The following is a 57,671-nucleotide window of genomic DNA, read 5'->3' on the forward strand; positions in this document are numbered from 1 at the left end:
GAGGACATCGTCAATTGTCACCACCCCGACGAGTCTGTGTGTGTCATCGACGACAGGAACCGACACGAGGTCATAACTGGCCAGGATCCGGGAGACTTCGGCCGCCGAAGCCTTCGCCGTCACTGGGTCGAGGCTCTGGTCCATGATCGTGCCGAGGCGTTCATGCGGCGGATAACGCAGCATCCGCTGGAAGTGCACGATACCGAGGTACCTGCCGGTCGGCGGTTCATACGGCGGGAGGGTCACGCAGACCGCCGCACCGAGTGCCGGCGGGAGTTCGGGGCGCCGGATGAGGGCGAGGGCCTCAGCGACCGTGGAATCGGCGGAGAGGATGACGGGTTCCGTGGTCATGAGGCCGCCGGCGGTGTCGGGGGCGAACGCGAGGAGCATACGCACGTCCTCGGCCTCCTCGGGCTCCATCAGCTCGAGCAGGTGTTCACCGCGGTCGAGGGGAAGCTGTGCGATGAGGTCGGCGGCGTCGTCGGGCTGCATCTGGTCGAGGACGTGCGCGGCGCGGCCGTCGCCGAGTTCGGTGAGGATGGCGACCTGGTCGGTCTCCGGCATCTCTTCGAGGGCGTCGGCGAGCCTGTCGTCCGGGAGTTCCTCGACGACCTCGATCATGCGGTCCTGCGGCAGGTCGAGCAGGGTGTTGGCGAGGTCAGCGGGCTTCAGATCTGAGTACGTTGCGATGAGCTGCTCAGCCGACTGGCCCTCAGGTCCAGACTGCTTCTCCCGGATCTCCCGCCAGGTCGCGAACGTCGTGGTGCCCTTCGCGAACGGAGAGGGTGACAGCTTCGGGCGCCTGACGAAGTACTGGCTTACCGCCCACGCGCCAGGGCCGACCTCTTCGATGGCGATGTCCTCGATGGTCGCTTCACCGGATCCGTCGACGAATTCGACCTTGCGCCCCAGGAGTTCGGCGATCACACGCACCTCGCCTCCCCGCTGTTCGAACCGGCGCACGTTGATGAGACCCGTTGTGATGATCTGGCCAGCGGCGATCGATGTAACCCGGCCGATCGACACAAAGACACGTCGTTTGCCGGGGATCTCGACGATGAGCCCGACAACACGCGGCGGGTCGCTCTTGCGGTACACGACGAGCACATCGCGCACCTTACCCACGCGGTCACCCGCTGGGTCGAAGACTGTGCAGCCGGCAAGCCGGGCGACGAAAACTCTCGATCCACTCACCCCTCTAACTTAGTGCCGTTCCCTGTACGGGGGTGGGGGTGAACGTCCGGGGCTGCGGTTCACGGGCGCCGGTGTGAGAATGGAGGGGTGAGCAATCAGCAGCAGCGCCGAGGCGCAGACCGGTACCCGTTCGAGTCGATGATTCCGCGCGGTGAAACCGTCGCCAGTTTCGAGAGCTACAGGGAAGCGCAGAACGCCGTCGACGTCCTCGCCCAGGCGGATTTCCCCGTCAAGCAGGTGTCGATCGTCGGTGACGGACTCAAGAGCGTCGAGCGAGTGACCGGCCGTCTCAGCTACGGGCGTACCGCTGGTGCCGGCGCGCTGAGCGGCGCGTGGCTCGGTCTGTTCTTCGGGCTTCTGCTCATCATCATCAACCCGGCCGCTGACCTCACCTTCGTCGGTGCCGCTGTGCTCATCGGTGCCGCCTTCGGCATGATGTTCTCGGTTGTGTCGTACGCGCTCAACAGGAGACGCCGCGACTTCACCTCGATCATGCAGGTCATCGCGACGAGCTACACGGTCACCGTGGATCCCGAACTGGCGAACCGAGCACGTAACCTGCTCGAGAGCGCACCGACCAAGCAGTAGCTCTCCGCTTCAGGTTCTTCGCCCGACAGGGCCGAACGAGAAAGCCCCGCCTCAATCGAGGCGGGGCTTTTCTCATTCGCGACCGTGCGGCGAGCCGGGTTGGGGCAGGTCGCCGTCTCAGGCGTTGAGGCCCGCGATCCAGTCCTCGACTTCGTCCGCCGTGCGCGGGATCGCCGCTGAGAGGTTCTCCGCGCCGGTCGCCGTGACGAGGATGTCGTCTTCTATCCGAACGCCGATCCCGCGGAACTCTTCGGGAACGCTGAGGTCGTCGGGCTGGAAGTAGAGCCCGGGCTCGATCGTGAAGACCATGCCTTCCTTGAGCTCACCGTCGTGATACATCTCACGGCGTGCGGCAGCACAGTCGTGAACGTCGAGGCCCAGGTGATGACTGGTTCCGTGCACCATGTAGCGACGGTGGAACTGCTTGTTCGCCTCGAGCGATTCTTCGGCGGTCCCGGGGAGCATGCCCCATGCCGCGGTGTGCCTGGCGATAACCTTCATGGCCTCGGCGTGGACATCCCGAAAGAGGATGCCGGGGCGCACGATGGCGAACGCAGCGTCTGCGGCTTCGCGGACGGCTTCGTAGACCGCCCGCTGTACCTCGGTAAACCGGCCGTTGGACGGGAGCGTGCGGGTGATGTCGGCGGTGTAGAGCGTGTCGACTTCGACGCCAGCGTCAACGAGCATGAGGTCCCCGGGAACCACGGGGCCGTCGTTGCGCGTCCAGTGCAGAATGCACGCGTGAGGGCCAGAAGCGGCAATTGTGTCGTAACCGACGGCGTTTCCGTCGAGGCGAGCCCTCGTGTAGAAGACGCCCTCCACGACCCGCTCGCCGCGCTCGGACGCCGTAATCCTCGGGAAGTCAGCGATCACGTCGCTGAAGCCACGCGCTGTCGCGTCGACCGCGAGCCTGATCTGCTCGATCTCGAAAGCGTCTTTGACGAGGCGCAGTTCGGAGAGGAACGTCGTCAGTTCGGCGTCCTCTTCAACCGTGAGGTCGGCATCCGTCACCTGGAAGCTGTCGATGGGGGCGGTGGCGATGCCGAGATCGGCGGCGACCTGCGCGAGTGATGGGCGTGGCCCGATCCAGAATTCGCCGATGGCGGGATTCGCGTAGAACTCGTTCGACGAGCGGTCGGCGCGCTCGCGGAAGTACAGGGTGGCCTCGTGGCTGCTTCCGGCGGGTTCGAGGACCAGGACGGAATCCGGTTCGCTGTCGGCGCCCCAGCCGGTGAGGTGCACAAAGGCCGAGTGAGCGCGGAACGGGTAGTCGGTGTCGTTTGAGCGCTGTTTGAGCGAACCGGCCGGAACGACGACGCGCTTGCCGACGAAGGCTGCGGAGACGAGCTCCCGGCGCTTCGCCGCGAACGGTGCCTGTGCCCGGGGCTCGGGGAGAACATCGACACGGTCAGCCCAGTTCGATCCGATGTAGTCCTGGAACTCCGTGGAAGCCGGCGTTGTGGAGCGGTTGGAGGTGCCTCGAGGCTCTTCGCTCGTGGTCTCTTCGCTTGCCGGGGCAACGCCGGTGGGGGACTGGATCGTTTCGCTTGCGTTCTGCATCCCTCTATTGTCCACCCCTTCGCTGGGAAGGACGAGAAGCGGCAGTGCCCGCGTCAGCCGCGGGGGCTGAGTTGGACGATCACCGGCCGGTGGTCGCTGCCGGTGCCGTCCTCTTCGGTGGCAACGCGCATTCCAGTGACAGTCCAGTCGGGTGTGGCCATGACGTGGTCTATCGGGGCACCGAGAAGGGCGGGGATGCTGCTCGGCCAGGTGCCCACGGCACCGTTGCCCGACTGTGTGCCCGCGTCGATACAGTTGCCGAGGGCCGCGCCGTCAGTCGTGCCGAGCCCTGCCATGTTGTCGAGTGTCGCGTTGAAGTCGCCGGCCATGATCACGTTGCCCGAGGCGCACTGGGCGGCGAGCCAGTTGAGGTCGTCGCGCCAGTTGTCCATCTGCCCGTCGATGGGTGCCACGGCGTGTGCCGCGACGATCGTCGGGCCGTCACCGTCGATCGGTTCGACGATGACCGTCGGCAGCACCTTCGTGTTCTCGTTGCGTTCGGCGTTACTCGTGACCTTCATGTAGTCGCCGAGGGCAGGGCTGACGAGCACGGTCGTCGATCGCGCGGGCGAAATCTGGTCGAACCATTCGGTGTGCACCCACATCGGCCGGCCAGCGTCACGCATGGCCTCGGCGATCTCGATGCCCGTTTCCTGGGTTGTCTCCGGCAGCGAGATCACGTCGGCATTGGATTCGACGGCCAGGCGGGCGACGGCCGCGGAACCCGGAGCATCACCGAGCGTGTTCCAGCTGAGTACGGTGATGGACTCCGGAGTCTTATCGGCGAAGTCTGTGTTGCCGAAGCCGCGATCGGCGAGGATAAAGCCGTTGGCGGCCACGAAGATGACAAGGAGTGCCGCGATGGTTCCGGCGAAGGCGCGCATCGGCTTCGCGACGGCGAGAAGGGCAAACATGATGATCGCGACGGCAGACATGGCGGTCATGAGTGAGCGCATGCTCGTCACCTGGGCGAGGATCCAGGTCCTCTGAAGATTGAACAGTTCGGGCCAGCTGACGATGAGCAGGAGAACAGCAATCGCGATGGTCACAATCGCGCCGAGAAACTTGAGCATTATCCAGCCACATTACCCACATCGGACTGTGAGAGGACTCCGCGTCAGTGGCGTGTTCTCCCGAGCCATAAGCTGGGACTATGTCAGGGGAGATGTTGTTCCGTGGGCCGAGTGACCTGCACACCCACTCGCGGGTGTCGGACGGCACCGAGCCACCGTCGCAGCTCGTGCGTGAAGCGGCCGCCTCCGGCCTCGGAGCGGTCGCCCTCACTGACCACGATTCAACGGCCGGGTGGCACGAGGCGGCCGGCGAGGCGCGGAAGCAGAACATCACGTTTATCCCGGGTATGGAGTTCAGCACCCGGGTCGGCTACAAGAGTGTTCACCTGCTCGCCTACCTCTTCGACCCGACGTCCGCCGAGCTCGTCGCCGAAACGGCGCGCATCCGTGAGTCGAGGCTCAAGCGCGCGGAATCCATAGTCCGCCGGATCGGGGCCGACTATGCGCTCAACTGGGACGACGTGCTCGCCCAGACGACACCGGGGGCAACGGTCGGTCGACCACACATCGCTGACGCTCTCGTTGCCCGTGGCCACGTGCCGACCCGCAGCGAGGCGTTCACCGGCATCCTTCACCCGCGAAACGGCTATTACCTGCCGCACTACGCGCCCGATCCGCTCCGCGCCGTCACGCTCGTGCGCCAGGCGGGAGGGGTTCCCGTCATCGCTCATCCCGCTACGCGGGGTCGTGATGCCATGATCGACGAGGCCCAGCTGAGCACGCTCGTCGACGCTGGCTTGTTCGGGCTCGAACTGGAGCATCGCGAGAACACCGTGGATGGCAAGATCCGGTTGCGGGAACTCGCTGTGAAATTCGGACTCGTGCTCACGGGCTCCAGCGACTACCACGGTGCCGGAAAACCCAATCGCCTCGGTGAGAACACGACACCGGATGCCGTCGTGCAGGCCATCATCGACGAGGGCACAGGCTCGCAACCGGTCTACCCGGTCGGCAGCGACGAGAAGCTTCCCGGCTGACGCCCGCTGGCTTCCGCCTCCCGCCGGTGTCTGTCGCTCCGGGAGGAGGATCGTGGGGGCCGGCCAGCTATCGGCCACGGGCCCCCGGATGTACCTCCCGAAACGGCTGTGGAGACGCTCGGGTTGGGGGACAGTCAGCCGCGTCCGAACCGGCCGTCGCCCCAGTCGAGCTCGGTTGCGACTCGCCCGGTCTTCCGGAGTTGCGGCGCCCCGGAAGCGCCCGCCCTCCCGCCGGTGTCTGTCGCCTCGGGAGGAGGATCGTGGGGGCCGGACAGCTATCGGCGACGCGGTCCCGGATTCTCCTCCCGAAACGACGGTGGAATGGCCGGCGGGCGCACAGGGGATGGGTGGTGCCTCGGGAGGAGGATCGGGTGAGCCGGACAGCTATCGGCCACGGGCCCCCGGATATACCGCCCGAAACGGCTGTGGAGACGCTCGGGTTGGGAGACAGTCAGCCGGTCCGGCCGGGGAGCCGGCCGTCGCGCCAGTCGAGCTCGGCTGCGACGCGCCGGGTCTTCCGGAGTTGCGGCACCCCGGAAGCGCCCGCCCTCCCGCCGGTGTCTGTCGCCTCGGGAGGAGGATCGTGGGGGCCGGACGGCTATCGGCGACGCGGTCCCGGATTCTCCTCACGAAACGACGGTGGAGGCGGCCGGCGGGCACGACGACGAGAGGCCCGCCCGACATAAGTCGGACGGGCCTCTCGGGGAGTAGCGCTACTCCGGGCGGTTGGTGCGGCGACGCGTGCGCGTGCGACGACGCGGCGCGCTGTTGCCGTCGTGGTGCTCAGGACCCTGGCCGTCGTGGGTGCCAGCGGCAACGACGGGGGCGTCGGTGGCAGCAGCAGCAGGAGCTGCAGTCCGGGTGCGACCGCGTCCGCCGCGGGAGTCGCGCGAACCGCCCTCACGGGGAGCACGGTTCGACGAATCACGCGAGCCGGTCTCACGCGGGCCGCGCGGCGGTGCTGCCACGAGCGTCGACGGACGCAGGCGGCCCTTGGTGCCGGCGGGGATGTCGAGGTCTTCGAACAGGTGCGGGCTCGACGAGTAGGTCTCGGTCGGTTCCGGCTGACCGAAGTCCAGCGCCTTGTTGATGAGCGCCCACTTGTGCAGGTCGTCCCAGTCGACGAACGTCACGGCAATACCGGTTTTGCCAGCGCGGCCGGTGCGACCGACGCGGTGCAGGTAGGTCTTCTCGTCTTCGGGGATCGTGTGGTTGATGACATGGGTGACGTCGTTGACGTCGATTCCGCGCGCCGCCACATCCGTTGCGATGAGGACGTCCTTCTTGCCGGCCTTGAACGCGGCCATGGCGCGTTCGCGCTGCTCCTGGCCGAGGTCACCGTGCACGGCGGCGGCGTTGAAACCGCGGTCGTTGAGTTCTTCGACGAGCTTGGCGGCCGCACGCTTGGTGCGCGTGAAGATCACTGTCTTGCCGCGACCCTCAGCCTGAAGGATGCGGGCGATGACCTCGTCCTTGTCCATGTTGTGGGCGCGGTAGACGAGGTGCTTGATGTTGGCCTGCGTGAGGCCCTCATCGGGGTCAGAAGCGCGGATGTGGATCGGCTTCGACATGAAGCGACGCGCGAGGGCGACGATCGGTCCGGGCATCGTCGCCGAGAAGAGCATCGTGTGACGCGTCGGCGGTGTCTTGGAGAAGAGCTTTTCGATGTCGGCGAGGAAGCCGAGGTCGAGCATCTTGTCTGCTTCGTCGAGCACCATTTCGCGGACGTTCGACAGGTCGAGCAGACGCTGGTTGTTGAGGTCGATGAGTCGACCCGGCGTGCCGACGACGACCTGGGCGCCGGCCTTGAGCTGCTCGATCTGGCCCTCGTACGCCTTGCCGCCGTAGATCGAGACGATCTTCGTCGGGCGGTTCGCGGCCGCGAGCTCGATGTCCTCGGTCACCTGCACGCAGAGTTCGCGGGTCGGGACGACGATGAGCGCGACGACGCCGGGTGCCGGGTCATTGCCGATCCGCTGGAGAAGCGGGAGGCCGAAGCCGAAGGTCTTGCCGGTTCCCGTCTTCGCCTGGCCGATGATGTCCTGGCCGTCGAGTGCGAGGGGGATGGTCTGTTCCTGGATGGGGAAGGGCTCGAGAATGCCCTTCGCCGCGAGGGCGTCTGCCATGTCCTGCTCGACGCCGAGATCAGTAAAGTTCACGTTTATAGTTGCCTGTTCATGCATAAAAGCGGTCTACGCCCTGCATGTTGACCCAGGCGTAGGGTCCCGATCCGGTGCCGGGACAGTCCAAGTCTACCGGAGCACCTACACTGGAGCCGTGGTTTCAAGGTTTCGATACTCCCGGCCGCGTGCGCCGCTGCCCCGCCTCCGGTCCCGCACGAGCCATGTTGTGAAGACGAAGGTGGACTTCGCGGAACTCGCGCCTGACACCTCCGGCTACCTCGGCCTCGTTGCCTACCTGCAGCTCGGGTTCTTCCAGTCGATCTCCATGGTCTCTGCGATCAGCGAGCTGGCGGCCAAGGAGACGCTGTCAACGGCGGCGGGTTTCGCGCTCTCCAAGCACCAGGGGCTCGTCGCCGAGATCCGCCGCCGCGGCGAGGACCCGACTGAGGTCATGGCGCCGTACGTCTCACGAGTCGATGACTTCCTGCTCCTGACGCGGGGGGCATCCGTCAATGAGAATCTGCTGAGCATCTACATCACGCAGGGTTTCCTCGACGATTTCTTCATCAGTTTGTCCGATGGGTTGCCTCACGATGTCGGGGCGAGGTATGCCAGCCTTCTCGGTGCGGACTCCGGAACATCCGGGATTGTCTCGCTGTTGACGGATGCCATCACCGTTGATCCAAAGCGGGCGCACTTTCTTGCAATGTGCGGCAGGCGCCTGCTGGGTGACACCCTCCTGCTCGCGCAGTCTGCTCTCGTTCTCGAGGGGCACAGCGAGTCGGAAGAGGCGCGGATCGAGCCCGTCTTCACCGAGCTCATCGCAACCCACACCCGCAGGATGGACGCGCTCGGCCTTACGGCCTGACCAGGTTACGGCCTGACCAGGTCGTCGATCGCGGCGAGCGGCGTGATCTCCCGCGTCCGGCGTCACTGCCGAGCGGAGTCACCGCCGAGCGGGCACCAACGAACACTGGCCGGACGCTTTCGCGCCCGGCCAGTGAGTGTCGTCTTTTGCTGGGTGTCAGCCGCCGAGCGCCACGAGGCGCTCCCGGTCTGATTCGGCGCGCGTCCGGCCGATCATGAACGCGGATGCGACGGAGACGATGGCAGCGACAGCGAGGGTCGCGATCCAGATCCATCCGCCGTCCCACGCCCAGCCGAGCCAGGTCAGCCCGAGCCAGACGAGTCCGGCGGTGATTCCGCCGATCGCGGGGATGAGCGCGACACCGTGCGTGTCACGCCGTGGCATGACATACCGCGCTCCGGTCCCGATGGCGATGCCGAAGAGCATCACGAAGAGCAGCTCCATGGCCGGTTATCCGACGAAACCGATGCGGCGGGTTTCCTCGCTGCCGATTTCGACGTAGGCGAGGCCAGCGGTGGGCACAATGTACATCTTGCCCTTGTCGTCGCCGACGGTGAAGAAGCTCTTGCCCGAATCGAGGGCATCGGCGATGAGCTTCTCGATCTCGGCTGTTGACTGGGACGACTCAAAGCTGAGTTCGCGACCGCTGTTGGTGATACCGATACGGATTTCCACTTGGCAGACCCTTTCGTTGCGTTACGCCCAACATTACGGCAGTTGATCAGCCGCCCGGGCCGGGACGCACTCGCCGAGAGCGAACAGTGCGGCGCTCCGCCGAGGGGATGTCCGGGGTCGGTTATACCGTGGATTTCGTGGCCATCAGAGGATTCCAGATCGAGCGCGCTGAGCGCAGCGAGAGCGGGGATCTCTCTCTCGACGCGACGCAGCGGGCTGTTCTGGTGCTGGGTGACGCCACGTCAGCGGCGGTGTCCGGTGCGCCAGGGAGCGGCAAGACGACCACGATCGTTGAACTCGTGGCCGACCGTATTCTCAACCGTCAGTACGCTCCGGCTGAGGTGCTCGTCCTCGCCCCGAACCGGCGCGCAGCCGCGCGACTTCGCGACCGTCTTGCCCTGCGGGTCGGAGTACCGACCCCCGGTCCTCTTGCGCGCACCCTGAGTTCGATCGCCTTCCAGATCGTCGGGGCCCGAGCCGCTCTCGAGGGGAACGAGCCGCCTCGCTTACTCACCGGCGCCGAGCAGGACACGGTGATCGCCGAGCTGCTCGCCGGGCATGAACTCGACGGGACAGGTCCGCTGTGGCCCGATCCGCTCGTTGCCGAGGTTCGCAGGTTGAAGGGTTTTCGTACCGAGTTGCGAGAACTCATGATGCGCAGCGTCGAGGGTGGGCTCCGCCCTCGCGATCTCGACGCACTCGGTACGAGACATGACCGCCGTGAGTGGTCTGCGGCCGCGAGGTTCATCGACGAATACGAACGCGTCATTGACAGTTTCGGCACCGGGTATCTCGACTCGTCAGAGCTCGTCGCCCAGGCGACGGCAGAACTCGACCGCGGGTTCGGGCTCGATGGCGTTCGGCTCGTTGTCGTCGATGACCTTCAGGAGCAGGGGTCTGCCGCTCTCGCATTCCTCGGGGTGCTCGCGCGACGCGGCGTCTCGATTGTTGCCTTCGGTGATCCGGATGTCGCGGCGACGACGTTCCGCGGTTCGGATCCGGCGGCGCTCGGGTCGCTTGGCCGCACGCTCCGCGTGCCCGTCGCGTCGCTTCGGCTCGGAACCGTCTACCGCCACGGGGCTGCGCTTCGCACTGTGGTGCAGCAGATCACCGGCCGGGTCGGTGCAGCAGGTACCGTCGGTCACCGGGCGGCCGGAGCGGCCGTGACCGAGGGCTCCGACATCGATGAGGCCGTCATTACTCCCGTGCTCCGAATCGAGGCCTCGTCGCCGGCCACGGAGCACCAGGCGATCGCCCGGGTTCTCAGGGAACATCACCTGTTCGGTGACATCCCCTGGAAGAGGATGGCGATTATCGTGCGATCGGGAGCGTCGATCGCGCAACTGTCCCGTTCGCTCGCGCTCGCCGAGGTGCCGACGGCGACGCCTGCCGGTGGCAGGAACATTCGTTCCGAGTTCGCCTCCGGCCAGCTCATCGACGCTGTGGCGCTTGCCGTCGGTCGCATGGAACCCGCCATCGAGCTCTTGACACGTCTGATCACCGGGCCGCTGTGCGGGCTCGACCCCGTGGCGCTGCGACGGGTACGACTCGCGCTTCGCCACGAAGAGATCGCCGGGGGCGGTAACCGGTCCGGCGACGAGCTCCTCCTCGACGCCCTCGCCCAACCCGGTCGGTTCGCGACGATCGACTCAGCTGCCGCCCGTCAGGTCGGTCGCTTCGCGACGACTCTCGCCGAGGCGACGTCGGCGGGCGTCGCGGGAGCGAGCGTCGAAGAACTCCTCTGGATGTTCTGGGAGAGAAGCGGACTGGCATCCGCCTGGTCTGCGCAGGCCCTCGGATCCGGGTTCGCCGCCGACGAGGCGAATCGCCACCTCGACAGCGTGATGGCGCTCTTCACCGCTGCAAAGCGGTTTGTGGAGCGCAACCCGACAGAACCCGCCGGCCGGTTCATCGATGAGATATTGGCCTCCGAAGTGCCGGAGGACTCGCTCACGCCGCAGGCCGCGAGCGACGCGGTCTTCATCGGCACGCCGAGCGGCGTCGTCGGCGCGGAGTTCGACATCGTCGTCCTCGCCGGATTGCAGGACGGCGCATGGCCCAACCCACAGGTCAGGGGAACCCTTCTCTACCCGCAGCAGCTCAGCCAGGTCGTCGCTGGACTCCCGGTCGCCGACCTCGACGCACGCGCCGAGGTGCTCTCGGACGAACTCCGCATGTATGCCCTGGCGGTCTCACGCGCACGTCACCAGGTTGTCTTCAGCGCGACGGTGAACGACGACGAACAACCGTCCCCGTTCCTGCGGTTCCCCGCGATCCGAAACGCCGAGTTGCGCACCGCCGCCGACCAGCGGCATCCGTTATCGCTTCGCGGCATGGTGGGCGTTTTGCGCAGGCGGCTCGTGACCACAGGGGATCCTGCGGCCGCTTCGGCTCTCGCACGGCTGGCCGCCGAGGGTGTCCCCGGTGCCGACCCGACCCAGTGGTACGGGCTGCTCGACCCGTCGACGACCGAGCCGCTGGTCGACCTCAGCGACCCGGAGGCCCGTGTCTCGGTGTCGCCGTCCAAGCTGGAGACCTTCGAGAAGTCGCCGCTCGCCTGGTTCATCGACACCATGGCGGCGGCACCATCGGGCCTCGCCGCCGGCATCGGCACTGTCGTGCACGCGGCCATGGAACACGCCGGCCACATTCCCACCGCAGAACTCACCCCGGCCGACGTCACGGTCGACGCGCTCTGGGAACAGATCGACGCCCACTGGTCCGAGCTGTACTTCGAATCGCCGTGGCTCGCCGAACGACAGCGGCGCGCCACCCACAAGCTCGTCGAGGGGCTCAGCCAGTACCTCACCGACTTCATCGCCGCCGGCAGTGAGACCGTGAGCGCCGAGAGAACGTTCGCCGTCGAGCTGGGCCAGGTCACGCTGTCCGGCAAGATCGACAGGGTCGAACGGATGCCGAACGGCGACGTTGTCATCGTCGACCTCAAGACCGGCAAGACAGCGCCGACGAAAGCCCAGGTGGCACTCAATCCGCAACTCGGCGGGTACCAGCTCGCCCTCGCGGCGAACGCCATTGACGGCACGAGCGCCGAGGACTCCTCCGGCGGCGCTGCGCTGCTGTACGTCTCGGGCGGAGCGCGGGGCAAGAACTACAAGGTGCTGAGTCAGGACGCGATGACGGACGAACAACGAACAGAGTTCGCCGAGCGTGTCGTGCAAGCCGGTCGGGGTATGGCGGCGGCCGAGTTCCTCGGCGTGCACGATCTCGACGAACGCGACCCGAAAGCAGGATTCATGTACCGCATCCACCTCGTCGCGGCGGTGTCCGCGTGAGTGACCTGGAGATGGCCGAACCCCGGTACTCGGCACGCAACATTGCGACGCTGCTGGGACTGCCGCAGCCCACAGACGAGCAGGTCGCCGTCATCGAGGCCCCGCTCGCCCCAGCCCTCGTTGTCGCGGGCGCCGGCAGCGGCAAAACCGAGACCATGGCCAACCGGATCGTCTGGCTCCTCGCCAATGGCTACCTGAGGGTCCCCGAAATCCTCGGCCTCACGTTCACGCGCAAGGCCGCCGGTGAGCTGGCGACCCGAGTCCGGGAGCGGATCGGGCAGCTCCAGGATGCCATCGCCGACGACGAGAACGCCCAGGACATCGACGTCCTCGAGGCGCCGTCGATCGCGACATACAACTCGTTCGCCAGCAGCCTGTTTCGTGAGTATGCGCGCCTCATCGGCCGCGAGCCCGACCAGACGGTCATCACGGAGGCCTCGGCGTGGCGACTCGCTCGCGGCCTCGTCGTCGCGAGCACCGACGACCGCCTTCCGGCCATCGAGAAGAGCGTCGACCAGCTCACTGCCGCCGTTATTTCGCTGAGTCATGCCCTGAGCGACAACGATGCAGCGGGCGAAGCGGATGCCGTTCGGCGGTTCTCCGAAGAATTCCACGATCTCATCACCCTCGACATCCACGACGGCAGTCGTTCCAAGAAGACCCCCTTCACGTCGGTCGTCGATGCCGTCCGCGACGTGGACGCCCTGGGCGTCCTGCTCGAACTGGCCGGCAGGTTCGCCGAGGAGAAGGAGCGCAGGGGCTTCATGGAGTTCAGCGACCAGGTCTCGCTCGCCCTCGAGATCTGCCGCCGCGTGCCCCGCGTGATCGACGAGTACCGCTCCCGGTTCAAAGTCGTGATCCTCGACGAATACCAGGACACCGCCGTCGTGCAGACCGACCTGCTCGCCCTGTTGTTCTCCGGGCACCCCGTCATGGCTGTCGGTGACCCGAACCAGTCGATCTATGGTTGGCGGGGCGCGTCGAGCGCGAACCTCGCCCGGTTCGCCGAGGACTTCGGGGGCAGCGATGGGGCTGGCACGTTCGCCCTGTCGACGAGCTGGCGGAACTCAGCCCGCGTGCTCGATGCGGCGAACGCCATAGTGGCTCCGCTCCCGGTCTCGGCATCGGTGCCCGTTTCGCGGCTCACCTCTCCGCCCTGGGCTGGCGACGGCGACGTTCGGGTGGTCTTCCCCGAGACCGTCACAGACGAAGCCGATGTCGTCGCGGGCTGGCTCGCCACCGAACTGTCCCGGCCAGCGGGCAACGGATCACGCCGCACGGCGGCGCTCCTCTGCCGCTCGCTCAAGAACGTCGCGGTGTTCACCGAGGCGCTTGCCCGTCACAAGGTCCCGTTCCACATCCTCGGTGTCGCCGGGCTGCTCGAACAGCCGGTCATCGTGGATCTGGTCTGTGCGCTCCGCGTGCTCCACGACCCGACGGCGGGCAGTGAACTGATTCGTCTGCTCACCGGTGCGCGCTGGCGGATCGGTGCCCGAGACATCCAGGCTCTGAGCTCGCTCGCCCGCTGGCTCGCCGATCGCGATCTGGCGCAGCAGCCCATCCCGGCCGAGGTGAAGCAGAAGCTGTTCGAATCCGCGGCATCCGACGATGGAAAATCGATCGTCGACGCACTCGACTTCTTGCAGAACGCCCCGACCGGCCACAAGGCTTTGCAGCAGTTCAGTGAGACAGGCCTCGAACGGATGCGAGCGGCTGCCCGCCAGCTGACGGCACTTCGCCGTCGCTCGGGCCTCGACCTCTACGACCTCGTCAACCTCGTGGTGCAGGAGTTCCTGCTCGACGTCGAGGTGGCCTCCAACGCGCACGCGCCACTGGGCCAGCCGAGCCTGGACGAGTTCACCGACCAGATTTCGTCGTACCTCTCGGTCGATGAGAACGGCTCGCTCGGGTCGTTCCTGTCGTGGCTTGCCGACGCCGAGCAGCGTGAGAACCTCAGTCCCCGTGCCGAGGATCCCGAGCCGGGGACCGTGCAGATTCTCACCATTCACGGCTCGAAGGGGCTGGAGTGGGACAGCGTTGTCGTGCCGCGCATGGTTCACGGCGAGTTGCCATCGCCGCTTCGGAGCAAGCGCGGCTGGACGGCTTTCGGCGAGCTTCCCTTCGAATTCCGGGGTGACCGGCACGAGCTTCCTGTCTTTGCATGGCGTGGCGCTGCTACCCAGGCCGACGTCGACGACGCGTACGTGACGTTCGGCGCAGAACTCGAGGCCCGAAACGACGCTGAGCAACGACGACTGGCCTACGTTGCCGTCACTCGCGCGAAAGATGCCCTCCTCGTCACCGGATCATTCTGGGCAACCCAGAAGCAGCCCCGCGGTCCAGGTTCTTTCCTCCGTGAGATTGTCGGCGCCGTCCCCTCGAGCTGCGACGACCTCCCGGAGAGCCCGCAGGCGGAGGAGAACCCACTGGCGGCCGACGAGAAGTTCGAGATCTGGCCGCTGAATCCGCTCGGCAACCGAGCCGATGCCGTTCACGCTGCCGCAGCATCCGTCATCGAGGCAAACCCCGCAGCCGACACCGCCTGGTCGGGAGACATCGACCTGCTGCTCGCCGAACGGAACCGCCGGATGCACGCCGAGGAGTTCGTGCCGATTCCCGACCGCGTTCCTGCCTCACGCTTCAAGGACTACGTGACGGATGCCGCCGGCCTCGCCGCCCGAATGCGCCGCCCGCTCCCCGAAAAGCCGTACCGCCAGACCCGGCTCGGAACCCTCTTCCACAGCTGGGTTGAGCAGCGGTCGGGAATCGCCGGCGGGCAGGAGAGCCTCGATTCGGATCCGTTCGAGTTGGACCTCGACCCGGATTCGACGACCGGGTCGGTCGAGGGCACACTGATGCCGATCGAGCAGCAGGAACGGGAGGCTCTCGAGGTGCTGCAGCGCACCTTCGAGAGGTCGGAGTGGGCGGACCTCGCTCCCATCGACGTGGAACGCGAGATCAACTTCGTGCTGGAGGGCCAGATCATCATCTGCAAGCTCGACGCGGTGTACGAACGCGAAGGCAGGTTCCAGATCGTCGACTGGAAGACGGGTCGCGCGCCGAAGACTGCCGCCGAGCTCGACGACCGCCAGTTCCAGCTCGCGCTGTACCGGCAGGCTTATGCCGAGTGGAAAGACGTCGACCCTGAACTCATCGACGCCGTGTTCTACTACGTCGCTGACGACCTGGTCCTGAGGCCGGAGAACCTCTACTCGGCCGAAGAGCTCGGTCGACGCTGGGTCAGCGGAGTGATCTCGCCCGATTCCGCAGCCTCAAGCGCCGCGAAGTCCAACTCGGCGGTGTAGCCGTCACCGGTTGTGCCGGTTGCTGGAGTGCCAGTTGCCGGAGTGCCGGTTGCTGGTGAGCCGGATGCCGTCTGGTCGCGTGCGGCAGCGTTCGCCTCGGTAGCGGCCGCGCGGGCTTTCTCGACAGCGGCAAGGTCGATCGGACCGGTGTCGATGGCATCCGTGTTGTGCGTGCCGTCGTTCTCGTCGCGGTCACCGTCTACGTCGTCCTCGGCCAGCGCTGCCTCGAACTGGGACCGGTCGTAGCTGTCCGTTTCCATGGCGAAGCCGTGCGCCTGCGCGGCAGACGTGGTCTGCGGGGTGCGCGAGAGCATCTCTTCGACGTCGGCAACGGCCATGATCGGGCCGGTCTGGGGTGACAGCGGATGCATCAGGTCGCCGAGCACGTGATCGACAAGACCGTCGAGGAGCGCCACGGCATCGTCGATGACCTGCTGGTCCTTCGTGTCGACGCCGTGCAGCAGCCAGCGCGCAAGTTCGAGCTCTGCGTGAAGCATCGATCGCTGGCTGATCAGCCGGTCCGGATGCCGTGCGGCGCTCAGCCGGTAGGCGGCGAGGACGCTGTCAGCGGCTTCACCCGCTCCGCTCAGCCAGTGCAGGTCCCGCGCCGGGTCGCCCACGCGGAGCGAACCCCAGCCGATGATCCCGGTGACGATCGGGCCGACGTTGTGGTCGGTGATGACGAATGATTCTGCGCTCAGGGAGCCATTGATGACCGCCGGCTGGAACTGCCACAGCGCCTCGTCGGCGGCGGCGTCGGTCCAGCGCTGCTTCACCGCGGCGGGGAGCAACCGCGTTGCCGCAGCGCGCTCGATGACGTTGCGGGCTTCGGTGCGGCAATCGGCTGCGGTCAGCGACGGCAGCCCGACCTCGGCCACAAACGAGCCAGGGAGAGAGTGGATGGCGGCGATCGCAGCGCCGATCGACGTTGCGACTCCATCGCCGGCGGGAATGTGCTCGGCGGGCACGCCGTACCCCGGCAGGTAGTCGTAGACGACGGCGCGGGTTCCGCGAACGGATGTCTGACCGACGACGGTGGGGACCTCGAACGGCAGCCGGCTCCGGATTCCGGCGGTCATCGCCTGGAGAGCGATGAGTTCGACCGACTGGTCACTCGCCGATTGCTCGTTGGCGGGCACCCGGACGACGAGTTCCCTGTCGTCGCTCGTGCGGAGGAGTGCGGAGTCGAAGTCGCCGGTCTGGCCGTGACCGAACGGGCCGCTGCCGACGAGCTGCAGGTCCGCGACAGCTGAAGTTGCCAACGCGGCTAGAGTTAGATGCGATCTGGCCATGGCATCTAGGTTAGGTCGCTAAACGGGCTGGCAGCCACACGCCACGCCCTTCTGAACCGGAGTGTATGTCGTTGATTCCTGGCGCGCTAGCTAACCTGCCCCTTGCGCCAAGCGCTGTCGACCGCGACGCTGACGCGCGAGAGCTGGCAGAGATCTTCACAGACCTCGCGGCAGACCCGGCAACACGAACGCTCGTTCTGTGGCGTGGCCGCCTGGTTCTGGACGGTGATGCCGTGCGGCTCTCTCCCGCCGACATCGTGACCGGAGAGTCGACGCTCGTCTATCTGGGCAGGACCATCGCCGATTCGCCCTCGGTGTCAGCCGGTACGCGGGTGGTGCTGGTGATCGCCACCGACGACGTTGCACGTGAGATCGAACCGGACGAGGAGAAGTGGGTGACGTTCCGCACGGCCGCCCCGCTGGTCGGCGAGCCGTACTCGAGCCTGGTGACCGAGGCAGCCGCACTGTCGAACTGGCACCTCAGCTCATCGTTCTGCCCCCGCTGCGGGTCGGCGACCGATCCTGAAAGCGCCGGGTGGGCCCGCCGCTGCGTGTCGTGCAACAACCAGATTTTCCCCCGCACAGACCCCGCCGTTATCGTCCTCGTCCTCGACGACGATGACCGGCTCCTGCTTGGCTCGAACATTCTCTGGCCGGAGGGGCGGTACTCGTTGCTCGCGGGGTTCGTCGAAGCGGGCGAGTCGCTTGAACAGGCCGTCGTCCGGGAGATTTTCGAGGAGGCAGGCGTTCGTGTCGACAGCCCGCGGTACCTCGGCTCGCAGGCCTGGCCGTTCCCACGCTCGATCATGCTCGGGTTTTCTGCCCGGGTCGCGCCGGGGCAGAACCCGGCTGGAATCGAACCAGACGGGCTCGAGATCGTCGACCTGCGCTGGTTGAGTCGGGCCGAGCTCCGCGCCGAAGCCGGAACTCTGTTGCTTCCCGGCTCCACCTCCATTGCCCGCGCACTGATCGAGCACTGGCTTACCGCCGACGGTGGGCCCAGCCTCGACGAGGCGGCGAAGAGTACGACTGCGCACGACACGGAGAACTCGCGATGACGGCATCCGTTACCGAACCAGCGGCATTACTCGCAGGACTCGACGATGACCAGCGAGTCGCGGCGGAGGCCCTCAGGGGACCCGTCTGCATCCTGGCCGGTGCCGGAACGGGAAAGACACGGGCGATCACGCACCGAATCGCCTACGGCGTCGCGACGGGAACCTACGCGGCGAACCGGGTGATGGCACTGACCTTCACCAACCGTGCCGCGGCCGAACTCCGGGGGAGGCTTCGCAACCTTGGCGCCGGTTCGGTGCACGCCCGTACCTTCCACGCTGCGGCGCTCAGCCAGCTCAACTACTTCTGGCCGCACACGGTCGGGGGGACAATGCCTGCCCTCATCAACAGCAAGGGCCGCATGCTCGGTCACGCTGCTGAGCGCCTCCGGCTCAAGCTCGACACGGCCACCCTGCGCGACATTGCCGCGGAGGTCGAGTGGCGCAAGGTGTCCGGTTTGAGCATCGAGCAGTACGCCGCCGCCGGCCGACCGAGCCCGCAGGCGCTCACCGTCGAGCAGGTTGCAGACATGCAGCAGGCGTACGAGGACCTCAAGGATGAACGCAAACAACTCGACTTCGAGGACGTCCTGCTCGCCTGCGCCGGGATGATCGAAACCGAACCGGCCGTCGCCATGCAGGTGCACGAGCAGTATCGGTTTTTCGTTGTCGACGAGTACCAGGACGTGTCACCGCTCCAGCAACAACTGCTCGACCTCTGGATCGGTAACCGCAACGATGTGTGTGTCGTCGGCGACGCGAGCCAGACCATCTACTCGTTCGCGGGGGCAAAGAGCGATTACCTCCTTGACTTCCCCGCACGGCACGCGGATGCCACTGTCGTGCGCCTCGAACACAACTACCGGTCGACCCCGCAGATCGTCGATACCGCGAACCGGCTGATGCGGGGGAGGACCGGAGCGCTCACCCTGCAGGCCGACCGATCCGGCGAGGCCCAGCCCGCGCCAGAGGTGACGGCGTACCCGCACGACCACGCGGAAGCACGCGCGATCGCGCAGTCGGTGCTCCAGCAGATCGCGTCCGGCGTGAAACCTGAGAACATCGCCATCCTCTATCGGATCAACGTGCAGTCCGCCGCGATCGAAACAGCGCTCGGCGATGTCGGGGTGCCGTACCTGCTGCGGGGGAGCAAACGCTTCTTCGACCTGCCCGAGGTGCGCCAGGCGATTCTGACCCTGCGTGGAGCGTCGGTCTCGGTCACGGGCGAACCGCTGTTCAAGTCGGTGTCGGACGTGTTGCGCTCCCTCGGCTGGACCCAGAAAGCCCCGGAAACCGCCGGAGCCGTCCGTGACAAGTGGGAGTCGCTCAACGCGATCATGGGACTCGTCGACACGATGCCGCCGGGAACCACATTCCGCGAATTCACCGATGAACTGCTTGAGCGACAGGCCGGTCAGCACGAACCGACGGTCTCGGCGGTGACGCTCGCCACCCTGCACTCCGCCAAGGGGCTGGAATGGGATGTCGTTTACCTTCCCGGCCTCAGCGAGGGCCTCGTTCCGATCAGTTACGCGAAGACCTTCGAGCAGATCGACGAGGAACGCCGGCTGCTTTACGTGGGGATTACCCGAGCCCGCTCGCGGCTCTTCCTGTCGTGGGGAGAACAGCCCGGTCGTGGCTCGCAGCCACGTGAGCGGTCTCGATTCCTGACAGAGATCGGCATCCGCAATGCGGGTGTTGCCGGTGCCAGGCGCGGCGCCCCGACTGCGAGCGCGCGTCGAAGCTGAGCGTCGCTGACGCGAGGTCGTTCACTCGGCCGTTCAGTCGTGACTCGGTGACTCGAGCGGCGAGCCCGGCAACGACGCTGATGAGTGGTTCGCGCTCGGACGTCGTTGCCTGCCCGAGCAGTTGCGAGGCGATGGCCGGCCAGGCCGGATCTCGCTCGGCTGTGTCCCGGGCGAGACAGTGCAGGCACGGACCGGTTCCCGGTTCCACGAGCGGGCCGACGCGCACCCCGGTGTCTGTGTAGACGACGGCCAGGTGGGGGATGTCGCGGCTCAACCATCGGACATACCGGCGGGGGTCGATGACGTGATGGGCGATGATGATGGCGAGACCCGGGCTTTGCGAGTCCCCGGAACCCAGCCCGGGAATCCCTGTCGCCGTCAGAAGGGACGCAATCCGCTCGGCGGTCGGTCCAGCGCCTTCCACAATCCAGCTCGCTTCAGGCGGTGGGCCGGGTTCGGGCACGAGCGCTGGGCCGATCTGGCTGACCAGACTGGATACCTCGCTCTCCCCGATGCCGAGCCGGACGGCCAGCCTGTCAAGCTCCGAGCGGCTGATGCCGGCCATCAGGGCGCCGATCAGCCGTTCGGTCGGTCCACTAACGTGCTCCAGCGTCACGACGGGAGTTTCGGCACCGATCTGGAGTGACAGCTGGTCGCGCCAGACCAGCGGATATCGCGGGTCGAGTCTGAGCACCATGCACGCCATCATGCCGGAGCCGGTGATTACGCCGGAGAGTTATCCACAGTGCTGGGCGGGTGCGCGCGAGCGCGTCCGGTCAGACGTTCGGCGGGGTCTCGCCGTCCGCAGTGCCGGAGCCGTCTTCCTCGCCCCGCAGGAGGTCCTGGAGCGCCGTATCGAACTCGTCAGGCTCGGGCACATCGCCACGCGCGCTGGCCTCGAGTCGCTGGATGAGCTCCGTCGGGTCGTCGATGTCTTCCGCGGAGGGGATGAGGTCGGGGTGAGACCAGAGCGAATCGCGCTGTTCGTTGCCGACGGCATCCGTGATCTTCTGCCACATTGCGGCGGCCTCGCGCAGCCGGCGCGGCCTCAACTCGAGGCCGACGAGGGTCGAGAAGGCGGATTCCGCCGGACCGCCCGTCGCTCGGCGGCGCTTGACGGTTTCCGCGACGGCATCGGACTTGGGGAGGCGGGCTGTGGCAGCGCCGGTGACGACGTCGACCCAGCCCTCCACGAGCGCGAGGATCGTCTCGAGCCTGGCGAGGGTGACCAGCTGGGCCTCGGTCTTCGGCGGGATGAGCGAACCGTCGACCATCGCCTGCCGGAGTTCCTCGGGGTTGGCGGGGTCGAAGCTGTCTGCGAGGCCCTCGAGCCGGTCAGTGTCGATCCGGATGCCGCGAGCGAACTCCGTGATGGAGGTGATGAGGTGCAGGCGCAACCACCGCGCGTGCCGGAACAGGCGAGCGTGCGCGAGTTCGCGGACGGCCAGGTAGATCTGGACCTGGTCGTCGGGGATGTCGAGGCCCTCACCGAACGCTGAGACGCTCTGGGGGAGCAGCGCGGCCTGGTTGTCGTCGAGGAGAGGAATGCCGATGTCTCCGCCAGACACAACCTCGGTCGAGAGCTGGCCGACGACCTGGCCGAGTTGCATGGCGAAGAGCGCCCCACCGATGCTTCGGAGCAGGCTGCTCGCGCCCTGAACCATTCCCTGGAACTCTTCGGGCGCCTGTTCGCTCAGGACCCGCGTCAGCGCGTCGGAGATGCTTGTCGCGACGGGCTCGGCGAGCTGAGTCCATACCGGCATCGTTGCCCGAACCCATTCTCCGCGCGTCATGAGCCCTGGGACGTTGGTGAGTTCGGTGATCTGGGTGACGTCGTCGAGCCACAACGCTGCGATGTGGAAGGCCTGGTCGAGCTGGGCCCTCTGCTCAGGTGAGGTGGGCACGGCGCTCGCCGTGGCGATCTGTACTGCCTGGTCCGTTGCCACCTGCCAGTTGATGCCACCATCGGACGCACCGCGCATGGCGTTCTGCAGCTGGGCGAGCATCGCCTGGATGCTCGCTGGATCAGCGGGCAGGCCGGCAGCTCCGGCGAGTTGGCTCGGGTCGACTCCGCCCTTTCCCGACAGGAAATCCCGCAGCATGTCGCGGAATTCGTCTTCGGGATTGTTGTCAGGTACGTCGGGCACTGAGGCCACCTTTCAGACATCGTGCGGTTGCTCGATCTACGCTAGTGCGTGAACCTCTGAGTTTCGCGTGGCTTCGGCTTGCCGGTGTCCGCCCGCCGCGAACAGCACGAAAGGCCGCAGTGACCCTCTATCTCCCCTCGACGCCTGAACCGGACGAGCAGTACCAGGCGACCGAAATCGTACTCGAACGCCAGGAACGCGCCCAGAAACGGTCGCAGCGGGGCTGGCTGGCACTCGGGCTGTCATTCGTGATCCTGCTCGCGCTCGCGCTCTGGCCGAGCTCGTATGTCATTCAGCAGCCCGGCCCGGTATTCAACACACTCGGCACCGTGGAGATCGACGACAAGAAAGTGCCGATGATCACGGTCGATGGCGCGGAGACCTTCGAGACGAGCGGAGCTCTCGATATGCTCACCGTTCAGGCGGTCGGCAATCCTGAGCAACGACCGAACTGGTTCGAAATCACCCTCGCGTGGTTCAACCCGAGCAAGACAGTTGTTCCCCTCGAGTCGGTCTTCCCCGTCGGCGAAACCACCGAGGAGCGCGACGCGCAGAACGCAGCGCTGATGGTCGATTCGCAGCAGGACGCTGTTGCCGCTGCGCTCACCGAACTCGGATACGAGTTTCCCGCACAGCTCACCGTCGGCCAGATCGCTGACGGCGCCCCGGCCGAGGGCGCACTCAAGGTGGAGGACGAGATCATGGGCGTCAACGGGGCGCCGGTGACCGACCTCGCCTCGCTCCGGGAGGCCATCGCCGACAACGGCACAGAGCAGGCCGCGACGTTCGACATCGTGCGTGCCGGGGTCCCGATGACGATCTCGATCACACCGACGCCGGCAACTGCAGCCGACGGCACAGAAACCGGCGTCATCGGGATCGCAACCAAAATGGTCTACGACTTCCCGATCGACGTGACAATCCAACTCGATAACGTCGGCGGCCCGAGCGCCGGCATGATGTTCGCGCTGGGAATCGTGGACAAGCTCACCGAGGGTGAGCTCAACGGCGGTGCGGATGTCGCTGGCACGGGGACCATCGATGCCCAGGGTGCTGTTGGCGCCATTGGAGGCATCCGTCAGAAGCTGTTCGGAGCGGCAGACGCGGGGGCTGAATACTTCCTCGCTCCTGAGGCCAACTGCAACGAGGTCGTCGGGCATGTGCCCGACGGACTGAGCGTCTTCAGCGTCGCGACCCTCGACGACGCCGTCACCGTTCTTGAGGCGATCGCCGACGAATCTGGACTTGAGATGCTCGCTACCTGTGAGTGAGCGGTGACCGCTGGCCCACGGGGTCAGAGCGGCTGATCTCCCCAATAGAATGAAAGTCCGTCCGAGTATTGACAGAGGCCAAAATTGACTTCCGCTACATCCGCAAATTCCACAGCACCGAACAAGACACGAGCACCGCTGGCGATCACGGCGGCTGTTGTCGGCGCCCTCGTGGTGGCGTTCTTCATCTTCGCGGGTCTTTACTCTGATTTCCTGTGGTTCCAGCAGGTGGGCTTCACCAACGTGCTCACCACCCAGTGGTTCGCCTCCGCGATCATGTTCGTCGTCGGCTTCCTGGGCATGGCAGTGCCCGTCTACGTCGCGATCCAGCTCGCCTACCGGCTCCGCCCCGTCTACGCGAAGCTCTCGAGCCAGCTCGACCGATACCAGGAGCTCGTCGAGCCGCTTCGCCGCGCCGCGACCTACGGAATCCCCGCGCTGCTCGGCCTCTTCGCAGGCTTCTCGGCGGCGACCCGCTGGGAGACCGTGTGGATCTGGTTCAACCGCACACCGGCAGGAACCGTTGATCCGCAGTTCGGCCTCGACGTGTCGTTCTACATGTTCGAGCTTCCGTTCTACCGCGGCCTCGTCGGATTTGCATCGGCCGTCATCCTCATCGCGACCCTCCTCACCGTCGCCGTCTGCTACCTCTACGGTTCGATCCACGCGACGGGTCGCGAGTTGCGCATCTCGAAGGCCGCCCGAATCCAGATCGCGGTTCTCGCCGGGCTGTACCTCGCCCTGCAGGCCGTCTCCATCTGGCTCGACCAGTACGCGACGCTCAACCAGACCGGTGACCTCATCACCGGTGCGAACTACACCGACGACAACGCAACGATCCCCGGCCGCGTGATCCTCGCCGGGATTGCCGCGCTGGTCGCCCTCTTCTTCTTTGTCACGGCCTTCATCGGCCGCTGGCGTCTTCCGATCGTCGGAACGGCGCTCCTGCTCGTTGCCGGACTTCTCGTCGGAACCGCATACCCGTGGGTGGTGCAGCGCTTCCAGGTCGACCCGAACGCCAAGAGCCTCGAGCAGCCGTATATTCAGCGCAACATCGACCTCACTCGTGAGGCCTACGACGTCAAGGACGTCGAGGAGATCCCCTTCAACGCGAAGACGGACACGACGGCCGGTGCGCTCCGCGCGGATGCCGAGACAACGGCATCCATTCGAATCATCGACCCCGCGCTCGTCAGCCCGTCGATTTCGCAGCTCGAGCGATTCAAGAACTACTACGCGTTCTCCGAAGACCTCGACGTCGACCGCTACTCCATCAATGGCGAGAGCCAGGACACGGTCATCGCGCTTCGTGAACTGAGGCAGGACGCCGAAGACAACTGGGTCAACAACACGCTCGTGTACACCCACGGTTACGGTCTCGTCGCCGCGTACGGAAACCAGCGCTCCGTCGACGGACAGCCGGTCTTCCTCGAGTCGGGTATCCCGACCACAGGGGCGCTCGGTGACTTCGAGCCGCGGATCTACTTCGGCGAGGCCTCTCCCGAGTACTCGATCGTCGGCGGGCCCAAGGACGCGACCCCCATTGAGCTCGACTACCCGTCAGGTGAAGAGGGAAACTCGGAAACCTACAACACCTTCGACGGTGACGGTGGGCCGAAGCTCGACAGTGTGCTCAACAAGCTGGTCTACGCGCTCAAGTTCCAGTCTGAGCAGATCTTCCTGTCGGATGCCGTCACCAACGAGTCGCAGATCATGTACGACCGTGACCCGTCGACGCGTGTGCAGAAGGTCGCTCCGTACCTGACGCTCGACTCCGACCCGTACCCGAGCGTCGTGGACGGTCGGGTGGTATGGATCGTGGACGGTTACACCACGTCTGATGCTTACCCGTACTCACGGACGGTGGGACTGTCGACGGCGATCGCTGACAGCGAGAACAACGACCAGCGGTTCGCGCTCGACAACATCAACTACATCCGGAACTCCGTCAAGGCAACAGTCGACGCGTATGACGGCTCGGTCACTCTCTACGCCTGGGACACCGAGGACCCGATCCTCAAGACCTGGCAGAAGATCTACCCGTCGTCACTCCAGCCGATCTCCGAGATGAGCGGCGACCTGATGAGTCACGTGCGTTACCCGGCTGACCTGTTCAAGGTCCAGCGGTCGATCCTCGGCCAGTACCACGTGACCGACGCGGGCAAGTTCTACTCCAAGACTGACGCATGGTCGACTCCCGTCGACCCGCAGTCGGAGGCCGCGGAGAACCTTCTCCAGCCGCCGTACTACCTGACCCTGCAGATGCCGGGTCAGGAAGCTCCGACCTTCTCGCTCTACTCCACCTTCGTTCCGCGAGGAACCGGTGACAGCGCGTCGAGCGTCCTGACCGGCTACCTGGCTGTGGACGCTGACGCTGGAGCCGACGACGGAACGATCGGCGACGACTACGGCAAGATGAGGCTGCTGACGCTTCCGAAGGAAGTGACAGTGCCGGGCCCGGGTCAGGTGCAGAACGCGTTCAATACCGATCCCGAGGTCTCCTCGCTCATCAACCTGCTCAAGCAGGGACAGTCGAAGGTCCTCAACGGTAACCTGCTGACCCTTCCTGTCGGAGGCGGCCTGCTCTACGTGCAGCCGGTCTATGTGCAGTCGACCGGTGAAACAAGCTACCCGCTGCTCCAGAAGGTCCTCGTTGCCTTCGGTGATCAGATCGCGTTCGAGAACACTCTCGATGAGGCGCTCGACTCGCTGTTCGGTGGTGACTCCGGTGCAACCGCCGGCGACACGAATACGCCTCCGACCGACGACCCGATCGTTCCTGAACCGGATGCCGGTGGCGAGGCGAGTCCTGACACTGACGCGGGTGACGGCGGTACCGGTGGAACCGAGACCGGTGACCCCGCAACTGACGCCGAAATCAAGGCAGCACTCGAAGAGGCCAGGACCGCAATGGCGGAGCGCGACGCCGCTCTCCAGGCCGGAGACTGGACCGCGTACGGCGAAGCCGACAAGCGGCTCTCTGAGGCTCTGGCACGGGCGATCACGCTGATTGGCTAGCGAGGCCTGACGTGTGGGGTGATGACCGATAGCGGTCATCACCCCACCTTTAGTTAACGAGAGACGACAGCTCCCGTCCCTGCGGCGCTCGATTCGCGCGGCAGGGAGACCCGTGATAGAGTAATTTCTTGTGCCGCGGGGTGGAGCAGTTCGGTAGCTCGCTGGGCTCATAACCCAGAGGTCGTAGGTTCAAATCCTGCCCCCGCAACAATAAAAGGCCCGGAATCGAAAGATTCCGGGCCTTTTGCTTTGCCCTCTGTGCTGTCAGGACGCTGTGTTGTCAGGACGCCGTGTTGGGCTGTCGTCGCGTGTTGCGTGAAGCTGTGTGTCGCTTTGACGCTGTACGCCGGCGTGGCTCGCTGTAGGCGCCCGGGCGCCGCGGGTGCGTGTGTCGGCCAGGCAGGCAGGCAGTCAGGCAGGGGGTGCGGGGTCACGCGGGGGAGTGCCAGCGGCAAATCTGCGCAGCGCCTCGGGCGCGAGGAACGCCCTGAGGCCGACAGGGATCGCCGCACCGCCTCCGGGTGGTCCGGTCCGTTTTCAGGGTCCTGGTGCGGCACTGAAGGACGGGGTCCGCCCGTCCTCGGTCGGACCCGTATGTCTGGACAGCGGCATCCGGGCGACCGGGCGTCCCCACGATTCGGCATCGGTGGTCGGTCTGTCCTGCGTCCCATTGAGTGGGGGAGAGACAGACAGGGTGCCACGGCGAAAGTGGCGTACCGCGATGGCATGCCTGACGGTGCGCCAGACGGCGTACCCGAATGGCGTGCTGAAGCTTGGTACCCGATTGGCACGCCTCAGCGACGCGCCTCAGCGGAGTGCTTAGACGACGACGCCCTTTTCGCGGAGGAACGGAGCCGGGTTCGTGTGCTCACCGTCGACGTTCACCTTGAGGTCAAGGTGGCATCCGCTGACGACGCCCGTCGCTCCAACCTCAGCGATGACGTCACCACCGGCAACCGTGTCACCGACCGCGACGGAGTAGGAACCGCTCAACAAGTGACCGTAGATGGTTTCGGTACCGTCGCCGTGATCGATGATGACGCGGTTGCCGTAGGCACCAGCATTGCCGACGAAAGTCACGCGACCGGCGGCGGTCGCTTTGATCGGTGTTCCGCAGGCGCCGGCGAAGTCCATTCCTTCGTGGAAGGAGTTGGAGCATCCGACGCTGTTGCAAATGAGGCCGCGCGGGCCGTACTTCGACGTGATCACTCCGGGAAGCGGACGCCACCAGCCGCTCGCAGAAGGAGCGAGGTACGCGGCAAGCGCCGTCGCGTTATCGAAGATGTACGTGCTTGACGCGTAGGCGGCGTCGAGTTCTTCTTCGCTCGTAGCGGAGTACCCGTCACGCTCGAGTTCTGCGAGGGTGACGTCGCCGCTCACCGTGAGGGACTGGCCCTTCACCGCGCTGCTCATGATCTGCTCGTTGGCGTCAGCAACGGCACCGTCGGAGGGGGCGAACGCGTATGCGGGAAGAGCAACCGTGGCGAGAAGACCCGGAATCGCGAGGGCCACGATGCTCGTCGAGCGCAACGAGCTCCAGCGGCTCTTGCGTTCGGCGGGAAGCAGGCTTTCTGTGTCGCGTGTGACCGAAGCGGCCGCGACAGTTGCGTTGATGGCCGCATCAGCGGACAGCCGGCGCGCCGTCGCGCGGGGAGCGTGCGCGGACGTTGGTGGTGCGATGAAAGCTGCGGCGAGGAAGGCTGAGGTGTCGTTGGCCAGCACGGGAGGCTCGATGCGCTGTTCCGCCTGTGCCTCCTGACTGGTCGCTGCGCCAGCGCTTACGCTTTCTGCCGAATCCGCCCAGGCCGGCGTCGGCAGAACGATTTCGTCGATTTCGACGGGCTGCGCTTCGGCGTCAGGTGCAACGGCGGGTGGGAAGACCGTAGTGGACTCGGCCGTGGTGGGCTCGGCCATGGTGAACGCTTCAGCGCGGTCGATGGTCGGCACAGCCGTGCGGTTGCGGCGGCGGCGAAGAAGGGGGGCCTCTTCGGCGTGCGCGAGCGAGGTGGCGACGGCTTGCTCGGCAAGGAGCGCTGCTTCTGCCTGAAGCGCTGCCTGCATCCTAAGGCTGCGACGGCTGGGGAGCTGCTCACCCGCGGTGACGGGAGGGGACTGCTGCTCGGTGCCTCGAGGGGTCGACTGGACGTTCGAGGGCTGGGGGGCAGCAGTATTTGCCAAAGTGTTTTTCTCCGGGCCTCAGGAACAATTACGGGTGATTGCGTCGTCATTCAACGTAGATCGGGTTTATCCAGGCGAGGAGACGATGTGAGGCGCCTCGCGTGAAATCCTTTGGCGCTGAAGAGGCCGGTGGACATCCCAAGGTTACGCTAAATCACTGGGCATTGCATCTTAAATACCAGATTTATAACAGGTTTATAACGTGAATAATTAGCAAATAAAACGTATTCGATACGAAAATCAGCAAGAACGTGTACGGGATCGGCGAATTGCGCAACGAATCGTGCGACGAACGAAGGCTGGACTCAGGAAAACTGAATCAGGCGTCCAGCTCGGCTCAACTGCCGTTTGCGCGCACCGGCGGCATCTTGTCTGCCTCTGCCTCGCTCACGAGGTGCAAGCCGCGCGGCCCGAAGGATGAATCAGCGAGGACCTCGAGCCAATGACGGTTGAGCTGCGGAGGCTTGCTGCCTACGAACCTGAACTGGAGAGGGATAGCGGGGGAGACCCAAACCGAAACGCGGCCGGATCCGTCTTCGGGACGGTGCTCCCAGCTGACAAAGAAGCCCTCCTGGCGGCGGAGCTTTGAGCCGATAACGATTTTGAGGTGAGCAAGGGCGCGGTCATCGATTTCATATTCCGTGCCATCGCCGTAGACGAGGTATCCCATGGGATCATTCTGCACGACAGGGCAGGCATTGTCCGCATCCGGGACGAATCGGTTCTCGGTGTCTATGCTGGGCGCATGACCGAGCACGCTCCGATAGGTATTGCCGTTGCCCAGTTCAGCCCCGGTGCTGATGTGGACGCAAATCTCCTGGACATCCGGGTGCTCGCCGAGCGCGCCGCGGAGCGCGGGGCCGACGTCGTCGTGTTCCCGGAGTATTCCAGTGCTTTCATCAACCCCCTCGGCCCCGAGCTGGTCGCGCGGGCGGAGCCCCTCGACGGGGTGTTCGTCGAGACGCTGGCCGGTGTCGCGCAGGACCTCGGAATTCACCTGGTCGCGGGCATGGTGGAGCGCACGGGTGACGCCAGCCGGTTCTCCAACACGGTTATCGCGGTCTCCCCGCAGTCCGAACTTGTCGCCAGTTACCGCAAACAACACCTCTACGACGCTTTTGGGCAGACCGAGAGTGACTACGTTGTCGCCGGTGATCTGTCGGATCCCGAGACGTTCACTGTCGGCGGTCTCCGAGTGGGAATCCAAACCTGTTATGACATCCGATTCCCGGAAGTGACCCGGCGCATTGTTGACGCCGGGGCAGACGTCGTGCTGGTTCCCGCTGAGTGGGTACGCGGACCGCTCAAAGAGCACCACTGGAAGACACTCATTACAGCGAGAGCGATCGAGAACACCGTGTACGTCGCTGGTGCAGACCACACGCCCCCCATCGGCGTCGGCAACAGCATGATCGTGGATCCCGCCGGCATTCAGGTCGCTGGCATCGGCGTGGAGACCGATGTTGCCGTGGCTTTCGCGTCGGCGACCCGTGTTGCAGACGTCCGTGAGTCCAATCCCGCTCTTGAATTGCGGCGGTTCCGCGTCGTCCCTCGCACCTGAGCGGAACCGACGGTCAGCGGCCGAGTCGAGTCAGTTGGGCTGCGGCCCGTTCGAGCACGTCGACCTTCTTGCAGAAGGCGAATCGCACGAGCGACGCATAGTCGGCGAGGTGCTCCCCGCTCACGAACGCCGCGAGTGGAACAGCGACAACACCGGCTAGGTCAGGGAGGCGACGACAGAATTCCGTTGCATCCTCGAATCCCAGCTCGGCGGCATCCGCGACGATGAAGTACGAGCCGTCGGGCTTCGACAGTGCGAATCCGGCCGCATCGAGACCGGATGCCAGGAGGTCGCGCTTGTATCGGAGGCCGTCGGCGACCGCGGCGAAGTAGTCATCGCTCAGCCGGAGTCCCGCCGCTATGGCCGGTTGGAACGGCGCGCCGTTCACATAGGTGAGGAACTGTTTGACGGTCGTAATCGCGGTGATGAGGGCCGCTGGCCCGACTGCCCAGCCGATTTTCCACCCGGTCGTATTGAAGGTCTTACCGCCGGAGGAAATCGTGATCGTCCGGTCCCACGCCCCGGGCAGGCTGGCGACGGGCACGTGCTCGACGCCGAAGGTGAGGTGTTCGTAGACCTCGTCGGTGACCAGTATCGCGTCGTGCTGGTGAGCGAGCTCCACGAGAAGCTCGAGCGTCTCGCGGGAGAGCACTGAGCCGGTTGGGTTGTGGGGGTTGTTGATGAGGATGATCCGCGTCCGGTCGGTGACCGCCCGGCGCAATTCCTCATGGTCTGGCTGAAAGTCAGGCCAGCGCAACTGCACCGTGGTGTGCCTTGCGCGCCCGAGCGCGATGAGGCCGCCGTACGCGTCATAGAAGGGCTCGAACGTGAGAACTTCGTCGCCGGCATCGGTGAGGGCGAGGATCGTTGCTGCCAGTGCCTCGGTGGCGCCCGCGGTGACGAGAACGTCGGTGTCAGGGTCGGAGGGGATGCCGTAGAAACGCTGCTGATGCTCAGAGATCGCCGCGCGGAGCACGGGTGTGCCGCGGCCGGGCGGGTACTGGTTCATTCCGTCGCTGATCGCGCGGTGTGCTGCATCGAGGACCTCGCGTGGACCGTCCTCATCCGGGAATCCCTGCCCCAGGTTGATGGCGCCGGTTGAGGAAGCGAGCGCGCTCATTTCGGCGAAGATGGTCGCGGCGATCGAGCCGTCTGGCCGGAGCAGTCCGGCGCCTTCCGCTGTCCGCTGCCAGGAGCCGTGCACAGTCATCCGTATCCTTTCGCGAGTCGACATTCGTTGTCACTCGCATCCCTAGGCTATCCGGCCAGAGATCAGGGTCTGTGGATAACTCCAACAGGATCAGGCCGATTTGCTCTACCGTGACTGCATGGAACGCGGCGCGCGACACCGGATGCCGATGCTTGCGCGCGCGGTCGCTGCCGGTGTCGTGGTTGTGAGTGGGGCGGTGTCCCTCGTCGCCTGTGCCCAGCCAGCACCGCATCCCACCCCTACTCCGACCACCATCTTCGCGAGTGAGGAAGAGGCGCTCGCCGCTGCGACTGATACTTACGCGAAGTACTCCGCGGCGTTTGACCAGACCTCGTCAGAGGGTGAGACCTCGCCGGAAGCGCTTGCTCCATATGTCACGCCGGAGTATCTTGACGAATTCGATGAAGCGGGCCTCATACAGGTAAATGGCTGGCACACCCAGGGCTCTACGAGCTTTGACAGCGTCGCTCTTCTCGACGTTCAAGAAAATCAAAGGATGGCAACGGTTTCTGTACGCCTTTGTCGCGATGTTTCTGGCGTGCAGATCCTGGATACCAGTGGCACCGAGGTCACACCGGCCTCCCGAATGGACCGGTTTCCCTTAGAGGTGCGGTTTAGGTCCGATGAGGTCGGCTCAGCGCGACTCCTTATCTCAGAAAGCGGATCATGGGCTGGCGACAACTTCTGCTGATTCTTACTACGTCTTCGGTCGTGGTCGCGCTGATGGCGCCCGCCGCCGCTTTTGCGGCTTCGTGTGCCCGACAGGACGCGGATGCCGGCCTCTGCACCGGCGGCAGCCTGGAGAATGGCGAAGCCATCATCCGGGGCGACCAGGACAACGGCGGTGGGGGAGGTGGCGGCGGAAACGGTGGCGGCGGTGATACCGATGGCCGCGCGGATGACAACGGTAACGCGGATGGATCCGACGGCCCTGGAGGGATCGACCGCAGCGTGCAGTGTGTCTCGGGCGAGCTGTGTCTCCCCGACGTCGTGACCATCAGCGACCTCGCTCGGTTCCGTCCCGCAGCTCCTGCACTCACGATGGAGCCTGACGGCTGGCTCCTGATCGGCCTTCCCGCCAATTTCATCGCCGATACGAATCGCCACATCCAACCGGGTGTGCTCTTCGACGTTCCGATTGAGGTTCGGTTCACGCCAGTGAGTTATTCCTGGTCGTGGGGAGACGGTTCTCGTTCGCGAACAACTGTGCCCGGTTCGACGTGGGCCGAGCTCGGACTGCCGGAGTTTTCGCCGACGGCCACGAGTCACGTCTTTGCTGACACCGGCGTTTACGCCGTCACGGTCACGGTGGCGTTCGCCGTGGAGTACCGGGTGGCGGGAGCGTCGTGGATAGGGATTGATGGCACGCTGTCATCGCCTGCGGTCACCATCGCGGCGCTCGCGGGCGATGCCAAGACCGTCCTCGTGGACAAAGAGTGCAACAGGAACCCCGCCGGCCCCGGCTGCTGACGACTGCGAGGACATCCGGACCCGTCGGGTCCTCGACAGCTCGGACCCTCGACAGGACGAAGGTCCCGGGCCCGATTAGGGCAGAGTAGGTAGTCTCTGGGTATGTGAGATCCCGCTCCGTGGCAGTTCTTCGCGGGCTTTTGATGTCCCAGCCCACCCATGGCCCGCTCACAGGCAGCGTGAATGAAACGCACAGCTCCGACCGGGATGCTGATTGTGCTTTGGAAGGAGCGCCACCATGACCGACCACTCTCAGGACTCGAGTCCAGACGGAGACCAGCAGCGTCCCTCTGCGCAGGGTCCCTCTGCGCAGAACCCCGATGCCGCTAGCCGGGCGCACGAGGGCACGCCCCCCGCCCCGCGCCTGCCACAGCCGGCAGCCGGGCAGGGATCGACCGACGGCGGGTCGATCGGGCAGAACCCTGACCGGGCAACGCCGCCTGAGGGTTCTCCCACCGCGGCCGCCGCTCACGATTTCGGTGCATCGCCCACGCAATACCCGGGCCACGACCGCACCTCGCCCCAGAATGCCACGGCGCCAACGGGGGCCCAGCACCCCACCGGCAACCAGTACCCGGGCTCTTCATCCGGAAACGGTTATGACGGCACGTCGCACTTTGCTGGCAACGCGTATCCGACACAGGCCGATCCCGCGAGCGCCGCTTACGGCCCGAACGGTTACGCGCCGGGCTCGCACCCGCAACCGCCTGCTCCTCGCGAAAAGCGTCGGTCGAACGTGGGCCTCCTGGTTGCCGGTCTCGCGGTTGGAGCGCTTGTTGGTGGTGCTGCCGGTGCGGGTACGTCGGCCCTGATCATGTCCAACCAGTCGGGCACGGTCAGTCCAAACGCGACTGGGTCCGAGAACATCACCATCAATGACACATCAGATGTCTCGTTGGTGTCAGCCATCGCGGCCAAGGCGTCCCCGAGCGTTGTCACACTTTCCGTCGAGGGCAGCCAGAGCGCGGGGAGCGGCTCAGGAATCATCCTGAGCGAGGACGGTTACGTTCTCACCAACAACCACGTCGTCACTCTCGACGGGCAGCTCAGCGACCCGGCGATCCAGGTGACCAGCAACGACGGCAAGCTCTACGACGCAACGGTCGTCGGCACGGATCCCGCGTACGATCTCGCTGTCATTCAGCTCGAGGACGTGTCCGGGCTGACTCCGATCGAATTCGCCGACTCGAACAAGCTCAACGTCGGTGACCTTGCTGTTGCAATTGGCGCGCCGCTCGGTCTCGCCGGCTCCGTCACTGACGGGATCATCAGCGCCCTGAACCGAAGCATTACCGTTGCCTCGTCCGCTGTTCCTGAAGAGGGCTCCAACGGCGACGACACCGAACAGGACCCGTACGACGTGTGGGGCTTCGACATCCCGGGCCAGACGCCAGAGTCGGCCCCCAGCGAGCAGGCGGTTATTTCCCTTTCGGTCATTCAGACGGATGCCGCGATCAACCCGGGTAACTCCGGTGGTGCGCTCGTAGATGCTGAGGCGAAGCTCATCGGTGTCAACGTCGCCATCGCAACCGCAGGCTCCGATTCGAGCCAGGGCGGCAGCATCGGTGTCGGGTTCGCCATCCCCTCGAACGTCGCGAAGCGCGTCGCGGAGGAGATCATCGAAGACGGTGAAGCGACTCACGGGCTTCTCGGTGCCACCGTCGGAGATGCGGCCAGTGCCGAAGGCAGCCCGGTCGTCGGCGCATTGATCAACGAAGTGACTCCCGGTGGCGCCGCCGAAGAGGCAGGCCTCGCGTCGGGAGACATTGTGACCAACTTCAACGGGTATCCGATCACCGGGGCAACCGACCTGACCGCACAGGTCCGGGCGCTCGCGGCCGGCGACGAAGCCGAGGTCACGTATGTGCGCAACGGCGACACAAGGACGGCAACAGTCACCCTCGGGCAACTGGTCCTCTAGGCCGAGAACGAATCACCCAGCCGACGACGATCCAGGCGCCCGGGAGCTTCTGCTCACGGGCGCCTGGTCTGTGGGCGTCGCGCTGTTACCGGGCGTGTGTCTCGCAGGAGACCCCCAAATCCTCACTGGTAGGCTCGAGCCGACCAATTCAGCGAGTGGAGACCATGACTGAGAACTCATCAGTTGGCGGAACCGCCGAACTCGTCGGTGTTTCATACGTCATGCCGGTTCTCAACGATGTCACCCACGTCACGGCAGCGGTTACCAGTCTGCTCCAGCAGGACTACCGGGGGCCGTTCGAGATTGCCATTGCTGTCGGCCCGAGTATCGACGGCACCAACGAGCTTGTCGATGAGCTTTCCCGCGCAGATCCCCGGATCCGCGTAATTCCGAATCCCGCCGGGTCGACTCCCGCCGGCCTGAACATCGCCATCCGCGCGACCACGTACCCCGTGGTCGTCCGGGTGGATGCCCACTCGGTGCTTCCTCCCGACTATGCCCGACTCGCTGTAGAGGCGATTGCGCGCACCGGGGCCGACAACGTCGGCGGCATCATGGACGCCCAGGGGACGACCCCATTCGAGCGTGCTGTCGCGCGTGCGTACGGCAGCAAGGTCGGACTGGGCGGGACGCCCCACCATGTCGGCGGAGCCGAAGGGCCCGCCGACACGGTTTACCTCGGCGTATTCCGTCGGGAGCCCCTGGAACGCGTGGGCATGTTCGACGAACGTATCAAGCGTGGCCAGGACTGGGAACTCAATCGCCGCCTTCGACAAGCGGGAGGCGTCGTCTGGTTCACCCCCGACCTCAGGGTCACCTATCGGCCCCGGCCGCGACTGTCGGCACTTGCCCGGCAATTCTTCTCGACGGGCATGTGGCGCGGCGAACTCACGCGGCGGTTCCCGAGCAAGAACACGCTGCGCTACTTCGCGCCGCCCGTCATGGTTCTTGGCGTGGGCATCGGCATCGTGCTGGGAATCATCGGCCTGGTGCAGGTGGCGATGGGCGGTTCCGCCATTCTCACGCTGGGCTGGGCAATCCCCGCCCTCTATCTCCTCCTCGTCATTGGCGCGACGGTTACCGTGGCCAGACGCGACGGCGTGAGAACGCAGCTGTGGTTTCTCGTAGTGTTGCCCTGTATTCATTTCTGCTGGGGAGTCGGCTTCGTGCTCGGCTTCCTCTCGCTGGCGAGCAATATCTCAGCGTTGAAGAACGAAAGAACCGGAGGTTCGAGTGTCGGAAGCGTCGGCTGAACGCCCCCTCAAACCACGCTCGATTTCGGAACTGCGGGACGTCGCCCAGCCGCCCGAGGTACGTGGGCGGCGCAACGCGGAGCACTGGACGGCATCGCTCTACCTGCGCGATATCTCGCCTTACCTGACCTGGCTGCTGCTCAGGACGCGGATTTCTGCGAACGGGGTCACCGGCCTCATGATTCTCACCGGGTGGAGTGTCGCGGGTGCCCTGCTCATCCCCGGGATCTGGGGTGCGCTTCTCGGGCTGGTCCTCGGCCAGCTGCAGATGCTCGTGGACTGCAGCGATGGCGAGGTCGCCCGGTGGCGTCGTACGTCTTCTCCGGCAGGGGCCTTTCTCGACGCCGTCGGTCACTATTCAACAGAGTCGCTCATTCCGCTGGCACTGGCTATCCGCGCCGCTGGATACCCGTTCGACGCTCCTGCGGATTACCTGTACACGACGCTCGGAGCGTTGCTCGCGCTCGTCATCGTGCTCAACAAGGCCCTCAACGACATGGTCAGGGTCGCCCGGGCGAACTACGGCGCGGCGAAGCTCACGTATACCGAAAGTGAATCAGCACCCAGCGGGGGAGCGCTCGCGGTCGCCCGCAAGATCGCGAAGTTCCTGCCGTTCCACCGGATCTTCCACTCGGTCGAGCTCACCATGGTGATCTTCGCGGCTGCCGTTGTCGGGCTGTTCGTCGGTGAGGTCGTCGCCATGCGCTGGGTGCTGGTGATTCTGCTCGGTGTGGGTCTCGTCACACTGTTCGGGCACTTTGTCGCGATCATGTCGTCGAAGCGTGTCCGTGCCTGACGCCGCGAACCGGCCGACTGTCGGTGTCGTGATCCTCACTCAGGGGACGCGTCCCGACGACCTGGCCCGCGGCATCCGCAGCGTCGAGGCGCAGCAGGGTGTCGATCTCGACATCGTTGTCGTCGGGAACGGCTGGCAGCCGACAGGGCTGCCCGACGGTGTGCGCGGCCTCGGCCTCGCCGAGAACCTCGGTATTCCCGCCGGCCGCAACCGGGGTGCTGCCGCGGTCAGCGGCGACTACATCTTCTTCCTCGATGACGATGCGTCGATTCCGGATGCCGGTTTCCTTGCCGCGTGCATCGACCTCGTGAAACAGCAGCCGGACATCGGTCTGGTGCAGCCGAGGCTCGACGACCCCACCGGCATCCCGTCGCCCCGACGGTGGATTCCGCGCATTCGCAAAGGCGACCCGCGGCATCCGAGCAATATCTTCTCCTGCCTTGAGGCCGCTGTATTCCTGCCGCGGCCGGTCTTCGACGCCGCTGGCGGCTGGGCTGACGAGTTCTTCTACGCTCATGAGGGCATCGAGCTGGCCTGGCGGGTGTGGGACCAGGGGAAACGTGCCTGGTATGCCGGCGACCTCGAGGCGAACCACCCGGTGGTCGAGCCAACGCGCCACACCGAGTATTACCGGCTGAACGCTCGAAACAGGGTGTGGCTGGCGCGGCGTAACCTGCCGCTCGTGCTCGTCCCGGTCTACGTGGCGACCTGGACCGGCATCCAGCTGCTGCGCTGGTGGAAGAAGCCCGCTGCGTTGAAAGCGTGGTTTGGCGGCTGGCGTGAGGGCTGGCGCGCATACCCGGGTGAGCGGCGCCCTTTGCGGTGGCGCACGGTTGTGCGGATGACCCGCGCTGGACGGCCGCCTGTCATCTAGTTGGGTACCCTTGAAGGCATGGGTGTACTCGGCGACGCGCGCAAAGCCGTCAAGATGGGCAGGAACCTTCTGGCCAACAGACGTGCCAGGGGTGAACTGTCGCAGCGGCTCGCGAAGCTGCCTCCGCTTCAGCCAGGCAGGTACAAGATTGCCGTCTATTTCGCCGACGGCGAGGTCAACATGTACCAGATCCGTCAGTGGTACAAACCGCTCGAGGAACTGGCTCGTACCTGGCCCGTCGTCGTGCTGAGCAGGGGAGCAACAGCGGCCACGAAGCTCTTCGAGGAGTCGCCGCTGCCCGTCGCTTACGTTCGGACCGTTGCCTCCCTCGAGCAGACGCTCGCGGAACAGGACATCCGCATCGTGTTCTACGTCAACCAGAACACCAAGAACTTCCAGATGTTCCGTTACGGACAGCGCTGGCACGTTTTCATCAACCACGGTGAGAGCGACAAGATGTACATGACCACGAACCAGTTCAAAGCGTATGACTACAGCTTTGTCGCCGGTGATGCTGCGCTTCGACGCCTTGAGAAGGTGCTCTGGGATTACGACTTCGACAAGCGCGCGATCAAGATCGGCCGCCCACAGGCCGATCACTACTCCGGCGAGCTCCCGTACACCCCCGACGAACGCACAGTGGTGCTCTACGCCCCGACCTGGGAAGGCGACCGTCGGTCGGCTGCCTATGGGTCGATCGCCAGCCACGGGGTCGCTCTGGTCCGCGCGCTCCTGGCGACGGGCAACCACCGTGTCATCTACCGCCCGCACCCGCGAAGCGGCGTCGTCGAGCATTCGTACGGTGCCGCCAACCGCGAGATCATCGGTATGCTCGCCGCGGCGAACGCTTCTGACCCGACGGCCGGGCACGTACACGACACGGGCTCTGAGCTCGGCTGGCAGCTGGCTTCGGCCGATGTCGCCATCGTCGACATCTCGGCAATGGTCTACGACAGGCTGGCCAGTGGCAAGCCGCTCATGATCACACGCCCGGTCGACCCGGAAGCGAAGATCGACCTCGGCGGCTATCTCTCAGCGTGCGAGTGGCTGGACGCCAGTGAAGCCCCGAACATCGTCCAGCACACCGACAGGCTGCTCCATGATCCGGATGCCGTCGGTCGGCTCGCGGAGTGGGTCGAGAGATACTTCGGAGATACAACCCCGGGGGCAGCGACCGCTCGCTTCCACGCGGCAGTGCAGACCCTTATGGAGCGGTGGGACTACTTCGCCGCCCTTCATGCATCGGACGAAGAGCAGCAGATTTCCGCGCCTCCGGCTCCGGTATCCGCGACCAGGGCGGAACAGAGCGAGGTCCCAGCGGAGGGAACGGGCGAGGACGACGACGAGGGGTGAGGCCAGCGACGGTCAGTCGGGCCGTTCGGTCGAGCGGCTGGCCTTCGGCTGACGCGACCGCGTCGGCATCCGCTCGCGCAGCGCTCGAACCGTTGTTGACACACGTCCTGGCCCGTGCCTGGCTTCGAGCTCGAGCGGCAGCACAAGCGGGGCAGGCCCGAAAGCGCTTCTCGACGCCTCAACCACCTGTTTGCCCGCGAGGTGGTTTCCGATGCCGCCGATGGCCGCACCAATCCCGAACGGCATCGCCTTGCCGACCAGCGAAGAACCCTGATTCCGTGCGAAGTGCTTCAGGAAGCGTCGTTTCAATTCGTCTGCGACGGGGCCCATAACGGCCTGTGGAACGTTCGAGGCGACCAGCTGACCCCAGTACTTCGTGCGCGGCGGCCCGCCTCTCAGCGCCTGCCCGGTGAACTGCTTGACGAGGTCGGTGCCCGACTTTCCGAGCATGAGCGTCATCACCAGCGCGCGGGAGCGCACCGGGTCGTCCAGGGCGATTCCGTGCACCTCGGCGATCGACTGGGCGAAGAGGGCTGTGGTTTCGAGGAACCCGACGGTTTCAGCGCCGGAGAGCGCGATCGTGATTCCGGTGCCGAATCCCGGCACCATTGCCGTGGCGCCGACGGCCGCGCCCCCGGACGTGATGGCCGCCAGGTACCGCTTTTCGAGAACGCGGATGAGTTGCTCCGGAGTGGCTCCAGGGTACTGGCGGCGGACAGCACGAACGTGCGCAACGACCACGGGCCGTTGTACGGACAGGGTCTTGTCGATGCCGCGCAGCCAGAGCGGCCCCCTGGCGGGATCCATCGGTGTCGGTGCGGTGAAAGCGTCGTCGACGATCCGGACCCGTTCAGACTGTGTACTCATGGAACCCCCAAATGACGCGTGGCGCAGGACTTCAAGCTTAGGTTCGTACGCTGGGAGAGTGTCGGGCTTGACGACGGGCTCGTCAGCTGTGGTACTGGGCGTTATACCTGTCGAGGACCTCGTTGATCGGGCCGTCGAGAATCAGCTTGCCCTTGTCGAGGTAAAGGCCGCGGGTGCAGAACCGCCGCAGATCCTTCTCGTTGTGGGACACGAAGAAGAGCGTGCGCCCACCGGCGAGCAGTTCTTCAATGCGCCGGTAACACTTCTCCCTGAACCCGCGGTCACCGACAGCCAGGACCTCGTCGACCAGAATGATCGGTTCTTCGAGCATGGAGATGACGCTGAATGCGATCCGAACCTTCATCCCGCTCGACAGGTGTTTGTAGGGGGTGTCGATGAAGTCGCTGATCTCGGCAAACTCGATGATGTCGTCGAATCGCGCTTCGATCTCACGCTTGGTCATACCGTGCAGACCGGCGGTGAGAAAAACGTTGTCGCGAACAGTGAGGTCGTTGACGAAGCCTCCCGTGATCTCGATGAGAGGAGCGACGCCGCCCGACACCCTGACCTGGCCTTCGTCGGGGAGGACGACTCCGGCGACGAGCTTCAGCAGTGTGGATTTGCCCTGGCCGTTCCGGCCGACCACGCCGATCGCCTCGCCCGGCATGACGTCGAAACTCACATTGCGGAACGCCCAGAATTCGCCTGGGCGCGATCGTCGCGTGTTACCTGAGAACAGATCCTTGAAATTACGGCGACCACCGCGATTGCGGCGGAACCGGATGCCGGCGTCGACGACGCTGATGACTGGGGCTTCTCCCGGCATCACAGCTCCTTCAGGACAGTGCGTTCGGAGCGCTTGAATACCCACAGTCCGACGAACAGGAAGAGGACGCTCATAATTGCGGAGACAACCACCGGGTACCAGTCGAGTTGCTGGGGGAAGAACGCGGAGCGATACAACGAGAAGATGCCTCCGAGCGGGTTGAACGCGGCGAACGGCTGCAGTTCGGCCGGGAGGTCTCCGAAGCCGTAGACAATTGGCGATGCGTAGAAAAGGAAGCGGAGGACGAGCTTTACGGCCCGCTCCAGATCCCTGAAGAACACGACCAGTGGGGCGACGATCAGGCAGACGCCCACGGTGAGGGTGGCCTGGATCAGAATCGCGAGCGGGAACAAGAGTACGTCCCAGCTGAGTGCGGCCCCCGTGAAGAACGCGAACGCTGCGAGGACGGGAAGAGCGGCGACGTACTCGATCCCTTTGGACAGCACGAGCCGGTTTACCCAGATGGTGCGGGGAATCGACGTGGAGCGCACAAGTTTCGCCTCACGGATGAAGGCGCGGGTGCTGTCTGAGACGGCGCCGTTGAACCACATCCACGGGAGGAGTCCGGCAAGGAGGAAGACGATGTACGGGTCTTCACCCACCGATCCACCCCGGCCGAATACCACCACAAAAACGAAGTAGTAAATGAACGCCATGACCAGCGGGTCGAGGATGGACCACACGTAGCCGAGAGCGCTCGTCGAGTAACGCACGCGGAGATCCCGCTTCGTGAGAAGCCAGAGGGCGTTGCGGTATCGGGTGAGGTACGACCGCTGTGTGCGGTGCGCGCCGGGATCAAAACTCACAGGCACAAACATATCCGCAAACGGAGACCGGCACGGTCAGTGACGCGTGCCGGTCGTTCGAACGATGGTGATCAGACGTAGAGGTTCGCTCGCTCGAGGTCTTCTGCGAAGTCAACTTCAACGGCGTAAAGGTCGGAGATGTCAACAGGCTCAACAAGCATCCGGTCCTGCGCGATCGCGAGTTCAATGCCGCGCTCGAAGTAGTCCTGGTCGTCGACACGAGCCAGCTGGCGGAGCAGGTTGGCCTTGTCGTCGCGGGAGACGTAGTTGATGCCGACTGCCTCGCCGAGTCCGCCCTTGACGGTCTTGGAGAGTTCCTTGATGTAGCCCTCGGCGCTCGTTGTGTACTTGACCTCTTCGTCGGACACCTTTGACGTGTTGACGGTGACGAATGACTGGTCGCGCGCCATCATCACTGCCGCACGATCGAGAACGGCGGGGTCGAAGACGACGTCACCGTTCATCCACAGCACGCCACCAGGCTGCGACGAGTTCAGTGCACGCATGAGGCTCTTCGAGGTGTTGGTCTGGTCGTACTGCTCGTTGAAGACGAACGAGGCGTCCGGGAAAGCTTCGATGATGTGCTCGAGCTTGTAGCCGACAACGATCGTCACCTTGACGTTCTTTCCGAACGCGTGGTGGATGTTGTCGAACTGCTGCTGCATGATGGTGCGGCCGTCGCTCAACTCGGTAAGTGGCTTCGGAAGTGAACGGCCGAGTCGGCTTCCCATACCTGCTGCCAGAATGACTACCTGGGTGGTCACGAGATTCTCCTCAAGATTGATTCACGTTGTCCGGCCGCCGTCTGTGGCGAAATTTACGCGGAGTTAACCTGAAAGTAGATGAAACGACACCCCGTTATGCCTTCGCCTACGTTAGCGCGGCACCTCTACTGGGGCCAGCATCAGGACGACCGTTGTTGTCGTATCGTAATAAGGCACTCGGCGTATTGACAGGTTCGGTTGTGACGCAAAATGCCGTCGGCCTCGAAACGGGCACGGCCAAAGGGTAGGTTGGATCAGTGACTATTGTGCCGCCCGCTTCCCCCGACGACACACCAGAAGACTCCATGAATGATTCACGGATCGATAGCTCGCAGAGCGCGTTCGGCGGCAGCCAGACAGGGTCCGAAAAGGACCAGAATCTCGACAGTGAACTCACGCCGGCGGCTGAGTCACCCGCCAAGCCGAAGGCCGCAGCGAAGCCCCGAACCGCGTCGGCGAGGAAGAAGCCAGTCAAGCGAACATCGGAGTCCGCTTCAGCGGCAACCGCTGAGGGCACGGCCGTTCCCGCTGTTGAGGATGGCGAGGGTACTCAACCCGAGAGCGCCGGGCCAGTGGCGAAGAAGGCCGCTCCCCGCACCCCACAGACCAGAACGCCGCGGGTATCCAGCACGAAGGCCCAGACCGCTGCTGCTGGCGGTGCAGGTGACGATGGGCCGGATGATTCGTCAGCTGTGATCCCCTCGGCGACCGAAGTCGCGCCAGCGCCAAAGAAGAGCGCACCACGATCGACGCAAGCCAGGAAGAAGCCTGCCAAGCCCACCGCGGCAACCACAGGAGAGACACCAGGCTCTGGGGTCGCACCGGTTGCTCCGTCGTCCACCGGCGGTGACGCCGACGCAACGCCGGCAGTTCCGAAGAGAAAGCCCCCGGTGAAGAGGGCTGCCACGTCGGCGCCGAAGGGGAAATCCGCTGGAGCGAAAACCGGGACGGCCCGAAGTCAGGCTGCTGCTGCCGTGGCAAAGTCGCCCTCTGGCATCGTCCAGCACGTCGCTCCGGGGTCTCAGGAGATTCCCCCGGCGCCGCCTCTTCCCGTCCTTCCTCCGGTTCCTCCCATGCCTCCCATGCCTCCCATGCCGTCGGAGGTTGTCACTCCGGCTGTCACGAATGACAGGGATCACAGGGGGAGTGTCGACGAAGATCAGGCAGCAGCGCCCGGTGCCGCAGCAGCGCCCGAAATCTCCGACGTTGCGGACACGTTGACAGCGCCCGTGACCTCCGACGCCGCGGACACGTCGACAACGCCTGTGAGCGACATGCCCGCCGACGAGGCCGCCAGGCCGCCGCGCGCTCCAGACCAGCTGCCCCCGCTTCCTCCGATGTCCGCGGAAGAGGCCGCGCTCCGCTTTGAATCCATGCCGGATGCCGCAGAGCAGGCCACAGGGCTGGAGGATCACGAGCCCCTGAAGTTTGTGTGGAGCAAGCGCTGGCCGTTCCTCACCCTCGTCCCGGCTGACGCCACGGTGATGGATACGAAGGCCCCGACCGACACGGCAAAGGAGACGGACAGCGTCGCCATCGCCGGTCTTGCCAACGACGGTGTGACGAACGAGAGCGTCACCAACGACAGCGTCACCAACGACCGAGCTGCGTCCGAGGCTGGCGAACCCCCGGCTGCCGCTCAGGATGACCTCGGTGGCAGCGCCGAACCCACGGTGGACGACTGGTTCGATTTCGGCGCCGACACCGACGATGACGATGACGTCGGACGCACCGACATCCGCGATCACGACGAACAGCCCGACGCTGGTGATCACGACGAACGGCCCGTGGCCGTTGATAACGGCCCGGCATACGACACCGACGCACCATCGGCTGATCCCGCGTGGGCGGACGCCTCGTGGACGGACGCCGCGTGGACCGGGACAGCGTGGGATGACACCGACCCGGCCGATTCGGATGTACCGACCTCAAGCAATCCCATCGGTGATGACGTGACCATCGAGCTCCTGACGACCGACGACACCGAGACTGAGGTGTTCGCCGCAGAGGCGTCAACGGCTGTTCTCCCGGCACCGGATTCCGCAACTGAGCTGCTTCAGCCGCTGGCCGACTCCACACCGCTTCCGCTCGTCGACCGGGGAGTGGGAACGGGCGAGCCCGTTGCCCTGGCGGATGCGCGCGCCGGTGCTCCGGCGCCGTCCGAATCGCCCGTCGTCCTGAGCATCCGGAATCTCTCGCGCAGCTTCGGTGACACGATCGCCGTCGACGGTATCGATCTCGATGTACGCCGCGGCTCTTTCTACGGAATCGTGGGTCCCAACGGCGCGGGCAAGACCACGACGCTGTCGATGGTCACCGGTTTGCTTCGCCCGGATTCCGGGAACATCACGGTGAACGGCATCGACGTGTGGCAGGACCCGGCGAAGGCGAAGAAAACGATCGGGGTGCTGCCCGACCGCCTGCGCCTGTTCGACCGGCTCACGGGAGCCCAGCTGCTCTACTACTCCGGAGTGCTCCGCGGCCTCGACGGCGCCACAGTGCGGGCGCGCGTCAAGGACCTCGCATCCGCCTTCGGCCTCGAAGACGCCCTCCATCGTCTGGTGACCGACTACTCAGCGGGAATGACGAAGAAGGTCGCCCTGGCATCCGCCATGATTCACTCGCCACGCCTGCTGGTTCTCGATGAGCCTTTCGAATCGGTCGACCCGGTCTCGTCAGCGAACGTCATTGAAATTCTGCAGGGATACGTGGCCAACGGTGGCACTGTCGTGCTCTCCAGCCACGGAATGGACCTCATCCAGCGGGTGTGCGACCATGTCGCGATCATCGTGAACGGCCAGGTGCTCGACGCGGGTGCTGTCGACGACGTCCGGGGTGGCGGAACGCTCGAAGAGCGGTTCGTTGAACTGGCAGGCGGACGAAAGGCCGCAGAAGGTATGGAATGGTTGCACAGCTTCTCCGACTAAGGCTTCAGTTGCTGGGCAACCTGTTCCGGCAGAGTCCCAGGCGAGCGGCAGTGATCATCCTCGCGACCGTCGCCGGGTTTGCGCTCCTCTATCTGCTTGGCGCAACGCTCGTGGCGCTTCGATTCTCTCCCGACGAATTCACGCGGAACCTTCTCGTCTTCCTGGGTTCGTTCGTGATCCTCGGATTTGTCCTGTTCCCCCTGATCTTCGGGGCGGAAGACGACATGGACCCGCGGTCATTCGCGTTGTTCGGCGTTCGCGACCGCTCACTTTCCACTGGCCTGCTCGTTGCCGCGCTCGCGAGTGTGCCGTCGATCGCGCTTGTGCTGGTTGTCCTCGTCCTGAGTCTCACGACAGCCGTCAGCGGATCTCGTGGGTTCCTGCCGGTTCTCCTCGCGCTTCTGTCAGCCGTGCTCGCTGTCGCCACCTGTGTGATCGGTGCCCGTGTCACGACCGCGGCTGCCTCGCTCCTTCTGGCATCCCGCCGGTCAAAGGAACTCTCGGGCCTGATCGGAATCGTGCTGCTCGTGCTGCTCGCCCCTGCCGCGATCCTGCTCTCCAGCGTGAACTGGGGCAGAGACGGAGCCGCGGTGCTCGGCAGCGCCGCCGATGTGATCAGCTGGACACCGTTCGGGGCCGTCTGGTCCTTCCCGGGGGATGCCGCCCTCGGTGACGGCGGCGTCGCTTTCCTCAAGCTGCTGATCGCTGTGGCGACCGTCGCAGCCTTGTGGTTCGTCTGGGACCGGCTCGTGTCGTATTTGCTCGTGACTCCTGGCCGCGAGATTGCGGCGACATCGAGCGGCAGGATGGGGTGGTTCGACCTGATGCCAGCGCGACCCGGTGCTGTCGTTGCCGCGCGGAGTATGACCTATTGGGCCCGCGACCCCAGGTACCTGATGTCGGTCGTGATCATCCCGATCGTTCCTTTCGTGATGATGGTGCCATTCCTCGTCGTCGGCGTTCCGATCGAGCCGCTGGCGCTGCTGCCGCTCCCGGTCATGGCGATCTTCCTCGGCTGGTCCGTGCACAACGATCTCGCCTTCGACTCAACGGCAGTGTGGCTGCATTTCGCCTCGGGGGTGCGGGGCTACGCCGACAGGCTCGGGCGACTTTTCCCGATCGCGCTCATCGGTATTCCGCTTGTCGTCATCGGCTCCATGGTCAGCATTCAGTTCTACGGCGACTGGGTGGTTCTGCCGTCGATGATCGGGGTCTCGTCCGCTCTCTTCCTCGGCGGGCTCGGATTGTCGAGTTTCATCTCTGCGCGTTTTCCCTATCCCGTGGCGCTGCCGGGCGACAGCCCGTTCCAGCAGCCCCAGACGTCGAGCCCGGCTGGCGGTTTCTCCCAGGCCGCTGGACTCATCGGGTCTGCCCTCGTGGCGGCCCCGGCCGGAGTTCTCGCCTGGCTGGGCTTCACCGATGACCCTTCGTGGCATGTGCTTGCACTCTGGGCGGGAGTGGGCCTCGGCATCCTCACGCTGGTTCTCGGCGTGTGGGCCGGCGGGCGGGTCTTCGACCGTCGCGGCCCTGAGATCATGGCTTTCGCCGTCAGCCACTAGGCAGCGTTTCCCGCGTACAATTGGAGCATGATTGACGCACGCGTGAGCATCGCAGATCCTGGATCCCGGCCGGACGCCGGCGGCACTTCAGTCCTCGACCGTGAACTTGAAGAACTCCTCAACAGCGAGGGTGTTGAACCCGGCGACCACGAGCGTTTCTCGCACTACGTGAAGAAAGACAAGATCCTCCAGTCGGCCATCAGCGGCAAGCCCGTGAAGGCGCTCTGCGGCAAAAAGTGGACGCCAGGACGCGACCCGGAAAAGTTCCCCGTCTGCCCGACCTGCAAGGACATCTACGAAAAGATGAAGTCCGAGTAGACGCTGGCGCGTTACTTCGCGAACCGCGTCGGCAGGGCGGGATCCCCGCGACCCAGCCGCGCGGCATCCGCCGGGAGCTCCGTGAGGATGCGTGCCCGGTGTTCTCGCGCCAGTGCCGTCCCTGCTGGACCGGTATACCGCTCGTCGATGTAGCCACCGCTCGCCAGCTGAACGAGCAGCGGACGTTCCAGGTCATTCGTGGCGTCTGCCGTTTCGGGCCCGTCACCGACATAGATGAGTTCCTCGACAGCGACCCGGGCACCGTTCAGCCGACGAACGGGGAACTTGCGCCCACCGACCCCGACCTTGCCCTCGGACGTCTTGGCGACGGATACCCAGTCACCGTCGCGGTTCTTCCGAGCGACGAGCTTGTAGACCATGCCTGCGGCAGGAGAACCCGACCCAGTGACGACTGACGTGCCGACCCCATAGGAATCCACCGGCACGGCCGCGAGGGCGGCGATGGCGTGCTCGTCGAGGTCGTTGGTGACGGTGATCTTCGTCCGGGTTGCGCCAAGAGCGTCCAGTTGCTCGCGGACCTCGAGAACCAGGGTGGGGAGGTCACCCGAATCCAGCCGGACAGCGCCGAGTTCCGGGCCCGCAACTTTTACCGCCGTGCTGATGCCCTGCTCCACGTCGTAGGTGTCGACGAGGAGCGTCGTCCCCGGGCCGGACGCAGCGATCTGTGCGCGGAACGCCTCCTCCTCGGTTTCGTGCAGGAGGGAGAAGGCGTGTGCCGCGGTCCCCATGGTCGGGATGCCCCAGGTGCGGCCAGCTTCCAGGTTGCTCGTCGCATCGAACCCGGCGATGTACGCGGCACGGGCGGCCGCCACCGCGGAGTGCTCGTTCGCGCGCCGCGAGCCCATCTCGGCCACCGGCCTGCCGTGGGCCGCGGTCACCATGCGCGTTGCGGCGTTCGCGACCGCCGTGTCGTAGTTGAGGACGCTGAGGATGAGAGTTTCAAGGAGGACCCCCTCCGCGAACGTCGACTCGACGGTAAGGATGGGGGAGTTCGGGAAGTACGCCTCGCCCTCGCGATACCCCCAGATGTCGCCGGAGAACCTGTAGTTGCTCAACCAGTCCAGCGTGCGGGGCGATACAACGTTGTTCTCCCTCAACCAGCTGAGTTCCGCGTCGCCGAAACGGAAGTCGCGGATCAGCTCGAGGAGTCGACCGGTCCCCGCGACGATGCCGTAGCGCCTGGCGCCGGGCAACCGGCGTCCGAACACTTCGAAGATGCACTCCGTGTCCGCGGTGCCGTGCGCGAGCGCGGCATCGACCATCGTCAGTTCGTAACGGTCGGTGAAGAGGGCTGTTGAGGTTTCCGATGACGTCGAGTGGCTCACCCCGCCAGCCTATCGATGGCGTCCGGCATCCGGTGCCCGCTTGCGCCTGCCGGATTACGGCCGTATGGAGCGGGTAGGCTGGAACCCGTGAATGATGCGCCAATCGGAATCTTCGACTCCGGAGTCGGCGGGCTGACAGTCGCTCGTGCGATCCAGGACCAGCTGCCCAACGAAGAAATCCTCTACGTCGGCGATACCGCGCACTCGCCATACGGCCCGAAGCCCATCGCCGACGTCAGGCGGTTCTCGCTCGAGGTACTGGACGACCTCGTGGCACAGGGCGTCAAGATGATCGTCATTGCCTGCAATACGGCGTCGGCAGCCATGCTGAGAGACGCTCGGGAGCGATATTCCGTCCCCGTGATCGAAGTCATCCAGCCGGCTGTCCGTCGCGCAGTGGCGAGCACCAGGAATGGGCGTGTCGGCGTGATCGGTACCGAGGGAACCATCAACTCTCGGGCGTATGAAGATGCGTTCGCGGCGGCGCCCGAACTGCAACTGTTCACGGCAGCGTGCCCGCGGTTTGTTGAATTCGTTGAAGCCGGGATCACGACGGGTCCCGAGGTGCTCGCGACAGCACAGGAATACCTCCGTCCGCTCGTCTCGGCGGACGTCGACACCGTCGTCCTCGGATGTACCCACTATCCGTTCCTCAAGGGCGCCATTTCCTACGTCATGGGCCCGGGCGTGACGCTCGTCTCAAGCGATACCGAGACCGCAAACGATGTGTACCGTGTGCTGGTCTCCGGTGACCTCGAACGCACGAGTCCTCGGCCGCCAGCGCACCACTACGAAGCCACCGGGCCGAGCGAGGCCGAGTTCCTCGAGCTCGCGCATCGTCTGATCGGTCGGGAGATCTCCCACGTCGACCTGGTCCAGACCGGTGTCATCGATCTCGCAGCGCTCAGGGCATTCGGTTCTTAGCCAGTCTTCCCCCATCCGCCGATCGTCGGCGCTTTTCTCAGGAGTACCCGTGACAGACACCATCCGCAAAGACGGCCGCACCAACACCCAGTTGCGGGAGGTGACAATTGAGCGCGGCTGGAGTGACCAGGCCGAGGGCAGCGCGCTCATCTCGTTCGGAAAGACGAAGGTTCTTTGCACGGCATCCTTCACCAACGGCGTACCCCGCTGGCTCGCAGGCAAGGGTAAGGGATGGGTGACCGCTGAGTACTCGATGCTTCCCCGGTCGACGAACAGCCGTATGGACAGGGAATCGGTCAAGGGCAGGATCGGTGGCCGGACCCACGAAATCTCCCGCCTCATCGGGCGGAGCCTTCGCGCGGTCATCGACACGAAGGCCCTCGGCGAGAACACCATAGTCATCGACTGCGATGTGCTTCAGGCCGACGGCGGTACACGCACGGCAGCCATCACCGGCGCGTATGTCGCTCTCGCCGACGCGATCGAGTGGGCTCGTGAGAAGAAGTTCATCGGACAGAAGGCGACTCCACTCATCGACAGTGTCGCCGCGGTGTCGGTCGGCATCATCGACGGGGAACCGATGCTCGATCTCGCATATGTTGAGGACGTGCGTGCCGAAACCGACATGAACGTTGTTGTGACCGGACGCGGTCTGTTTGTCGAGGTTCAGGGCACCGCGGAGGGCGCACCGTTCGATCGCCGGGAGCTTGACGCTCTGCTGGACCTGGCCGTCGGAGGCGCTGCGGATCTCACCGCTCTTCAGGTGCAGTCCCTCGCTCGGAGCGCCGAGTGACGATCGAGGTCGTGCTGGCAACTCACAACCAGCACAAGGTCGAGGAGTTCCAGCGGATCCTGAGCGCGGCGATGCCCGAGATCACCGTTCTCGCCTACGACGGCCCTGAACCCGTCGAGGACGGCGTGACCTTCAGCGAGAACGCACTGATCAAGGCACGCACCGCGGCGGCGCACACCGGCCGCATCGCCATGGCCGACGACAGCGGCATCTCCGTCGACGTTCTCGGCGGCGCGCCCGGGATCTTCTCGGCACGGTGGTCCGGGCCGGGGCACGACGACAAAGACAACCTGAACCTGTTGCTCGCGCAACTGTCAGACATCGCTCCTGAGCACCGCGGGGCCGAGTTCCACTGCCACATCGCGCTCGTCGTTCCAGAGAATCAGGACCGCGCCGGGTTCGAGCACGTGTCGGTCGGAGTATGGCCCGGGACGCTGGCAACCGAGGCCAGTGGCGAAAACGGGTTCGGCTACGATCCGATCTTCATCCCCGCGGGCTACGACGTGTCGTCAGCCGAGCTCCCGCCAGAGACGAAGAACGAAATCAGCCATCGGGCGAGGGCCTTCGCCGATCTCATCCCCACCCTGCAATCCGTTGCATCCGCCTGAGTCCCGAAACCTGAATCGCTGCAGCCTGAATCGACGGGGCGAGAGCGGGCGGGGGCAGTGACTGGTCGACCGGGACGCACCGCAATGAGAATGGCCATCGTTAGCATCAAGCGCGGCGGTATGGCGGATGGATCGCGCGCGGCTTAGCGTTGAGGTATGGCCCATGACCACGCCCCACGCGATGTCCATCGCTCTCGGTTGCTCATCGTCATCGCGATCGTCACTGTCGTGCTTGTCGCGGAGGTCATCGGCGGCATCCTGACCGGATCGCTTGCCCTGCTCGCCGACGCGGGACACATGCTGAGCGACCTCACCGGGCTTCTCATCGCGCTCATCGCTCTCAGCATCGCTGCCCGGCCGGCCAGCGAGCGGCACACCTATGGCTACCGCCGCACCGAGGTTCTTGGCGCGCTGCTCAACGGACTACTGCTCGTCGTGGTCGCCGTCGGAATCGGTTTCCAGGGCATCCAGCGCCTGATCGACCCGAGCGGGATCGAGATCCTCGCCGTGCCCATGCTCGTCGTCGCTGCCATTGGTCTCGTCGCGAACGCGATATCGATGATGGTTCTTCGCAGCGGCGCGAAGGAATCCCTCAACATGCGGGGTGCGTATCTCGAGGTGTTCGGCGACCTGCTCGGGTCGGTTGGTGTTCTTATCGCCGGAATCATCATCCTGTTCACCGGGCTGGTGCAGGTGGATGCCATTGCGTCGCTGCTGATTGCCGCTGGCATCCTTCCCCGCGCGTGGGTCCTTCTCCGGGACGTGTGGCGGGTGCTCAACGAATCGACTCCATCAGACACCGACGTGCAGCAGATCCGCGACCACATCAGGGGCGCGCCAGGCGTGGTCGATGTGCACGACGTCCACGTCTGGTCGATCACCTCGGGCGAACCAGTATTCACGGCCCACGTCGTCGTCGATTCTGACGTGTTCAGCGAGGGGAGAACCGGAGAGATGCTCGACACGTTGTCGGAGTGCCTGAGCGGCCACTTCGACGTTGAGCACTCCACCTTCCAGCTCGAGCCGGCGAAACACGCCGGCCACGAGCATCCGCAGCACCCCTAGGGGAGATCGGGCTTCTTGTTGAAGGTCTCCGGGTCAAGCACGAGCCGGGCGGCTTCCTCAGCGTCGGTGAGGCCATCGGGTCCCGCGGCCATTTCACGCTTCGCCTTGCGGCTCGACTGCACGTAGTGCCAGACCGTCGGGATCAGGGTGATCACGACGGCGCCGATCAGGATGACGTCGATGTATTCCTGGACGAAGGTGGCGACCGGCGGGATGTAGCCAAGAAGGTAACCGAAGTAAGTGAGTCCGACGCCCCAGATGATGGCGCCAACGAAGTTGTAGAACGAGTACTTCTTGTAGTCCATGTGGCCGACGCCGGCAGCGACAGGGGCAAAGGTGCGAATGATCGGGACGAAACGAGCGAGGATCACCGCGAGTCCACCGAACCGGGTGAAGAACGCGTTGGTGCGCTGGACGTTCTTCACACTGAAGAGGCCTGATTCCTTGCGCTCGAAGATCCGGGGACCCGCCTTATGGCCGATCAGGTATCCGACTTCACCGCCGAGGAACGCCGCGAAGCCGATGGCGAGCGCCACCCACCAGATGTCGAGCTCGAGTCCCTGCGTCGTGGCGGAGTGCATGCCGTGGAAGGTAAGCAGCCCGGTGATGACGAGCAGGGTATCGCCGGGAAGGAGGAAGCCGATGAGAAGGCCAGTCTCGGCGAAGACGATGAAGCACACAACGACGAGGGCCCATGGCCCGGCCGCGCTGATGATGCTCTCGGGGTCAAGCCAGGGAATGAGTCCTGTCGAAATCATGGCGGCTACTACTCCGTAGGTCGTGCTCGTCGATGGTCAGTGGCTTACGCCACGTGTTTCCGTGCGGAAGGTGGGACTTGAACCCACACGCTCGAAAGCACAGGAACCTAAATCCTGCGTGTCTGCCAATTTCACCACTCCCGCGGGCCCGTCAAGTCTAGGGGGAAGCGGGCGCTCGTGAACCGGATTCGTCGCAGTCGCGGATGATGCGACCTCGTGAGCGAAAAGGGGCCTGTGGATAACTCCAGCAGGGTTTTCCGGCTTTCGTGCAGAATTCCTCCATGTCGTCGCCGGCGCAGATCATCACGGACCGCGTTCGCGAGCGCGTGCGTCGCGACGGTGCAGACCTCTCGACGTCAACCGGTTTGGCCCAGAGTTACGTTCGCGACGAGGTGCGCCGATACAGCGAAAGAGCGCTGGGCGGGACACTTCCGCTCATCGCCGATGAAGCTGCGACCGAACGCCAGGTGGTCGCGTCGCTCACCGGCTTCGGGCCGCTGCAGGAGTATCTCGACGACCCGGGCGTCGAGGAGATCTGGATCAATTCACCGACCCGGATCTTTGTCGCGCGCGATGGCGTTTCCGAACTGACGAATACCGTCCTCACCGAGGCGGGGGTGCGGGACCTTGTGGAACGGATGCTGCAATCCACGGGTCGGCGAGTCGACCTCAGTTCCCCTTTCGTTGATGCGTCACTCCCGGACGGTTCCCGCCTGCACGTGGTGATCCCCGACGTGACGCGGAGACACATGTCCGTCAACATCCGGAAGTTCCGCCGCAGCGTTCGCGATCTGGGGCAGCTCGTTGCGCTTGGGTCGCTGAGCGCGCAAGCGGCTGAGTTCCTGCGGGCGTCGGTGCTTGCGGGCCAGAACATCCTGGTGTCTGGGGCGACCCAGGCGGGGAAGACGACACTTCTCGGCGCTCTGCTCGGCACCGCGCCGGCACGCGAGCGGATTGTCACGGTCGAGGAAACTTTCGAACTCGATCTGTCCGCACAGGATGTGGTTGCGATGCAGTGCCGGCAGTCGAACCTCGAGGGCTCGGGCGAGATCACTCTGCGGAGGCTCATCAAGGAGGCGCTGAGGATGCGGCCCGACCGGCTCATCGTCGGTGAGGTGCGTGAAGCGGAGAGTCTTGACCTGCTCATCGCGCTCAACAGCGGTTTGCCCGGGATGTGCTCGATTCACGCTAATTCGGGACGCGACGCGCTCGTGAAGCTGTCCACGCTTCCGCTCCTCGCGGGGCGGAACATCGATTCGTCGTTTGTCCTGCCGACGGTGGCGTCCTGCATCGATGTGGTGGTGCACCTCGAGATTGATCGCAGTGGGCTCCGGCGGGTGAGGGAGATCCTCACGGTCACCGGGGTCGTCACCGGTCCGGTGATCGAGACAAGCCGGTTGTTCACGGTGCGCGACGGGCTTCTCGAGCCGACCGGGAGTTACCCGACCAGAACCGGAAAATTTGAGGCGGCCGGCATCGATCCTCTGCCCATCCTGCGGAGGGGGTTCGTGTGACGCTGCTGCTGGGTTGCCTCCTTGCCGCGGGCGTGGTGCTGACCGCATCACCCTGGCTCTTTCCGCGGGGAACAGCGCGCTCCGAACACCGACCGCGGCGGACAGGCAGGTTGCGGACCGCACTGTCGGCGGCCGGGTTTGGCTCGGTTCCCATCGGCGTATTCCTGACGCTGTCCGCCCTCACCAGTGTTCTCTTCGCCGCTGTCGCTTCTGCCCTCACCGGAGTCATCGCCCTCGCCGTGAGCGCCGCAGTCCTCGGAGGAGCGGTTCCTGTGCTGCTGGTTCGGTGGCGGGCACGCACGAACCGACTGGCGCACCGTGCACTCTGGCCGGATGTCGTCGACCACCTGATCGGTTCGGTCAGGTCTGGACTCGCGCTGCCCGACGCCGTCGCATCCCTCGCTCACACGGGGCCAGAGGCCCTGCGCGGAGATTTCGTGTCGTTTGAGCGGGACTACCGCAGCACAGGATCATTCGGCGGCAGCCTCGACCGGCTGAAGGATGCCCTGGCAGATCCGGTTCCGGATCGCATCATCGAGACATTGCGCATGGCTCGCGAGGTCGGTGGCGCCGACCTCACCACGGTGCTGCGGAGCCTGTCCGCTTATCTTCGGACTGACAACGCCATCCGCTCGGAGGTAGAAGCACGACAGTCCTGGATCAAGAGCGCCGCCAAACTCGGTGTCGCTGCGCCGTGGTTGATCCTGCTTTTGCTGTCCACCAGGCCAGAGGCATCGCTCGCATATAACTCACCGGGCGGATCGGTGCTCATCGTGGTCGGCGCGGCGGTGTCAGTTGTCGCATACAGGGTGATGCTCGCGCTCGGGCGGCTGCCGCAGGAGAAGCGGTGGTTCACGTGAGTGCGTCCGCGGCGTGGGGACTTGTCTTCGGTGTGACCCTCGGGCTCGGGCTGTGGTCGGTCGTTGCGATGCTGCCGAGGTTTGGGGGTCCAACGCTGGCAGACCGGGTGGCTCCGTACCTCGTCGACGTGTCCGAGGGCGCGCGGCAGTACAGCGAGAAGCGGTTCACGGACCCGCTGCCCATCGTCGGCAGGTTGCTCAGTCCCGTCCTGCGCCGCCTTACCGCGATCCTTGCCGCGGTGCTTGGAGGCAACGTCGCCGTGCAACGCAACCTCGATCGTGCAGGCTCCGACAGGCAGGTGCAGCGGTTTCGGATGGAGCAGGTGCTGTGGGGTCTGGCCGGCACCGGTGTTGGTGTCGTCTTCGCTGGCATCGGGAGCGGCAGCCACCTTTTGCCTTTTCCCGTCGTCGTCGCACTCCCGATCGTCTGCGGCATCTCCGGGCTTGTTCTCCGTGACGCGACCCTCACCCGGCAGGCGACCGCCCGGGCGAGCCGTATCGCAGCAGAGTTGCCGACGGTTCTCGAGTTTCTCAGTTTGAGCCTGTCGGCGGGGGAGGGGATTCTCGACGCACTGCGGCGGATGAGCGCCATCGGATCGGGCGAACTAAGCCAGGAGTTTCGAGCGGTGGTCACAGCGGTCAACACGGGGATACCGCTGGCATCCGCTCTGACAGAGGTCGCTCGTCGCACCGATCTCCCCGCGCTCACGCGCTGCGTTGAGCAACTCGTCGCTGCGCTCGAACGGGGATCGCCTCTCGCGGAGGTGCTCCGCGCCCAGGCGCAGGACGCACGAGACGAGGCGAAGAGGGAATTGCTCGAGGTCGCGGGGAAGAAAGAGGTGGCCATGCTTGTGCCTCTGGTTTTTCTCATCCTCCCGCTCTCGATTCTCTTCGCGATTTTCCCCGGAATCTTCGTCCTTCAGGCCGGTTTCTAAGTCGAGAACACGAACACGCACTGCACGAACACAAGAAGGAGGATCCTCATGAAAACACTGCGACGCCTTCGCCAGTCAGCCACAGGCCAACTCGCCGATGACCAGGGTGACGTGCCCGGCTGGGTCTTGATCACCCTGATGACGGCCGGCCTCGTGATCGTCATCTGGGGACTCGCCGGGCCTGCCCTGAGCCAGATCTTCGAGCAGGCGATCAGCAAGGTCTCCGGGCTGTGACGTGACCAGGGGGCCTGACTGGCGAAGCGACGAGGGTTCCGCCGTCGTTGAGTTCACACTGGTCACGGTTCTGTTGACGCTGCTGACCGTTTCGGTGATGCAACTCGGCCTCGCGCTGCACGTCCGCAACACGGTTACCGATGCCGCGGCCGAGGGGGCGCGATTCGCGGCGCTCGCCGACAATGGCCTCGCCGAGGGGGTCCAAAGAACACGGCAACTGATCGCGGCGGCGGTCGGTCCGGATTATGCGGGTGACGTGACCGCGAGCTATGGCACCTACCGTGGTCACCCGAGCGCCGAGGTGCGCGTGGTGACGACACTGCCGGTGATTGGTCTGCTCGGTCTGGGCAGCGGGTTGGAGGTGACCGCGCATGCTGCCGTGGAAACCCTTGACGAATCCCCGTAGGCGCTGGTGCCGGATGCTCGGGGCCGAGACGGGGACAGCATCTCTCGAATTCATCACCGCCGGTCTTATTCTTCTGGTCCCGCTCGTGTACCTCGTCCTTGCGCTCGCCGCGCTCCAGGCGGGGACCCTCGCGGTGGAGGGTGCCGCCCGACAGGCAGCCCGGGTGTACGTGCAGGCACCGAACTCGGAAGAGGCCGCGATTCGGGCAGGGCGCGCCGTTGAATTCGGCCTGTCTGACTACGGAGTCGACGCGTCCACCGCCACCGTCGCGGTGCAATGCACCGGTGCTCCTGCCTGTCCTGCCCGCAACGCGACCGTGACGGTCACCGTCCGCGTGGCGATCCCGCTCCCGCTCGTGCCCGACGTGCTCGATCTGTCAACGGCGGCAAGCGTTCCCGTCGAGTCGTCCGCGACCCAGCGGGTGTCACGGTTCTGGACCGGGCAATGATCCCGCTCCGTCGACGCATCGGCGAGGATGAGCGGGGCTCAACACTGATCCTGGTGATCTTCTACGGGATGCTCGCGCTCATCCTGATCCTTGTGGTGACGGCGGCCACGTCGCTCTATCTGGAGCGTAAACGGCTGTTCAGCCTGGCGGACTCCGCCGCCCTCGTCGGTGCCGAGGCATTCGATCTTGCGACGGTGTCAGTCGCGGATGGGGTGCCACGCGTCGAGCTGTCGTCCCGTGATGTCCAGGCCGCGGTGGAAGAGTTCCTCGACGAGCACCCGAACGGAAGGTTCGAGGAGCTGCGGCTGGAGCGGGCCGCGAGCGTTGACGGCAAGAGCGCAACTGTGACGCTCTCGTCGTACTGGCGACCGCCGGTTCTGACCGCGTTCGTGCCCGACGGCATCCGTCTCGACGTCACCAGTGTGGCGCGGAGCGTGTTCCGCTGATCCCTGCGCGGTGTTTCGGGAGGAGGATCCGGGGGTCGGGATGCCTATAGGGGCCGGACCCCACGTCCTTCCTCCCGAAACCGCGACTAGTGCGCGGCCGCTCCCTCGTGACTGGACAACCGGGCGTCCTCGAGCACTGTGCGAGAGTCTTGTGAACGCGCGCGCCGAACCAGGGCATGGCCCCGAAATGGGGCGCTCTGGAACGGACGGACTGTGTGAGGCTACTCACGACGGGCTGATGCTGATCCCTGTTTTCCTTCGTGATCCCGAGAGGCCCCATGCGATCGTTCGCTTCTGCCCAATTCGGCACCGCCGCTGTCATAGCCAGTGTCGCGATTTCCCTTCTTGTCCCTTCGGCAAGCGCACAGGCGGCTACATCAACAGCCGCGGGGGTGCTGGCGTCCTTGACAGTGTCCCCGGAGATTTCGGCACCCTATAACCGTGACTACTTCCAGCACTGGATC

49 protein-coding genes and 2 tRNA genes (2 of these 51 running past the window's edge) are annotated in these 57,671 nt (G+C 65.2%); 33 read left to right on the forward strand and 18 right to left on the reverse strand.

The window, feature by feature from the left end; genetic code table 11:
* A protein-coding gene (locus AC1C2M_RS02250; protein ID WP_108391454.1) for a magnesium transporter MgtE N-terminal domain-containing protein crosses the window boundary here: on the reverse strand, positions 1-1,194 show its 5' portion. The gene continues 90 nt to the left of window position 1, outside the view; only the first 1,194 of its 1,284 coding nucleotides appear in the window; its start codon is at positions 1,192-1,194; its stop codon lies beyond the left edge, outside the window.
* 87 nt (positions 1,195-1,281) lie between these two features.
* Here AC1C2M_RS02250 and AC1C2M_RS02255 point away from each other — a divergent pair, with 87 nt between their 5' ends.
* Entirely contained in the window at positions 1,282-1,782 is a 501-nt protein-coding gene (locus AC1C2M_RS02255) for a YflT domain-containing protein (RefSeq protein ID WP_483404567.1), read from the forward strand.
* A 117-nt stretch (positions 1,783-1,899) separates the two neighbouring features.
* On the opposite strand, the gene AC1C2M_RS02260 is transcribed toward AC1C2M_RS02255, so the two are convergent.
* Both AC1C2M_RS02260 and AC1C2M_RS02265 read right to left on the reverse strand, forming a co-directional pair.
* Positions 1,900-3,342: an aminopeptidase P family protein gene (locus AC1C2M_RS02260; RefSeq protein ID WP_495435108.1), complete on the reverse strand. Its 1,443-nt coding sequence runs from the start codon at positions 3,340-3,342 to the stop codon at positions 1,900-1,902.
* Positions 3,343-3,395: 53 nt separating this feature from the next.
* On the reverse strand, positions 3,396-4,415 hold the full coding sequence (locus AC1C2M_RS02265) for an endonuclease/exonuclease/phosphatase family protein (RefSeq protein ID WP_495435109.1): 1,020 nt from the start codon (positions 4,413-4,415) through the stop codon (positions 3,396-3,398).
* Between the two features lie 80 nt (positions 4,416-4,495).
* Between AC1C2M_RS02265 and AC1C2M_RS02270 the strand changes: the two genes are divergently transcribed.
* Complete coding sequence (locus tag AC1C2M_RS02270) at positions 4,496-5,392, forward strand: PHP domain-containing protein (protein ID WP_495435110.1); 897 nt, start codon at positions 4,496-4,498, stop codon at positions 5,390-5,392.
* Positions 5,393-6,105: 713 nt separating this feature from the next.
* Here the strand turns inward: AC1C2M_RS02270 and AC1C2M_RS02275 are convergent.
* Entirely contained in the window at positions 6,106-7,518 is a 1,413-nt protein-coding gene (locus AC1C2M_RS02275; protein ID WP_495435680.1) for a DEAD/DEAH box helicase, read from the reverse strand.
* 151 nt (positions 7,519-7,669) lie between these two features.
* Here AC1C2M_RS02275 and AC1C2M_RS02280 point away from each other — a divergent pair, with 151 nt between their 5' ends.
* On the forward strand, positions 7,670-8,383 hold the full coding sequence (locus AC1C2M_RS02280) for a ferritin-like fold-containing protein (RefSeq protein ID WP_232528829.1): 714 nt from the start codon (positions 7,670-7,672) through the stop codon (positions 8,381-8,383).
* 156 nt (positions 8,384-8,539) lie between these two features.
* Here AC1C2M_RS02280 and AC1C2M_RS02285 read toward each other — a convergent pair whose 3' ends face one another.
* Together AC1C2M_RS02285 and AC1C2M_RS02290 are read right to left on the reverse strand one after the other, a co-directional pair.
* A complete protein-coding gene (locus tag AC1C2M_RS02285) occupies positions 8,540-8,827 on the reverse strand; it encodes a hypothetical protein (RefSeq protein ID WP_495435111.1) in 288 nt (95 codons plus the stop codon).
* A 6-nt stretch (positions 8,828-8,833) separates the two neighbouring features.
* Positions 8,834-9,058 carry a DUF3107 domain-containing protein gene (locus AC1C2M_RS02290; RefSeq protein WP_483404562.1) on the reverse strand — a complete coding sequence of 75 codons (225 nt, stop codon included), beginning with the start codon at positions 9,056-9,058 and terminating at the stop codon, positions 8,834-8,836.
* A gap of 137 nt (positions 9,059-9,195) precedes the next feature.
* Here AC1C2M_RS02290 and AC1C2M_RS02295 point away from each other — a divergent pair, with 137 nt between their 5' ends.
* Together AC1C2M_RS02295 and AC1C2M_RS02300 are read left to right on the forward strand one after the other, a co-directional pair.
* Complete coding sequence (locus AC1C2M_RS02295; RefSeq protein WP_495435112.1) at positions 9,196-12,351, forward strand: PD-(D/E)XK nuclease family protein; 3,156 nt, start codon at positions 9,196-9,198, stop codon at positions 12,349-12,351.
* Entirely contained in the window at positions 12,348-15,656 is a 3,309-nt protein-coding gene (locus AC1C2M_RS02300) for an ATP-dependent DNA helicase (RefSeq protein ID WP_495435113.1), read from the forward strand. The genes AC1C2M_RS02295 and AC1C2M_RS02300 overlap by 4 nt, the downstream gene beginning before the upstream one ends.
* Here the strand turns inward: AC1C2M_RS02300 and AC1C2M_RS02305 are convergent.
* A complete protein-coding gene (locus AC1C2M_RS02305; protein ID WP_495435114.1) occupies positions 15,560-16,918 on the reverse strand; it encodes a phosphotransferase in 1,359 nt (452 codons plus the stop codon). The genes AC1C2M_RS02300 and AC1C2M_RS02305 overlap by 97 nt on opposite strands.
* A 95-nt stretch (positions 16,919-17,013) precedes the next feature.
* On the opposite strand from AC1C2M_RS02305, the gene nudC reads away from it, so the two are divergent.
* Both nudC and AC1C2M_RS02315 read left to right on the forward strand, forming a co-directional pair.
* On the forward strand, positions 17,014-18,006 hold the full coding sequence (gene nudC, locus AC1C2M_RS02310) for an NAD(+) diphosphatase (protein WP_483404558.1): 993 nt from the start codon (positions 17,014-17,016) through the stop codon (positions 18,004-18,006).
* Complete coding sequence (locus AC1C2M_RS02315) at positions 18,003-19,751, forward strand: ATP-dependent helicase (RefSeq protein ID WP_483404557.1); 1,749 nt, start codon at positions 18,003-18,005, stop codon at positions 19,749-19,751. The genes nudC and AC1C2M_RS02315 overlap by 4 nt, the downstream gene beginning before the upstream one ends.
* 776 nt (positions 19,752-20,527) lie before the next feature.
* Here AC1C2M_RS02315 and AC1C2M_RS02320 read toward each other — a convergent pair.
* Entirely contained in the window at positions 20,528-21,898 is a 1,371-nt protein-coding gene (locus AC1C2M_RS02320; RefSeq protein WP_495435115.1) for a zinc-dependent metalloprotease, read from the reverse strand.
* Positions 21,899-22,074: 176 nt separating this feature from the next.
* Here AC1C2M_RS02320 and AC1C2M_RS02325 point away from each other — a divergent pair, with 176 nt between their 5' ends.
* The 3 genes from AC1C2M_RS02325 (at position 22,075) to AC1C2M_RS02335 (ending at position 26,395) form a co-directional block, all read left to right on the forward strand.
* Entirely contained in the window at positions 22,075-23,169 is a 1,095-nt protein-coding gene (locus AC1C2M_RS02325; RefSeq protein WP_495435681.1) for a YlbL family protein, read from the forward strand.
* An 84-nt stretch (positions 23,170-23,253) separates the two neighbouring features.
* Entirely contained in the window at positions 23,254-26,187 is a 2,934-nt protein-coding gene (locus AC1C2M_RS02330) for a UPF0182 family membrane protein (RefSeq protein ID WP_483404555.1), read from the forward strand.
* 134 nt (positions 26,188-26,321) lie between these two features.
* Positions 26,322-26,395 (forward strand) — tRNA-Met (locus tag AC1C2M_RS02335).
* A gap of 611 nt (positions 26,396-27,006) precedes the next feature.
* Here the strand turns inward: AC1C2M_RS02335 and AC1C2M_RS02340 are convergent.
* Together AC1C2M_RS02340 and AC1C2M_RS02345 are read right to left on the reverse strand one after the other, a co-directional pair.
* Complete coding sequence (locus AC1C2M_RS02340) at positions 27,007-28,365, reverse strand: M23 family metallopeptidase (protein ID WP_495435116.1); 1,359 nt, start codon at positions 28,363-28,365, stop codon at positions 27,007-27,009.
* 337 nt (positions 28,366-28,702) lie between these two features.
* On the reverse strand, positions 28,703-29,035 hold the full coding sequence (locus AC1C2M_RS02345) for a DUF7882 family protein (protein WP_483404553.1): 333 nt from the start codon (positions 29,033-29,035) through the stop codon (positions 28,703-28,705).
* Positions 29,036-29,110: 75 nt separating this feature from the next.
* Between AC1C2M_RS02345 and AC1C2M_RS02350 the strand changes: the two genes are divergently transcribed.
* Positions 29,111-29,926: a carbon-nitrogen hydrolase family protein gene (locus tag AC1C2M_RS02350; protein ID WP_483404552.1), complete on the forward strand. Its 816-nt coding sequence runs from the start codon at positions 29,111-29,113 to the stop codon at positions 29,924-29,926.
* Positions 29,927-29,939: 13 nt separating this feature from the next.
* Here AC1C2M_RS02350 and AC1C2M_RS02355 read toward each other — a convergent pair whose 3' ends face one another.
* The gene (locus tag AC1C2M_RS02355) at positions 29,940-31,136 is read right to left on the reverse strand and encodes an aminotransferase class I/II-fold pyridoxal phosphate-dependent enzyme (protein ID WP_495435117.1); all 1,197 of its coding nucleotides are present in this window, start codon (positions 31,134-31,136) and stop codon (positions 29,940-29,942) included.
* Between the two features lie 118 nt (positions 31,137-31,254).
* Between AC1C2M_RS02355 and AC1C2M_RS02360 the strand changes: the two genes are divergently transcribed.
* The 7 genes from AC1C2M_RS02360 (at position 31,255) to AC1C2M_RS02390 (ending at position 38,803) form a co-directional block, all read left to right on the forward strand.
* Complete coding sequence (locus AC1C2M_RS02360; RefSeq protein ID WP_495435118.1) at positions 31,255-31,827, forward strand: hypothetical protein; 573 nt, start codon at positions 31,255-31,257, stop codon at positions 31,825-31,827.
* On the forward strand, positions 31,803-32,606 hold the full coding sequence (locus AC1C2M_RS02365; RefSeq protein WP_495435119.1) for a PKD domain-containing protein: 804 nt from the start codon (positions 31,803-31,805) through the stop codon (positions 32,604-32,606). Before AC1C2M_RS02360 ends, AC1C2M_RS02365 begins: the two co-directional genes overlap by 25 nt.
* 238 nt (positions 32,607-32,844) lie before the next feature.
* A complete protein-coding gene (locus AC1C2M_RS02370) occupies positions 32,845-34,527 on the forward strand; it encodes a S1C family serine protease (RefSeq protein ID WP_495435120.1) in 1,683 nt (560 codons plus the stop codon).
* A 164-nt stretch (positions 34,528-34,691) separates the two neighbouring features.
* The gene (locus tag AC1C2M_RS02375; protein WP_495435121.1) at positions 34,692-35,780 is read left to right on the forward strand and encodes a glycosyltransferase family 2 protein; all 1,089 of its coding nucleotides are present in this window, start codon (positions 34,692-34,694) and stop codon (positions 35,778-35,780) included.
* Complete coding sequence (locus tag AC1C2M_RS02380; RefSeq protein ID WP_495435122.1) at positions 35,761-36,576, forward strand: CDP-alcohol phosphatidyltransferase family protein; 816 nt, start codon at positions 35,761-35,763, stop codon at positions 36,574-36,576. The genes AC1C2M_RS02375 and AC1C2M_RS02380 overlap by 20 nt, the downstream gene beginning before the upstream one ends.
* Complete coding sequence (locus tag AC1C2M_RS02385; protein WP_495435123.1) at positions 36,569-37,450, forward strand: glycosyltransferase family 2 protein; 882 nt, start codon at positions 36,569-36,571, stop codon at positions 37,448-37,450. The genes AC1C2M_RS02380 and AC1C2M_RS02385 overlap by 8 nt, the downstream gene beginning before the upstream one ends.
* An 18-nt stretch (positions 37,451-37,468) precedes the next feature.
* Positions 37,469-38,803 (forward strand): CDP-glycerol glycerophosphotransferase family protein, encoded by a 1,335-nt coding sequence (locus AC1C2M_RS02390; RefSeq protein ID WP_495435124.1) that lies wholly within the window; start codon positions 37,469-37,471, stop codon positions 38,801-38,803.
* A 12-nt stretch (positions 38,804-38,815) separates the two neighbouring features.
* On the opposite strand, the gene AC1C2M_RS02395 is transcribed toward AC1C2M_RS02390, so the two are convergent.
* The 4 genes from AC1C2M_RS02395 to AC1C2M_RS02410 form a co-directional block, all read right to left on the reverse strand.
* Positions 38,816-39,670, reverse strand: a complete 855-nt coding sequence (locus AC1C2M_RS02395) for a hypothetical protein (protein WP_495435125.1) — start codon at positions 39,668-39,670, stop codon at positions 38,816-38,818.
* 82 nt (positions 39,671-39,752) lie between these two features.
* Complete coding sequence (locus AC1C2M_RS02400; RefSeq protein ID WP_483404542.1) at positions 39,753-40,496, reverse strand: ABC transporter ATP-binding protein; 744 nt, start codon at positions 40,494-40,496, stop codon at positions 39,753-39,755.
* Positions 40,496-41,314, reverse strand: a complete 819-nt coding sequence (locus tag AC1C2M_RS02405; RefSeq protein WP_495434480.1) for an ABC transporter permease — start codon at positions 41,312-41,314, stop codon at positions 40,496-40,498. The genes AC1C2M_RS02400 and AC1C2M_RS02405 overlap by 1 nt, the downstream gene beginning before the upstream one ends.
* A 59-nt stretch (positions 41,315-41,373) precedes the next feature.
* Positions 41,374-42,066, reverse strand: coding sequence for a phosphocholine cytidylyltransferase family protein (locus AC1C2M_RS02410; RefSeq protein ID WP_483404540.1), 693 nt, complete (start codon positions 42,064-42,066; stop codon positions 41,374-41,376).
* A gap of 305 nt (positions 42,067-42,371) precedes the next feature.
* On the opposite strand from AC1C2M_RS02410, the gene AC1C2M_RS02415 reads away from it, so the two are divergent.
* The 3 genes from AC1C2M_RS02415 to AC1C2M_RS02425 are packed head-to-tail and all read left to right on the forward strand — an operon-like array spanning position 42,372 to position 46,870.
* A complete protein-coding gene (locus AC1C2M_RS02415; protein ID WP_495435126.1) occupies positions 42,372-44,993 on the forward strand; it encodes an ABC transporter ATP-binding protein in 2,622 nt (873 codons plus the stop codon).
* Positions 44,969-46,552 (forward strand): hypothetical protein, encoded by a 1,584-nt coding sequence (locus tag AC1C2M_RS02420; protein WP_495435127.1) that lies wholly within the window; start codon positions 44,969-44,971, stop codon positions 46,550-46,552. The genes AC1C2M_RS02415 and AC1C2M_RS02420 overlap by 25 nt, the downstream gene beginning before the upstream one ends.
* A gap of 27 nt (positions 46,553-46,579) precedes the next feature.
* A complete protein-coding gene (locus AC1C2M_RS02425) occupies positions 46,580-46,870 on the forward strand; it encodes a DUF3039 domain-containing protein (RefSeq protein ID WP_108391427.1) in 291 nt (96 codons plus the stop codon).
* An 11-nt stretch (positions 46,871-46,881) separates the two neighbouring features.
* Here the strand turns inward: AC1C2M_RS02425 and AC1C2M_RS02430 are convergent, their stop codons facing one another.
* Positions 46,882-48,153: a nicotinate phosphoribosyltransferase gene (locus AC1C2M_RS02430; RefSeq protein ID WP_495435682.1), complete on the reverse strand. Its 1,272-nt coding sequence runs from the start codon at positions 48,151-48,153 to the stop codon at positions 46,882-46,884.
* Positions 48,154-48,303: 150 nt separating this feature from the next.
* Here AC1C2M_RS02430 and murI point away from each other — a divergent pair, with 150 nt between their 5' ends.
* From murI to AC1C2M_RS02450, 4 genes are all read left to right on the forward strand, one after another.
* Positions 48,304-49,140: a glutamate racemase gene (gene murI, locus AC1C2M_RS02435; protein ID WP_495434484.1), complete on the forward strand. Its 837-nt coding sequence runs from the start codon at positions 48,304-48,306 to the stop codon at positions 49,138-49,140.
* 49 nt (positions 49,141-49,189) lie between these two features.
* On the forward strand, positions 49,190-49,933 hold the full coding sequence (rph, locus tag AC1C2M_RS02440) for a ribonuclease PH (protein ID WP_483404536.1): 744 nt from the start codon (positions 49,190-49,192) through the stop codon (positions 49,931-49,933).
* Entirely contained in the window at positions 49,930-50,541 is a 612-nt protein-coding gene (gene rdgB / locus AC1C2M_RS02445; RefSeq protein WP_483404535.1) for an RdgB/HAM1 family non-canonical purine NTP pyrophosphatase, read from the forward strand. The genes rph and rdgB overlap by 4 nt, the downstream gene beginning before the upstream one ends.
* A 156-nt stretch (positions 50,542-50,697) precedes the next feature.
* Positions 50,698-51,606, forward strand: coding sequence for a cation diffusion facilitator family transporter (locus tag AC1C2M_RS02450; protein ID WP_495434485.1), 909 nt, complete (start codon positions 50,698-50,700; stop codon positions 51,604-51,606).
* Here the strand turns inward: AC1C2M_RS02450 and AC1C2M_RS02455 are convergent.
* Positions 51,603-52,364, reverse strand: a complete 762-nt coding sequence (locus tag AC1C2M_RS02455) for a DedA family protein (protein ID WP_483404533.1) — start codon at positions 52,362-52,364, stop codon at positions 51,603-51,605. The two genes, AC1C2M_RS02450 and AC1C2M_RS02455, sit on opposite strands and share 4 nt — an antisense overlap.
* A gap of 62 nt (positions 52,365-52,426) precedes the next feature.
* Positions 52,427-52,508, reverse strand: a tRNA-Leu gene (locus AC1C2M_RS02460).
* 137 nt (positions 52,509-52,645) lie between these two features.
* Here AC1C2M_RS02460 and AC1C2M_RS02465 point away from each other — a divergent pair.
* The 8 genes from AC1C2M_RS02465 to AC1C2M_RS02500 form a co-directional block, all read left to right on the forward strand.
* Positions 52,646-53,878, forward strand: a complete 1,233-nt coding sequence (locus tag AC1C2M_RS02465) for a TadA family conjugal transfer-associated ATPase (protein WP_495435128.1) — start codon at positions 52,646-52,648, stop codon at positions 53,876-53,878.
* Positions 53,875-54,738: a type II secretion system F family protein gene (locus AC1C2M_RS02470; protein WP_495435129.1), complete on the forward strand. Its 864-nt coding sequence runs from the start codon at positions 53,875-53,877 to the stop codon at positions 54,736-54,738. The genes AC1C2M_RS02465 and AC1C2M_RS02470 overlap by 4 nt, the downstream gene beginning before the upstream one ends.
* Positions 54,726-55,673, forward strand: coding sequence for a type II secretion system F family protein (locus AC1C2M_RS02475; RefSeq protein ID WP_495435130.1), 948 nt, complete (start codon positions 54,726-54,728; stop codon positions 55,671-55,673). Before AC1C2M_RS02470 ends, AC1C2M_RS02475 begins: the two co-directional genes overlap by 13 nt.
* A gap of 48 nt (positions 55,674-55,721) precedes the next feature.
* Positions 55,722-55,907 carry a hypothetical protein gene (locus tag AC1C2M_RS02480; protein WP_483404529.1) on the forward strand — a complete coding sequence of 62 codons (186 nt, stop codon included), beginning with the start codon at positions 55,722-55,724 and terminating at the stop codon, positions 55,905-55,907.
* A 1-nt stretch (position 55,908) separates the two neighbouring features.
* A complete protein-coding gene (locus AC1C2M_RS02485) occupies positions 55,909-56,313 on the forward strand; it encodes a TadE/TadG family type IV pilus assembly protein (protein ID WP_495434215.1) in 405 nt (134 codons plus the stop codon).
* On the forward strand, positions 56,297-56,761 hold the full coding sequence (locus AC1C2M_RS02490; RefSeq protein ID WP_495435131.1) for a hypothetical protein: 465 nt from the start codon (positions 56,297-56,299) through the stop codon (positions 56,759-56,761). The genes AC1C2M_RS02485 and AC1C2M_RS02490 overlap by 17 nt, the downstream gene beginning before the upstream one ends.
* Positions 56,758-57,207, forward strand: coding sequence for a Tad domain-containing protein (locus tag AC1C2M_RS02495; protein ID WP_495435132.1), 450 nt, complete (start codon positions 56,758-56,760; stop codon positions 57,205-57,207). Before AC1C2M_RS02490 ends, AC1C2M_RS02495 begins: the two co-directional genes overlap by 4 nt.
* 410 nt (positions 57,208-57,617) lie before the next feature.
* On the forward strand, positions 57,618-57,671 hold the start of the coding sequence (locus AC1C2M_RS02500) for a GmrSD restriction endonuclease domain-containing protein (protein ID WP_495435683.1). 1,428 nt of this gene lie beyond the right edge of the window; only the first 54 of its 1,482 coding nucleotides appear in the window; the start codon lies at positions 57,618-57,620; its stop codon lies off the right edge, out of view.

It is taken from the genome of Mycetocola sp. Y444 (genome assembly GCF_059445295.1).

Excerpts from the sequence above, each read along its gene's own strand:
- AC1C2M_RS02260 (WP_495435108.1), bottom strand. The coding sequence starts at position 3,342 with ATGCAGAACGCAAGCGAAACGATCCAGTCCCCCACCGGCGTTGCCCCG.
- AC1C2M_RS02265 (WP_495435109.1), bottom strand. The coding sequence starts at position 4,415 with ATGCTCAAGTTTCTCGGCGCGATTGTGACCATCGCGATTGCTGTTCTC.
- AC1C2M_RS02270 (WP_495435110.1), top strand. The coding sequence starts at position 4,496 with ATGTCAGGGGAGATGTTGTTCCGTGGGCCGAGTGACCTGCACACCCAC.
- AC1C2M_RS02275 (WP_495435680.1), bottom strand. The coding sequence starts at position 7,518 with ATGGCAGACGCCCTCGCGGCGAAGGGCATTCTCGAGCCCTTCCCCATC.
- AC1C2M_RS02285 (WP_495435111.1), bottom strand. The coding sequence starts at position 8,827 with ATGGAGCTGCTCTTCGTGATGCTCTTCGGCATCGCCATCGGGACCGGA.
- nudC (WP_483404558.1), top strand. The coding sequence starts at position 17,014 with ATGTCGTTGATTCCTGGCGCGCTAGCTAACCTGCCCCTTGCGCCAAGC.
- AC1C2M_RS02315 (WP_483404557.1), top strand. The coding sequence starts at position 18,003 with ATGACGGCATCCGTTACCGAACCAGCGGCATTACTCGCAGGACTCGAC.
- AC1C2M_RS02345 (WP_483404553.1), bottom strand. The coding sequence starts at position 29,035 with ATGGGATACCTCGTCTACGGCGATGGCACGGAATATGAAATCGATGAC.
- AC1C2M_RS02350 (WP_483404552.1), top strand. The coding sequence starts at position 29,111 with ATGACCGAGCACGCTCCGATAGGTATTGCCGTTGCCCAGTTCAGCCCC.
- AC1C2M_RS02355 (WP_495435117.1), bottom strand. The coding sequence starts at position 31,136 with ATGACTGTGCACGGCTCCTGGCAGCGGACAGCGGAAGGCGCCGGACTG.
- AC1C2M_RS02360 (WP_495435118.1), top strand. The coding sequence starts at position 31,255 with ATGGAACGCGGCGCGCGACACCGGATGCCGATGCTTGCGCGCGCGGTC.
- AC1C2M_RS02365 (WP_495435119.1), top strand. The coding sequence starts at position 31,803 with ATGGGCTGGCGACAACTTCTGCTGATTCTTACTACGTCTTCGGTCGTG.
- AC1C2M_RS02370 (WP_495435120.1), top strand. The coding sequence starts at position 32,845 with ATGACCGACCACTCTCAGGACTCGAGTCCAGACGGAGACCAGCAGCGT.
- AC1C2M_RS02375 (WP_495435121.1), top strand. The coding sequence starts at position 34,692 with ATGACTGAGAACTCATCAGTTGGCGGAACCGCCGAACTCGTCGGTGTT.
- AC1C2M_RS02390 (WP_495435124.1), top strand. The coding sequence starts at position 37,469 with ATGGGTGTACTCGGCGACGCGCGCAAAGCCGTCAAGATGGGCAGGAAC.
- AC1C2M_RS02395 (WP_495435125.1), bottom strand. The coding sequence starts at position 39,670 with ATGAGTACACAGTCTGAACGGGTCCGGATCGTCGACGACGCTTTCACC.
- AC1C2M_RS02400 (WP_483404542.1), bottom strand. The coding sequence starts at position 40,496 with ATGCCGGGAGAAGCCCCAGTCATCAGCGTCGTCGACGCCGGCATCCGG.
- AC1C2M_RS02405 (WP_495434480.1), bottom strand. The coding sequence starts at position 41,314 with ATGTTTGTGCCTGTGAGTTTTGATCCCGGCGCGCACCGCACACAGCGG.
- AC1C2M_RS02415 (WP_495435126.1), top strand. The coding sequence starts at position 42,372 with ATGAATGATTCACGGATCGATAGCTCGCAGAGCGCGTTCGGCGGCAGC.
- AC1C2M_RS02420 (WP_495435127.1), top strand. The coding sequence starts at position 44,969 with ATGGTTGCACAGCTTCTCCGACTAAGGCTTCAGTTGCTGGGCAACCTG.
- AC1C2M_RS02425 (WP_108391427.1), top strand. The coding sequence starts at position 46,580 with ATGATTGACGCACGCGTGAGCATCGCAGATCCTGGATCCCGGCCGGAC.
- AC1C2M_RS02430 (WP_495435682.1), bottom strand. The coding sequence starts at position 48,153 with ATGGTCGATGCCGCGCTCGCGCACGGCACCGCGGACACGGAGTGCATC.
- AC1C2M_RS02450 (WP_495434485.1), top strand. The coding sequence starts at position 50,698 with ATGGCCCATGACCACGCCCCACGCGATGTCCATCGCTCTCGGTTGCTC.
- AC1C2M_RS02455 (WP_483404533.1), bottom strand. The coding sequence starts at position 52,364 with ATGATTTCGACAGGACTCATTCCCTGGCTTGACCCCGAGAGCATCATC.
- AC1C2M_RS02465 (WP_495435128.1), top strand. The coding sequence starts at position 52,646 with ATGTCGTCGCCGGCGCAGATCATCACGGACCGCGTTCGCGAGCGCGTG.
- AC1C2M_RS02480 (WP_483404529.1), top strand. The coding sequence starts at position 55,722 with ATGAAAACACTGCGACGCCTTCGCCAGTCAGCCACAGGCCAACTCGCC.
- AC1C2M_RS02495 (WP_495435132.1), top strand. The coding sequence starts at position 56,758 with ATGATCCCGCTCCGTCGACGCATCGGCGAGGATGAGCGGGGCTCAACA.